At 58.6% G+C, this 57465-nt stretch carries 55 protein-coding genes and 1 tRNA gene (1 of these 56 only partly in view); 45 read left to right on the top strand and 11 right to left on the bottom strand.

Features of this window, described 5'->3' with window-relative positions; genetic code table 11:
- The 7 genes from Q363_RS08135 to Q363_RS08105 form a co-directional block, all read left to right on the top strand.
- Positions 1-40: the 3' portion of a 4-hydroxy-3-methylbut-2-enyl diphosphate reductase gene (locus Q363_RS08135; protein WP_035349257.1), read on the top strand. The gene continues 974 nt to the left of window position 1, outside the view; the window shows 40 of its 1014 coding nt (coding positions 975-1014); the start codon falls outside the window, past its left edge; it ends in the stop codon at positions 38-40.
- A 45-nt stretch (positions 41-85) separates the two neighbouring features.
- A complete protein-coding gene (gene shc / locus Q363_RS08130; RefSeq protein ID WP_035349256.1) occupies positions 86-2122 on the top strand; it encodes a squalene--hopene cyclase in 2037 nt (678 codons plus the stop codon).
- A 27-nt stretch (positions 2123-2149) separates the two neighbouring features.
- On the top strand, positions 2150-3280 hold the full coding sequence (gene hpnH / locus Q363_RS08125) for an adenosyl-hopene transferase HpnH (protein ID WP_035349255.1): 1131 nt from the start codon (positions 2150-2152) through the stop codon (positions 3278-3280).
- Positions 3281-3285: 5 nt separating this feature from the next.
- Positions 3286-3732, top strand: coding sequence for a hypothetical protein (locus Q363_RS08120; RefSeq protein ID WP_035349253.1), 447 nt, complete (start codon positions 3286-3288; stop codon positions 3730-3732).
- A gap of 71 nt (positions 3733-3803) precedes the next feature.
- Positions 3804-4814, top strand: coding sequence for a hopanoid-associated sugar epimerase (gene hpnA, locus Q363_RS08115; RefSeq protein WP_035349251.1), 1011 nt, complete (start codon positions 3804-3806; stop codon positions 4812-4814).
- Positions 4811-5527, top strand: a complete 717-nt coding sequence (locus tag Q363_RS35875) for a phosphorylase family protein (RefSeq protein WP_051978543.1) — start codon at positions 4811-4813, stop codon at positions 5525-5527. The genes hpnA and Q363_RS35875 overlap by 4 nt, the downstream gene beginning before the upstream one ends.
- On the top strand, positions 5527-6600 hold the full coding sequence (locus tag Q363_RS08105) for a zinc-dependent dehydrogenase (protein WP_035349249.1): 1074 nt from the start codon (positions 5527-5529) through the stop codon (positions 6598-6600). The genes Q363_RS35875 and Q363_RS08105 overlap by 1 nt, the downstream gene beginning before the upstream one ends.
- A gap of 3 nt (positions 6601-6603) precedes the next feature.
- Here Q363_RS08105 and Q363_RS08100 read toward each other — a convergent pair whose 3' ends face one another.
- Both Q363_RS08100 and Q363_RS08095 read right to left on the bottom strand, forming a co-directional pair.
- Positions 6604-8061, bottom strand: coding sequence for a sigma-54-dependent transcriptional regulator (locus tag Q363_RS08100; protein WP_035349247.1), 1458 nt, complete (start codon positions 8059-8061; stop codon positions 6604-6606).
- Positions 8054-11026: an ATP-binding protein gene (locus Q363_RS08095; RefSeq protein ID WP_035349245.1), complete on the bottom strand. Its 2973-nt coding sequence runs from the start codon at positions 11024-11026 to the stop codon at positions 8054-8056. The genes Q363_RS08100 and Q363_RS08095 overlap by 8 nt, the downstream gene beginning before the upstream one ends.
- A gap of 274 nt (positions 11027-11300) precedes the next feature.
- Here Q363_RS08095 and Q363_RS08090 point away from each other — a divergent pair, with 274 nt between their 5' ends.
- Positions 11301-12263, top strand: a complete 963-nt coding sequence (locus Q363_RS08090) for an alpha/beta fold hydrolase (RefSeq protein ID WP_051978559.1) — start codon at positions 11301-11303, stop codon at positions 12261-12263.
- Here the strand turns inward: Q363_RS08090 and Q363_RS08085 are convergent.
- Positions 12183-12890, bottom strand: coding sequence for an alpha/beta hydrolase (locus Q363_RS08085; RefSeq protein WP_157466625.1), 708 nt, complete (start codon positions 12888-12890; stop codon positions 12183-12185). The two genes, Q363_RS08090 and Q363_RS08085, sit on opposite strands and share 81 nt — an antisense overlap.
- 67 nt (positions 12891-12957) lie before the next feature.
- Between Q363_RS08085 and Q363_RS08080 the strand changes: the two genes are divergently transcribed.
- The 7 genes from Q363_RS08080 (at position 12958) to Q363_RS08050 (ending at position 22576) form a co-directional block, all read left to right on the top strand.
- Complete coding sequence (locus Q363_RS08080) at positions 12958-13992, top strand: M20/M25/M40 family metallo-hydrolase (protein ID WP_035349244.1); 1035 nt, start codon at positions 12958-12960, stop codon at positions 13990-13992.
- 71 nt (positions 13993-14063) lie between these two features.
- A complete protein-coding gene (gene dnaE / locus Q363_RS08075; protein WP_035349243.1) occupies positions 14064-17600 on the top strand; it encodes a DNA polymerase III subunit alpha in 3537 nt (1178 codons plus the stop codon).
- A gap of 76 nt (positions 17601-17676) precedes the next feature.
- Positions 17677-18570, top strand: a complete 894-nt coding sequence (locus tag Q363_RS08070; protein ID WP_051978542.1) for an acetyl-CoA carboxylase carboxyltransferase subunit alpha — start codon at positions 17677-17679, stop codon at positions 18568-18570.
- Between the two features lie 25 nt (positions 18571-18595).
- A complete protein-coding gene (locus Q363_RS08065; RefSeq protein ID WP_035349242.1) occupies positions 18596-19630 on the top strand; it encodes a CPBP family intramembrane glutamic endopeptidase in 1035 nt (344 codons plus the stop codon).
- A 124-nt stretch (positions 19631-19754) separates the two neighbouring features.
- Positions 19755-20996, top strand: coding sequence for a hypothetical protein (locus tag Q363_RS08060; protein ID WP_064742613.1), 1242 nt, complete (start codon positions 19755-19757; stop codon positions 20994-20996).
- Between the two features lie 196 nt (positions 20997-21192).
- Positions 21193-21372, top strand: a complete 180-nt coding sequence (locus tag Q363_RS08055; protein WP_035349240.1) for an Rcat domain-containing protein — start codon at positions 21193-21195, stop codon at positions 21370-21372.
- Positions 21373-21667: 295 nt separating this feature from the next.
- Complete coding sequence (locus tag Q363_RS08050; protein ID WP_035349238.1) at positions 21668-22576, top strand: dimethylarginine dimethylaminohydrolase family protein; 909 nt, start codon at positions 21668-21670, stop codon at positions 22574-22576.
- A gap of 353 nt (positions 22577-22929) precedes the next feature.
- On the opposite strand, the gene pyrF is transcribed toward Q363_RS08050, so the two are convergent.
- Both pyrF and Q363_RS35870 read right to left on the bottom strand, forming a co-directional pair.
- Positions 22930-23667, bottom strand: a complete 738-nt coding sequence (gene pyrF, locus Q363_RS08045; protein WP_051978541.1) for an orotidine-5'-phosphate decarboxylase — start codon at positions 23665-23667, stop codon at positions 22930-22932.
- A gap of 73 nt (positions 23668-23740) precedes the next feature.
- The gene (locus Q363_RS35870; RefSeq protein WP_051978540.1) at positions 23741-24256 is read right to left on the bottom strand and encodes a septal ring lytic transglycosylase RlpA family protein; all 516 of its coding nucleotides are present in this window, start codon (positions 24254-24256) and stop codon (positions 23741-23743) included.
- A gap of 266 nt (positions 24257-24522) precedes the next feature.
- Between Q363_RS35870 and thiD the strand changes: the two genes are divergently transcribed.
- The 3 genes from thiD (at position 24523) to thiS (ending at position 26076) form a co-directional block, all read left to right on the top strand.
- Positions 24523-25329 carry a bifunctional hydroxymethylpyrimidine kinase/phosphomethylpyrimidine kinase gene (gene thiD / locus Q363_RS08035; protein ID WP_035349236.1) on the top strand — a complete coding sequence of 269 codons (807 nt, stop codon included), beginning with the start codon at positions 24523-24525 and terminating at the stop codon, positions 25327-25329.
- Between the two features lie 100 nt (positions 25330-25429).
- Entirely contained in the window at positions 25430-25711 is a 282-nt protein-coding gene (locus tag Q363_RS08030) for a hypothetical protein (RefSeq protein WP_035349235.1), read from the top strand.
- A 143-nt stretch (positions 25712-25854) separates the two neighbouring features.
- Complete coding sequence (gene thiS / locus Q363_RS08025) at positions 25855-26076, top strand: sulfur carrier protein ThiS (RefSeq protein WP_035349233.1); 222 nt, start codon at positions 25855-25857, stop codon at positions 26074-26076.
- Positions 26077-26108: 32 nt separating this feature from the next.
- Here thiS and Q363_RS08020 read toward each other — a convergent pair whose 3' ends face one another.
- A complete protein-coding gene (locus Q363_RS08020) occupies positions 26109-27338 on the bottom strand; it encodes a glycosyltransferase family 4 protein (protein ID WP_245632105.1) in 1230 nt (409 codons plus the stop codon).
- Between the two features lie 200 nt (positions 27339-27538).
- Between Q363_RS08020 and Q363_RS08015 the strand changes: the two genes are divergently transcribed.
- The 10 genes from Q363_RS08015 to Q363_RS07970 all read left to right on the top strand — a co-directional run bounded on the left by Q363_RS08015 (position 27539) and on the right by Q363_RS07970 (position 38441).
- The gene (locus Q363_RS08015) at positions 27539-29167 is read left to right on the top strand and encodes a carboxypeptidase-like regulatory domain-containing protein (RefSeq protein ID WP_035349231.1); all 1629 of its coding nucleotides are present in this window, start codon (positions 27539-27541) and stop codon (positions 29165-29167) included.
- Positions 29164-30906, top strand: a complete 1743-nt coding sequence (locus tag Q363_RS08010; RefSeq protein WP_035349229.1) for a carboxypeptidase-like regulatory domain-containing protein — start codon at positions 29164-29166, stop codon at positions 30904-30906. Before Q363_RS08015 ends, Q363_RS08010 begins: the two co-directional genes overlap by 4 nt.
- Positions 30907-30952: 46 nt before the next feature.
- Positions 30953-31040, top strand: a tRNA-Ser gene (locus Q363_RS08005).
- Positions 31041-31338: 298 nt separating this feature from the next.
- On the top strand, positions 31339-31590 hold the full coding sequence (locus Q363_RS08000) for an AbrB/MazE/SpoVT family DNA-binding domain-containing protein (RefSeq protein WP_035349228.1): 252 nt from the start codon (positions 31339-31341) through the stop codon (positions 31588-31590).
- Positions 31587-31985 carry a type II toxin-antitoxin system VapC family toxin gene (locus tag Q363_RS07995; protein WP_035349227.1) on the top strand — a complete coding sequence of 133 codons (399 nt, stop codon included), beginning with the start codon at positions 31587-31589 and terminating at the stop codon, positions 31983-31985. The genes Q363_RS08000 and Q363_RS07995 overlap by 4 nt, the downstream gene beginning before the upstream one ends.
- A 1372-nt stretch (positions 31986-33357) precedes the next feature.
- On the top strand, positions 33358-34443 hold the full coding sequence (tal, locus tag Q363_RS07990) for a transaldolase (protein WP_035349226.1): 1086 nt from the start codon (positions 33358-33360) through the stop codon (positions 34441-34443).
- Between the two features lie 279 nt (positions 34444-34722).
- On the top strand, positions 34723-35058 hold the full coding sequence (locus tag Q363_RS07985; protein WP_035349225.1) for a hypothetical protein: 336 nt from the start codon (positions 34723-34725) through the stop codon (positions 35056-35058).
- A gap of 164 nt (positions 35059-35222) precedes the next feature.
- Entirely contained in the window at positions 35223-36149 is a 927-nt protein-coding gene (locus Q363_RS07980; RefSeq protein WP_035349223.1) for an NADP-dependent oxidoreductase, read from the top strand.
- Between the two features lie 665 nt (positions 36150-36814).
- The gene (locus Q363_RS07975; RefSeq protein ID WP_035349222.1) at positions 36815-37708 is read left to right on the top strand and encodes an alpha/beta fold hydrolase; all 894 of its coding nucleotides are present in this window, start codon (positions 36815-36817) and stop codon (positions 37706-37708) included.
- A gap of 253 nt (positions 37709-37961) precedes the next feature.
- Positions 37962-38441 (top strand): hypothetical protein, encoded by a 480-nt coding sequence (locus Q363_RS07970; protein ID WP_035349220.1) that lies wholly within the window; start codon positions 37962-37964, stop codon positions 38439-38441.
- 694 nt (positions 38442-39135) lie between these two features.
- Here the strand turns inward: Q363_RS07970 and Q363_RS07960 are convergent.
- Both Q363_RS07960 and Q363_RS07955 read right to left on the bottom strand, forming a co-directional pair.
- Positions 39136-40062 carry an NADP-dependent oxidoreductase gene (locus Q363_RS07960; RefSeq protein WP_035349217.1) on the bottom strand — a complete coding sequence of 309 codons (927 nt, stop codon included), beginning with the start codon at positions 40060-40062 and terminating at the stop codon, positions 39136-39138.
- Positions 40063-40128: 66 nt separating this feature from the next.
- A complete protein-coding gene (locus tag Q363_RS07955; RefSeq protein ID WP_035349216.1) occupies positions 40129-41496 on the bottom strand; it encodes an NAD(P)/FAD-dependent oxidoreductase in 1368 nt (455 codons plus the stop codon).
- 355 nt (positions 41497-41851) lie between these two features.
- On the opposite strand from Q363_RS07955, the gene Q363_RS07950 reads away from it, so the two are divergent.
- On the top strand, positions 41852-43429 hold the full coding sequence (locus tag Q363_RS07950; RefSeq protein ID WP_169746949.1) for an MFS transporter: 1578 nt from the start codon (positions 41852-41854) through the stop codon (positions 43427-43429).
- A 129-nt stretch (positions 43430-43558) separates the two neighbouring features.
- Here Q363_RS07950 and pdxR read toward each other — a convergent pair whose 3' ends face one another.
- Entirely contained in the window at positions 43559-45034 is a 1476-nt protein-coding gene (gene pdxR, locus Q363_RS07945) for a MocR-like pyridoxine biosynthesis transcription factor PdxR (RefSeq protein WP_035349215.1), read from the bottom strand.
- A 29-nt stretch (positions 45035-45063) separates the two neighbouring features.
- On the opposite strand from pdxR, the gene Q363_RS07940 reads away from it, so the two are divergent.
- The 15 genes from Q363_RS07940 to Q363_RS07880 all read left to right on the top strand — a co-directional run bounded on the left by Q363_RS07940 (position 45064) and on the right by Q363_RS07880 (position 55204).
- Entirely contained in the window at positions 45064-45594 is a 531-nt protein-coding gene (locus Q363_RS07940; protein WP_245632104.1) for a carboxymuconolactone decarboxylase family protein, read from the top strand.
- Between the two features lie 51 nt (positions 45595-45645).
- Positions 45646-46032: a cupin domain-containing protein gene (locus tag Q363_RS07935; RefSeq protein ID WP_035349319.1), complete on the top strand. Its 387-nt coding sequence runs from the start codon at positions 45646-45648 to the stop codon at positions 46030-46032.
- Between the two features lie 73 nt (positions 46033-46105).
- Entirely contained in the window at positions 46106-46534 is a 429-nt protein-coding gene (locus tag Q363_RS07930; protein ID WP_245632103.1) for a DoxX family membrane protein, read from the top strand.
- Positions 46535-46780: 246 nt separating this feature from the next.
- A complete protein-coding gene (locus tag Q363_RS07925; protein WP_245632102.1) occupies positions 46781-47383 on the top strand; it encodes a response regulator transcription factor in 603 nt (200 codons plus the stop codon).
- A gap of 155 nt (positions 47384-47538) precedes the next feature.
- Positions 47539-47898 carry a cupin domain-containing protein gene (locus Q363_RS07920; RefSeq protein WP_035349210.1) on the top strand — a complete coding sequence of 120 codons (360 nt, stop codon included), beginning with the start codon at positions 47539-47541 and terminating at the stop codon, positions 47896-47898.
- 332 nt (positions 47899-48230) lie between these two features.
- The gene (locus Q363_RS07915; protein ID WP_035349208.1) at positions 48231-48611 is read left to right on the top strand and encodes a GNAT family N-acetyltransferase; all 381 of its coding nucleotides are present in this window, start codon (positions 48231-48233) and stop codon (positions 48609-48611) included.
- 346 nt (positions 48612-48957) lie between these two features.
- Positions 48958-49302, top strand: coding sequence for a carboxymuconolactone decarboxylase family protein (locus tag Q363_RS37905; protein WP_157466623.1), 345 nt, complete (start codon positions 48958-48960; stop codon positions 49300-49302).
- Between the two features lie 550 nt (positions 49303-49852).
- Positions 49853-50371 carry a YkgB family protein gene (locus Q363_RS07905; RefSeq protein ID WP_084080137.1) on the top strand — a complete coding sequence of 173 codons (519 nt, stop codon included), beginning with the start codon at positions 49853-49855 and terminating at the stop codon, positions 50369-50371.
- Between the two features lie 85 nt (positions 50372-50456).
- Entirely contained in the window at positions 50457-51227 is a 771-nt protein-coding gene (locus Q363_RS07900; protein ID WP_035349207.1) for an SDR family NAD(P)-dependent oxidoreductase, read from the top strand.
- A 168-nt stretch (positions 51228-51395) separates the two neighbouring features.
- Positions 51396-51854, top strand: a complete 459-nt coding sequence (msrB, locus tag Q363_RS07895; RefSeq protein WP_035349206.1) for a peptide-methionine (R)-S-oxide reductase MsrB — start codon at positions 51396-51398, stop codon at positions 51852-51854.
- 1 nt (position 51855) lies between these two features.
- The gene (msrA, locus tag Q363_RS07890) at positions 51856-52377 is read left to right on the top strand and encodes a peptide-methionine (S)-S-oxide reductase MsrA (RefSeq protein ID WP_035349204.1); all 522 of its coding nucleotides are present in this window, start codon (positions 51856-51858) and stop codon (positions 52375-52377) included.
- Positions 52289-52585, top strand: a complete 297-nt coding sequence (locus Q363_RS40275) for a hypothetical protein (protein WP_157466641.1) — start codon at positions 52289-52291, stop codon at positions 52583-52585. Before msrA ends, Q363_RS40275 begins: the two co-directional genes overlap by 89 nt.
- A 140-nt stretch (positions 52586-52725) precedes the next feature.
- Entirely contained in the window at positions 52726-52995 is a 270-nt protein-coding gene (locus Q363_RS43830; protein WP_245632101.1) for an FAD-dependent oxidoreductase, read from the top strand.
- A 115-nt stretch (positions 52996-53110) separates the two neighbouring features.
- Entirely contained in the window at positions 53111-54112 is a 1002-nt protein-coding gene (locus Q363_RS37900; protein ID WP_245632100.1) for a phytoene desaturase family protein, read from the top strand.
- A gap of 129 nt (positions 54113-54241) precedes the next feature.
- The gene (locus tag Q363_RS07880; protein WP_051978537.1) at positions 54242-55204 is read left to right on the top strand and encodes an HPP family protein; all 963 of its coding nucleotides are present in this window, start codon (positions 54242-54244) and stop codon (positions 55202-55204) included.
- Positions 55205-55624: 420 nt separating this feature from the next.
- Here Q363_RS07880 and Q363_RS07875 read toward each other — a convergent pair whose 3' ends face one another.
- Positions 55625-55870, bottom strand: coding sequence for a hypothetical protein (locus Q363_RS07875; protein ID WP_035349202.1), 246 nt, complete (start codon positions 55868-55870; stop codon positions 55625-55627).
- 98 nt (positions 55871-55968) lie between these two features.
- Here Q363_RS07875 and Q363_RS46145 point away from each other — a divergent pair, with 98 nt between their 5' ends.
- Positions 55969-56379, top strand: a complete 411-nt coding sequence (locus Q363_RS46145) for a methylated-DNA--[protein]-cysteine S-methyltransferase (RefSeq protein ID WP_084080136.1) — start codon at positions 55969-55971, stop codon at positions 56377-56379.
- Between the two features lie 23 nt (positions 56380-56402).
- On the opposite strand, the gene Q363_RS07865 is transcribed toward Q363_RS46145, so the two are convergent.
- Positions 56403-56939 (bottom strand): peroxiredoxin-like family protein, encoded by a 537-nt coding sequence (locus Q363_RS07865; RefSeq protein ID WP_035349201.1) that lies wholly within the window; start codon positions 56937-56939, stop codon positions 56403-56405.
- Positions 56940-57465: the final 526 nt, after the last annotated feature.

Here is a 57465-nt window from a genome sequence, read left to right as displayed (position 1 = left end):
CGTGCAGGCGATTCAGTCTGCTCCTGCGGCTTCCCGGTAGCTTGGGAAGTCGCGAACAACGTAAGACCGAGAGAGTCAGCAGTAGATGAGCAAAATTTCAAGTAACCCGAAGACGCTGACCCAACCCGCGCAGCCGCGCTTCGGCCGGCTGGACCTGGGTCTGGACAAGGTGTCCGAGGGGATCCGGCGTGCCAAGGATTGGCTGCTGGGCCAGCAGCACGAAGACGGCTACTGGTGCGGTGAACTCGAAGCAGACGTGATGCTCGAGGCGGATTACATCTTCATGCATACGCTGTTGGGGACCGGCGAGCCGGGCAAGATGCAGCGGGCGCTGAACGAGATTCTGCGTCATCAGAACGAGGACGGCGGGTGGAGCCTCAATCCTGGCGGGCCATCGAACATCAACTACGGCGTGAAGTCCTACCTGGCGCTGAAGCTGATGGGCTGGTCGAAGGATCACCCGGTCCTGGTGAAGGCGCGCGAGTGGGTTCTGGCCAACGGCGGCGTGACGGAGTGCAACACCTTCACGAAGATCTACCTGTGCGCGCTGGGCCAGTACGACTACAACGCGGTGCCGGCGGTTCCGCCGGAGATCGTTCTGTTTCCCAACTGGTTCTACTTCAACATCTACGAGATCTCGTCGTGGTCGCGCGGCATTTTGGTTCCGCTGTCGATCATCTACGCCAAGAAGCCGTTCAAGAAGCTTTCGGCCGAGCAGGGCATCGAGGAGTTGTTCGTCGGTGGGCGTCAGAACGCGAACCTTCACCTTAGGTGGGACAGGAAGAGCCTGATCAGCTGGCGGAACTTCTTCCTCTTGACCGACCGGATGGTGCACTGGTTTGAGCGCGTGCACATTCGTCCGCTGCGCAAGATGGCGATCCGTCGGGCGAAGGAGTGGATGCTGGAGCGCTTCGAAAAGTCCGACGGCCTGGGCGCGATCTATCCGGCGATGCTGAACTCGATCGTTGCGCTGCGGTGCCTGGACTACTCGTTCGACGACCCGCAGATGATTCGCGCGATGGACGAGTTCGAGAAACTGGGCATCGACTGCCCGGAGGGAACGCCGGACTACCCGACGCCGACCTTCCGGATGCAGCCATGCTTCCCGCCGGTGTGGGACACCGCGCAGGCGATGTATGCGCTAGGCGAGGCCGGAGTGAGCCGCAACGACCCACGTCTGCTGAAGGCCGCGGACTGGATTATCTCGAAGGAGGTCCGGACCAAGGGCGACTGGGCCGAAAAGGTCAAGAATGTTGAGCCGGGCGGATGGTACTTCGAGTTCAACAATGAGTTTTACCCGGATGTAGATGATACGGGCCAGGTTCTGATGGCGCTGAACTGCGTGGAGAATCCGCGTGAGCGCTACCAGTACGAGGTCTGCCAACGCGCTATCCACTGGGTCTGGGCGATGCAGTGCAAGAACGGCGGCTGGGCCAGCTTCGATAAAGACAACACGAAGATGATCTTTCAGTACATCCCGTTCGCCGACCACAACGCGATGCTGGACCCACCGACGGTTGATATCACGGGCCGCATGCTCGAGATGCTTGCGCAGTATGGCTACACCCGCAAGGACCCGCGCGTGGAGAAGGCGGTGCAGTTCATCCTGAAGGAACAGGAACCGGACGGAAGTTGGTTCGGCCGCTGGGGCGTGAACTACCTGTACGGCACCTTCCTGGTGCTGCGCGGCCTTGAGGCCATGGGGATGTGGAACCACGAACCCGCCATTCAGCAGGCTGCCGAGTGGATCCGCATGGTGCAGAACACCGACGGCGGCTGGGGCGAGACCTGCGGGACCTACGACGACCCCAACCAGCGCGGCATCGGGCCGAGCACGCCGTCGCAGACCGCGTGGGCGGTTCTTGGGTTGCTGGCAGCCGGGGATACGCGGTCTGACTCGGTGGCCAAGGGCGTTCGCTGGCTGATCGAGCGGCAGCACAAGGATGGAAGCTGGGACGAGCTGGTTCCCGGACGCAACGGCGAAAGTTATTACACCGGAACAGGCTTCCCGCGCGTCTTTTATCTGGGGTATCACCTGTACAAGCAGTACTTCCCGCTGCTGGCTTTGACGACATACGAGCGCGCGATGATGCGCGAGGCAGCCGAAGAGGCTGTCGCTTAACAGACTTTTTTCTGGAGGAACCTCCGAATGGCGGTACCGGTTTCACAGGCCTGGACGGTCGCAACGTACGTATTGAAGCAGAAGCTCTCGGGGCGGAAGCGCTACCCGCTGGTGCTGATGCTCGAGCCGCTCTTTCGCTGCAACCTTGCCTGCGCGGGTTGCGGCAAGATTCAGTATCCGGCGCACATCCTGAAGTCCGAGCTCACCCCTGAGGAGTGCTTCAAGGCGGTAGAGGAGTGCGGGGCGCCGATGGTCTCGATCCCCGGCGGCGAGCCGCTGCTGCACCCGCACATGCCGGAGATCGTCGCCGGACTGGTAGCTCGCAAGAAGTACGTCTACATGTGCACGAACGCTCTGCTGCTCAAAGAGAAGCTGCACTTCTTCAAGCCTTCGAAGTATCTCTCGTTCTCGGTGCACGTTGACGGCGAGAAAGAGCATCACGACTTCTCGGTATGCCGCGAGGGCGGACACGACATTGCGATGGAAGGTATTCGCGCCGCGGTGGCTGCGGGCTTCCGCGTGACGACGAACACGACGTTGTTTGACGGAGCCGACCCGAATAGCGTGCGCCGGCACTTTGACCAGCTGATGGCGGCTGGCGTTGAGAGCATGATGGTGTCGCCGGGCTACACGTATGACAAGGCTCCGGACCAAAACCACTTTCTGGGCAAGGCGAAATCGCGCCGGCTCTTCCGCGCGATTCTTTCGAACCGCAAGAAGTCGTGGGAGTTCAACACGCACCCGCTGTTTGCGGAGTTTCTGATGGGCAAGCGAAACTTCGAGTGCACGCCGTGGGGCATGCCGACGTTCTCGATCTTCGGCTGGCAGAAACCCTGCTACCTCCTGCAGGACGGCTACGCCGACTCGTTCCAGGAGCTTATGGAGGCGACCAACTGGGACAACTACGGCGCAAAGAGCGGCAATCCGCAGTGTGCGAACTGCATGGTGCACTCGGGGCATGAGGCCTCGGCGGTGGACTACAACTTCGGCTCGCTGAAGGGCTTCATTGAGACGGCGAAGAGGTACATGTTGCCGTCGCTCTATCCGGACGCTGAAGCGGAGAAGCTGCTGAATGAGTGGAAGCCGGCGCATGCGATGCCGCTGGTGCAGATCCGGAGCGCGAGCAACGATCAACTGCAGCCGGTCTCGGGAGACTAACGACCATGGCAACGGAGCAGCAAGAACATCTGAAGATCCAGCAACTGCGGCAGCAGAACGCCGATGAGATCGAGACTATTGCGGGCCGCGAGAAGGAGAAACTCGAAGGCTGGATTCCGTCACTCGCGTCGGAGGCCGAGGTTCGCGAGGCGCTGGAGAAGGCGTTCGATTATCGCGGCGATGTGACGATCACTCTGAAGAACGGCGAGAAGGTCGAGGGCTACCTCTTCGACCGGCGCTCGGGGGCGTCGCTTGCGGACTCGTTTGTGCGGGTCATTCCGACAAACGCGAAGACCAAGGTGAACGTCAGCTACGCCGACATCGCCGCGCTGGCCTTCACGGGGCGCGATACCGCGGCCGGCAAGACCTTCGAGGCCTGGGTGAAGAAGTACTGGGAGAAGAAGGCGGCCGGCGAGAAGAACATCCAGATTGAGCCGGAGAAGCTGGAGTAGAACGCCGGACAAGCTGGGAAGCTGAGTTGGCAGCTGGTTAAGAATTTTCCTGCACAAAGGAACGATCGACAGTGCGCGTATTCATCACGGGAGCGACAGGCTTCGTGGGCGCCCATGTGGCTCGCAGGTACGCCGCTGAGGGCGCTTCGCTGCGTGTGCTCACTCGCAAGACGAGCCGCCTGGAAGCACTGGCCGGGCTGAATGCGGAGACGGTGGTCGGCGATCTGCGCGAGCCTTCGTCGCTACGCTCAGCGCTTGAAGGATGCGATGCGCTTGTTCATGTGGCCGCCGATTACAGGCTGTGGGTGCGCGAGCCGCGTGAGATGTATGCGGCCAACGTCGACGGCACGCGCGAGTTGTTGGGGATGGCGCGTGAGGCGGGTGTGCAGCGGGTGGTGTACACGTCGAGCGTCGCGACGATGGGGTTCAGGTCAGATGGGACGATCGTGAACGAGGACACGCCGGTCGGGTTGGGCGACATGATCGGGCACTACAAGCGATCGAAGTTTCTCGGCGAGCAGGAGGCGATCAAGGCGGCGCAGGCGGGGCAGCACGTGATGATCCTCAATCCCACGACGCCGATCGGGCCGGGCGATGCGAAGCCTACGCCGACGGGGAGGATCATCGTCGACTTCCTCAATCGCAAATTTCCGGCGTACGTCGATACAGGGTTGAATCTCGTCGATGTCGATGAAGTAGCGCGGATGCATGTGGTGGCGCTGGAGCGTGGGACGCCGGGAGAGCGCTACATCCTGGGCGGAGAGAATCTGACGCTGAAGCAGATCCTCGATCGGATGTCGACGATTACGGGGCTGCCCTCGCCGACAATGAAGGTGCCACACTCCGTTGCGATGGGGTTCGCGTTCTTCGACGAGACCATCACGGGAAGGCTGCGCGGCAAGGAGCCGCGCGCGACAGTCGAGGCGGTGCGGATGGGAAAGAAGATGATGTTTGCCTCGTCCGCCAGGGCGGAGCTCGAGCTTGGCTTCAGGGTGCTGCCGATCTACAACTCGTTGCGGGCGGCGATCGACTGGTTCGTCGAGCACGGATACGCACCTGCGTACGGCGGGCCGAAGGCATGAGGATCGGCATCATCGCTGCACTGCCCGGAGAGCTGAAGCCGCTGGTGCGCGGATGGCAGCGGCAGCGTTCCGGCGTGAAGGGAATCTCGGTGTGGACAACTATTTGCGGCGAAGACGAACTGATTGCAGTCGCCGGTGGCATGGGTGTTGCAGCGGCGACGCGCAGTGTTGCGGCTGCGGAGTTTCTGGGTGCGCTGGATCTGCTGGTTTCCGTCGGCTGGGTGGGGGCGCTCGATGCAATCGTGAAGCCAGGGCAGTGCTACATTCCGTCCGAGATCATCGATGCGCAGACGGGCGAGCGGTTCCTGCTTGCGGATGGAGCGCGCAGGCTCCGTTTAGTAACAACGGTGCAGGTTGCGGGCGCGCAGGAGAAGCAGCGGCTGCGTGAGACCTACGGCGCGGCGATGGTCGATATGGAGGCCGCTGCGGTGGCGCGGCTGGCGCAGATGCGCGGCGTTCCGGTGATCTGCTTCAAGGCGGTCTCGGATACGCAGGACGCGACGTTGCCTGATCTGAACCCATTCATCGATGGGCAGGGACAGATGCAGTTGCTGCCATTTCTTGCGCATGTTGCTGTGCGGCCGCAGTTGTGGGGATCACTGCTGGCGCTGGGAAGTAACAGTTCTGCGGGGGCGAAGGCGATCGCGGAGAGCGTGAACAGATTCCTGGTGGATAAAGACGCGGCGGGCGCCAACAGAACGGGAGCGGTTTGATGATGGAAGTGCCGAAGACGATGCGTGCGGCGGTGTATCGCGGCGTGAATGATGTGCGCGTGGAGACGATTCCCGTGCCGGAGATCGGGCCGGGAGAGGTGCTGGTGAAGATCCACACCTGCGGGATCTGCGGGACGGACTTGAAGAAGATTCATACAGGGTCGCACTCGGCACCGCGTGTCTTCGGGCATGAGATGGCCGGCACGATCGCCGCGGTGGGCGGGGGCGTTACCGACTTTGCGATTGGCGACCGCGTGATGGCGTATCACCACATTCCCTGCGGCGAGTGCTACTACTGCCGCAAGCAGACCTTCGCGCAGTGCGAGACCTACAAGAAGGTCGGTTGTACAGCGGCGTTTATGCCCTCGGGCGGCGGCTTCGCTGAGTACATCCGCGTGATGGATTGGATCGTGCGCAAGGGGCTGGTGAAGATTCCCGACGGCGTCCCGTTCGAGCAGGCCGCGTTTATCGAGCCGGTGAACACGTGCTACAAGGCCGTCGAGATGCTCGCGCTTGAGCCTGACGAGACCGTGCTGGTGATTGGGCAGGGTCCGATTGGGATTTTGCTGGCCGCGCTGGCGAAGCGAACTGGCGCAACCGTGCTGACGAGCGATCTGTACGGGGAGAGACACGCGGTAGCGGCGAAGTTCGGGCTCGATCGTCCGCTGGACGCGCGCGGTGATGTGGTGGCCGCCGCGAAGGCAGCGACGGACGGGCGCGGAACTGATGTCGCGCTGGTTGCGGTGGGCGGGAATGCGCTGATTACGCTGGCGATGAATGCCATCCGGCCCGGCGGGCGCGTGATGCTATTTGCGGCGACGCAGCACGGCGAGGCGCCCTTCGATCCGGCGGCCGTGTGCATGGATGAGAAGACACTGATGGGGTCGTACAGCTCGTCGGTCGCGATCAACGACGAGGTGGCGCAGTTGGTATTGAACGGCTACGGCATGGGCTTTGACCTGACGCAGCTGATCTCGCACCGCTTCTCGATTGAAGATGCGGTTGCAGCGATCGATCTGGCGTCGAATCCGCAGCCGGACTCAATGAAGATTGTGATTCAGCCGGAGTTGTAGGTACTACTCGCGGCTGCGCTTCTTGATTTCGACGTTGAGGCGCTTGATCTTCTGATTGAGTGTGGAGAGCGGGATTCGGAAGTACTCGGCGGCCTCGGTCTGGTTCCAGTGGCAGCGCTCCAGGCGGTCGGCGATGATGCGGCGCTCGATCTCCTCCATCAGGTCGAAGAGCGAGGCATCGGGCTGATGCTCGAGCATCGTGACCGAGTAGGTGCTGCCGGTGAGCTGCGCAGGAAGAAGCTCCGGATGAATGACCCTGCCGGTCGAGAGCACGACGCCGCGCTCCATGGCATTCTCAAGCTCGCGCACATTGCCCGGCCACTCGTAGTCCATCAGGATGCGCATGGCCTCAGGTGAGAGCGTGCGCTCCTCCATGCCGTTCTCATTGGCGTAGAGCTTGAGGAAGTGCGCGGCGAGCAGCGGGATGTCCTCGCGGCGTGAGCGCAGCGGAGGAAGCTCAAGCGTGATGACGTTGAGCCGGTAGTAGAGGTCCTCGCGGAAGCGGCCCGCGCGCACGGCCTCGTGCAGGTTGACGTTGGTGGCGGCGATGATGCGGACGTCGACCTGAATCTCCTGCGTGCCGCCGAGGTGCATGAAGCGGCGGTCCTGCAGGACGCGCAGGATCTTGGCCTGCATGTCCATGGTCATGGTTCCGATCTCGTCGAGGAAGAGCGTGCCGCCGTTGGCCACCTCGAAGAGGCCCTTCTTGGCGGTGACGGCAGAGGTGAAGGCGCCCTTGACGTGGCCGAAGAGCGTGGATTCAAGCAGGTCCGAGGGCACCGCTCCGGTGTTGACCGGCACGAAGGGTCGCTCGCGGCGCGGCGAGTTCGCGTGGATGGCCTTGGCGATCAGTTCCTTGCCGGTGCCGCTCTCGCCTTGAATCAAAACTGTGGAGCGGCTGGGTGCGACCTGCGCGACGAGGTCGAAGAGCTTGAGCATCGGCTCGCTCTTGCCGACGATGTTCTCGAAGTTGTAGCGCTGCTTGAGCGTACGCTTAAGCTGGACAACTTCTTCTTCGGCGCGGTGGCGCGCGATGGCGGCGCGAATGTCGGCGAGCAGCTTCTCGTTGTCCCACGGCTTCTGGACGAAGTTCTCGGCGCCGGCGCGGATGGCATCGACGACGTTGCCCATCGTGCCGAAGGCCGTGATCATGATGACGGGCAGGCTGGGATGCGCTTCGACGATGCGTGGTAGCAGGTCGAGCCCGCTCTCTCCGGGCAGCGCGAGGTCGAGCAGGAGCAGGTCGTACTCGTTGCGGGAGAGCAGGTCCATTCCCGCCGCGCCGTCCGCGGCCATGCTGACCGAGAAGCCCTCGAGCGTCAGCATGGTGTCCAGCGACTCCCGGATGGCGGATTCGTCGTCGATGATGAGGATGCGGGGACTGCCGGCGATGTGTTGGCCGCCGCGATGCCGGCTCTCTGTTGCGACCTCAGCAGGCGCGGATGTTGTTACGTCAGGCATGAATCGTCTTCCTATCGGTTTCCAGTGTCTCGGCAGGACGCGTCGGCGTGGTCAGCGGCCGCGGGCCGGAGACAGGGAACTCAAGCTGGAAGGCAGTTCCGACGCCGACTTCGCTCTCGACGTGAATCTTGCCGGCGTGCTCCTGCATGATGCCGTAGCTAACGGCGAGGCCGAGGCCGGTGCCCTTGTGCCCACCTTCCTGCGGTTTGGTCTTGGTGGTGAAGAATGGATCGTAGATGCGGTGCAGGTGCTCGCGCTCGATGCCGGAGCCGGTGTCCTGGATGCGCACCAGCACGCGTCCCGCGCCGCGGAAGGTGGCGACGCGAAGCGTTGCGTTTGTTGTCCCGAACATCGCGTCCTTGGCATTGAGCAAGAGGTTCAGGATGACCTGCTGGAGCTTGCCGCGATTGCCGTGGATGAAGGGAAGCTGCTCATCAAAATTCGTCTCCACGCGAATCTTTGCGGTCTTGAACTGATGCTCGAGAAGAGTGAGCGTGTCGTGCAGCAACTCGTTCAGGTCGACGTTGGCGAACTCGCTGCCGCTGGTGCGGGAGAAGTTCAGCAGGCCGTTGACGATCTCCGACGCGCGGAAGGTCTGCTGGGTGATCTTCTCGAGCACCGGAGCAAGCCGCTCGTCGTCGCGCATGTGTTTGGACAGCATCTGGGCATAGCTGGAGATGACGGCCAGTGGCGTGTTGACCTCGTGGGCCACGCCGGCGGCCAGCAGACCGATGGAAGATAGCTTCTCGGACTGCGTGAGCTGCGCCTCCATCTGGATGCGGTCGGTGATGTCGTCGACCAGGATGATGCGTCCGATGGCGATGAAGTTCTTGGTGACGAGAGGAGCGATGGCGATGTTGGCGACGCGGGTCTCGCCGGAGGGAAGCCCGAGGCGGAACTTGTAGAGCGTGTGCGTACCCTGCTCGTCGCGGATGGCGTTGAAGCGGTTGACGAACTCGGCAGGGAAGAGCGCGGAGAGCGGCTGGCGGAGGGCCTCAGCGCGGGACTTCGCGAACATGACCTCCATCTGCGCGTTCCAGCTCTCGACGCGGTCGTCGAGATCGACGGCGAAGATGCCGATGTTGATCGACTCGACGATGTTTTCGTTGAACTCCTTGAGCCGCTCGAAGTCAGTGATCTTCTGCTCGAGGCGGCGGTAGAGCTGCGCATTCTGGATCGCAATACCGATGTATCCGGCGAGCGACTCAAGCACTTCCATGTCTTCGCTCGAGAGGAAGTCGCCGTCTTTGGTGCGGCCCAGTCCGATGACCGCGACGGTGCGCGTACCGGAGCCCTCGCGGTTGGCTACGCGGCAGGGCAGGTAGTAGTTCAGGTCGAGCCGGGCGGCGCTCAGACGCTGAGACTCGGGTAGGCGGAGAACCTGCTGGGGATTCTCGAGGAAGAGATGGCTGTTCGCGCCGGGGTGGTCGAAGTCGAGGAAGCGGACATCGAGAGTCTTGAGCTCCGCAGGAAGCAGGTTGGAGAGGCCGTGCGAGGCGGCGAGTTCAAATCTCGGATTGGGCAGCGGGCTCTCGCTCTCAGCCGCGAGGAAGACGGCGACACGCGTGACCAGGAGAGCCTTGGGGAGCTGATCGACGATGGAGTCGAGAAGGGTGCGGAGGTCAGTCTGGGAGTTCAGTCCGCGGCCGAACTCCACTAGGGTCTCGCGGTAGTCGAAGCGCTTGCGGTCAAAGACGCGGTCGACGCGGGCCTGTATGGCGCGCTTGAGAGGATCGAAGAGCAGCCCGGTGATGATGATGGCCAGCAGAAGACCCCAGCTGCGCAGGCTGGGCAGCCGCGCGTGCACCATCTCGGCGGTGACGGCGACGACGGCGAAGTAGAGGCCGACGAGTGACGCCGTCGCCAGCGTGTAGGTGACGCCCCGCTTGAAGATCAGGTCGACGTCCATCAGGCGGTAGCGGACGATAGCCCAGCTGAAGGTCAGCGGAAGGAAGACCAGCGAGAGCCCAGCGAGCTTGGTCAGCAAGCTGGGAACCGCGATGTCAGCCAGGTAGGGAATCGCGTAGAGCACGGTAAACGGCGCGATCGCGAGGAGCGTCCCGCGGGTGAGCCACTTCAGCTGTTGGCGCTCCAGCGCAGACTCCGCGCGGCGGTAGCGGATGCGGAAGACGACCGCAGCGATGACGTAATAGAGCGCCAGGTAGGCCACCGAGATCTGATCGAGCTTATGGCGCAGAATCTCGGTCGCCGACCAGTAACGGATGGCCCAGTACTGCAGACCGACGAGGAAGATTCCAGGAAGGTATAGCGCGGCGCAGAGGATCTGTCGGCGAAGCCTGCCGGAGAGCCTCGGGGAGTAGTCGTCGGAGAAGTTGACCGCAAAGTGGAGGAACAGCGCCGGCTGCAACGCGGCGGCGGCCATATTGCCCCAGTAGATGATCCAGTCGAAGGTGTCGAGCTCGGTGGTGTACTTGAACGAGTACAGCACGAACGAAACCAGGCAGAAGACGTAGAAGTGCGTGGACTTCGGCGCCGTCCAGCGGCGGAAGAGCACGTAGATTCCGATACAAAGGTAGACCACCGCGATGAACCGCAGGCCCTGGTTGATCGAGCGGTCGGTCGGCTCGAGGATCACCTGTATGTCGAGCTTTGCCGCGTCCTTCAGGCCATTGGCGTTCGGGGCGGAGCGCAGAATCGAATAGTTTGCGCGTGCCCAGATCCCGCTGTGGAACATCTCGCGGACCAGCGGCGCCATGCGGGTGACGGGCCTGTCATTGATGCCGACCAGGACGTCGCCGGTACGGATTCCGGCCCGGTCGCCGGGGGAGCCGGAGGGGACGTGCCGCGCGGCCAGACCACCCGTGGTCTCAACCCAGGAGATACCGTCCGTCGGGACCTCAAAGCCGTTCTCGCGCTCCAGGTTCATCAGCGCCAGGACGCAGGCCGCCAGCGTCGCGATGGCGAGGGCGACGGCCAGCATTCGCGTTTGGGAGGCGTTCTTCATCTTTTCCGTCAGGGTTAGCGGAGCACATCGCATGCCAAACCACCGAGATAGGTACATTCAGGGTTTGCACTCATTAAGGTTACAACGACCTATGAAAAATCATAGGCGGTTCCATAATTCAAATGCGTGGAGCGCTTGCATTTACCGAAATTTACTGGTTACACGTGCACCTTCCAGCTTCCTCCTAATACAGGTCGGTTTGCAACATAAATTGAGCAGCGCTGAATTAATCTTCCTGTAACATACTCCTTTGGAGGGTTGGGGAGAGATGCGGATGCGTACTGAAAGACTGACCGAGCTCGAAGAGGCGTTTGTCACGGTCAGGGGAGTCAGGCTGCACTACCAGCGCGCCGGGAACGGCCGGCCGCTGCTTCTGCTGCATGGACTGGTGGGTTCGGCACAGAACTGGCGGCAGAACATCAGCTTTCTGGCACGCCACGCGAACGTCTATGCGGTCGACCTTCTGAACATGGGCGAGTCGGAGCGGGTTCTCGGGGCCGATGCGAGCCTTGAGGCCACGGCAGACCGTCTGGTCGCCTGCATGGACGCGCTTGGATTGCAGGAGGCTGACGTCGCCGGGCACTCCCATGGAGGCGCTATCGCCATGATGCTCGCGGCACGGCATCCTCAGCGCGTGAGGCGCCTGATTCTGTTTGCCCCCGCGAATCCTTACTGCGACCTGGGACGCCAGCTGATCAGTTTCTACCAGACGCCGGTCGGCATCTGGATGGCGCGGCAGATTCCGTGGCTGCCCCGTATGCTCAAGAAGACTGCGCTGAGCCGGATGTACGGAGATCCGCGTCGCGTGGCAGACGATGCCCTGGATGGCTACACCGCCGGACTACGCGTTCCCGGCACGATCGATCACGTGTTGAACATCGTGCGCGGATGGTACTTGGATATGGGCCAGCTGCGCGAGGTACTGGTCAATCTGGCCGAGAAGCCGACACTGCTGATCTGGGGAGACCGCGACCGCACCGTCGGATTGAGCTCGGCCAAGCAGTTGCAGCAGACTCTGCGTCGTTCGCGGCTCGTCGTCCTGCCGGGCGTCGGCCATATCCCCTTCGAAGAGATGCCGGAGACCTGCAATCTCGCGATGCGCGACTGGCTCTCGAGCCCGCTGCCTTCGCGCACATCGGCCCGAGTCCATGAGGCGCTAGCTTTCACTCAACCGGAACGTGTCTTCCAGCCACTGCCGCATGGCGGCCTGCATACGGTCGAGCTTCGCCCCCGGTGACGACGGCGTTCCCTGGAAGAAGTGCTCGGCGCCTTCGATCCAGACGATGCGCTTCGGGTCGCCTACTTGCTCAAGCATCGGCTCGACGAACTCGCGAGGGCCGAACTGGTCTTCGGTTCCGATGATGAAGAGCTTGGGCTGGGTGCAGTGCTCCAGGAACTCGTAGGTGTAGCTGCGGCCTTCGGCGCGGTAGGGAACTCCCAGTCCGATGATGCCTGGGACTCGCGGGTCGCCGCAGCCGGCGCGCATTCCGACGAACGAGCCGAAGGAGAAGCCCACCAGAAGAATCGGAAGCTGCAGCGTTCGGTCCATCCAGTCGAGCGCGGCCCGCGCGTCGTCGAGTTCGCCACGGCCGTGATCGAACTGGCCGTCGCTCAAGCCCACGCCGCGAAAGTTGAAGCGAAGCACCGGCAGTCCGAAGCCCGAGAAGACCTTCATGGCGTGGTAGACCACCTTGTTGTGCATGGTCCCACCGCCCAGCGGATGCGGATGGCAGACCAGTGCGGCAAAGCGCGCATCGGGGCGGCCGCCGTTGAGCACGGCCTCAAGTTTGCCCGCCGGGCCGCGAAGATCGTCGATCGACCGGATGACCGGTCCTGCAGGAGAGCTGGTCGTGTGCGTCATCATCTACAAGTCTATCTGCGGCGCGCGTCCAGCATTCAGGACGGGGTAACGTCTATCGTATGCTGGAGCCATGCCCGTCGATCCGATTCAGCTCACCCGGAAGCTCGTTGATATCGAGTCCACGACCTATCACGAGGGTCCGGCTGGAGCCTTTCTGCACGAGTATCTCGAAGACCAGCGCTACCGCGTGGAGTGCATGGGGGTATTGCAGCCGGACCGCAGCTGTACTCCGGGTGCGGGGGATGGCGAGCGCTTCAATGTGTATGCCGCCATGCCGGGCGTGACGCCCGATGTTGTGCTCTCCACTCACATGGACACGGTCCCGCCGTACTTCGGCAGCAGCGAGGACGACGAGTTTATCTACGGGCGCGGATCGTGCGATGCGAAGGGCATCATCGCCGCGCAGGTCGCTGCGGCCGACCGTCTGCGCGAAGCAGGCGTGAAGGTCGGGCTGCTCTTCGTCGTCGGCGAGGAGCGTGACTCCGCCGGCGCCGCCGTGGCGAATCTTAACCCCAGGGGATCGAAGTTCCTGATCAACGGCGAGCCCACCGACAACCGGCTCGCGCTGGCCTCCAAGGGCGCGCTGCGCTGCGAGCTGCGCGCGAAGGGAAGGATGGCGCACTCCGCCTATCCGGAGCTGGGCGAGTCGGCCATCGACAAGCTCGTCGGCGCGCTGCATGACATCCTCGCCATGCCGCTTCCGGTCGAGCCGGAGATCGGCCCTTCGACCCTGAACATCGGCTTGATCGAAGGGGGCCGCGCGCCGAACGTCATCGCCGACAAGGCCGAGGCACACATCCTGATCCGCCTCGTTGGCCCGGCCGACGAGACCAAGCAGAACATCCTCAGGATCGTCGGCGATCGCGCCGACGTGGAGTTCTCGCTGGAGCTGCCATTCGTCCGCATGCGCAAGGTCGGCAACCTGCCCACGATGGTCGCCAAGTTCACCACCGACATCCCCTCATTGACTGCATGGGGCGAGCCGTTCCTTCTGGGCCCCGGCTCCATCCACGTCGCGCACACGCCCGACGAGAAGATCGCGAAAAAAGAGCTGTTAGAGGCGGTCGATCTGTACTACGACCTGGCGACGAGCCTGGTGAGCTGAGCGGAACCCGGTGAGATGCGTCCAGATTAGGGACGTGTTTTCAACACCGCATCGAGGCTTAACATAGAGGTATGGCCGCTGAGTTTACCCACCTCCATCTGCACACGGACTACTCTCTCCTCGATGGAGCCTGCGATGTCGATAAGCTCGCTGCTCACCTGAGCAAGATCGGCCAGACCGCCGCGGCAATGACCGACCACGGCAACATCTTTGGCGCGGTTCACTTCTTCGACGCGATGAAGAAGAAGAACATCAAGCCCATTCTCGGCTGCGAGCTCTATCTCTCCGAGACTGACGATCACCGCGAACTCTCCGGCGGCTACAACCACTTTCTCGTGCTCGCCGAAAACGAAGAGGGCTACCGCAACCTCGTTCGCCTCACCAGTGAGGCTGCGCTGCACGGCTTCTACCGCAAGCCACGCGTCTCGAAGGAATTTCTCTCGCGCCACACCAAGGGCCTCATCGCCTTCTCCGGCTGCCTTGCGGGCGAGTTGAACCAGCACCTGATGGCAGGGAAGTACGAGGAGGCAAAGAAGACCGCCGGACGCTTCGAGGACATGTTCGGCAAGGGCAACTTCTTCCTCGAGGTGCAGGATCATGGCCTGCAGCCCGACAAGCCCGTCCGCGAGGCGCTCTACAAAATGGAGCGCGAGCTCGGCATCCCGCTGATCGCCACCAACGACAGCCACTACGTCGCAAACGACGACTCGCGCGCCCACGAGATTCTGCTCTGCGTGCAGACCGCGGGCAGCATGAACGACCCCAACCGCTTCAAGTTCGATACGCAGGAGTTCTACATCAAGTCGGCCGACGAGATGCACCAGCTCTTCGCCGACAACCCCGAGGTCTGCACACGCACGATGCAGTTCGTCGAGCGCTGCAACCTGAAGCTCAGCGCCGTCGACAACCCATTCCCGGAGTTTCCCGTCCCCGAGGGTCACACCCTCGACAGCTACTTCGAAAGCGTCTGCCGCGAGGGCCTCAGGAAGCGCCTCGAGACTAACGTAGCGCATCTGCGCGCCAACGGCCTGCTGCGCAAATCCACCGCCGACTACGAAGAGCGGCTGAACCGCGAGCTCGACTGCATCAAGCAGATGAAGTTCCCCGGCTACTTCATGATCGTCTGGGACTTCATCCGCTACGCGAAGGAGCAGGGAATCCCCGTCGGCCCGGGCCGTGGCTCCGCTGCAGGATCGCTCGTCGCCTACGTGATGGAGATCACCGACATCGACCCGCTCCAGAACGAGCTGCTCTTCGAGCGCTTCCTTAATCCCGAGCGCGTGTCGATGCCTGATATCGACATCGACTTCTGCATGAATCGCCGCGGCGAGGTGATCGAGTACGTCAAGCGAAAGTACGGCAACGACCAGGTCGCGCAGATCATCACCTTCAACACCATGGCCGCGAAGGCAGCCATCAAAGACGTAGGCCGCGCGCTCGAGATGCCCTACGGCGAGGTCGATCGCATCGCGAAGATGATCCCCGCGACGATCGGCATCACCATCGATCAGGCGCTCAAGGACAAGGGCCCGCTGGCAACGGCGTACGACTCCGACCCGAAGGTGAAGGAACTGATCGACACCGCGATGCGCCTCGAAGGGCTCGTGCGTGGAGCAGGCGTTCACGCCGCCGGCGTCGTCATCGCGCCCAAGCCGCTTACCGAACTAGTCCCCGTCACGCGCACCAAGGACGAGGCCACCGTCACGGCCTACGACATGAAGGCCGTCGAGAAGATGGGTCTTCTCAAGATGGACTTCCTCGGCCTGACGACCCTCACCGTCATCGACGACTGCCTGAAACTCATCAAGCAGACAACGGGCGAAGAGATTGACATGGCGAAGATCCCGCTCGACGACGCGAAGACCTACGAGCAGGTCTTCCACCGGGCATTGACCTCAGGGGTGTTCCAGTTTGAATCCGGTGGCATGCGCGACGTGCTGCGCCGCTACAAGCCCAACACCGTCGAAGACCTCACCGCTCTCAACGCGCTCTATCGCCCCGGCCCGATCCAGGGCGGCATGATCGACGACTTCATCGAGCGCAAGTGGGGCCGCCGCGCCGTCGAGTACATGTTCCCGGAGCTCGAGCCCATCCTCAAGGAGACGCTCGGCGTCATCGTCTACCAGGAGCAGGTCATGCAGATCAGCTCCGTCATCGGCGGCTACTCGCTCGGCGGCGCCGACCTGCTGCGCCGCGCCATGGGCAAAAAAATCGCCGAGGAGATGGCCAAGCAGCGCGACCTCTTCATGAAGGGAGCGGTCGAGAAGAAGTTCGCCAAGGACAAGGCCGGCCAGCTCTTTGACCTGATGGAGCAGTTCGCCGGATACGGCTTCAACAAATCGCACTCTGCCGCGTACGCTCTGCTCGCATATCACACCGCGTGGCTCAAGACGCACTACCCGGTCGAGTTCATGGCCGCGCTGCTCACCAGCGAAACCTCGAAGCCCGAGAACGTCGTGAAGTACATCGGCGAGTGCCGCGAGATGAACATTCCCGTCGTGCCGCCGAACGTCCAGTTCTCCGATGCAAACTTCACGCCGATCGTCACGGAGACCGGCAAGGCCATCGGCTTCGGTCTTGCTGCAATCAAGAACGTCGGCTTCAACGCCATCGAGTCCATCATCGCCGCACGCAACGAACTGCGTAAGGAAGGGAAGCAGGGCTTTGCCTCGCTGTGGGAGTTCTGCGAGAAGGTGGATCTGAGCCGACTGAACAAGCGCGTGCTCGAGTCGCTCATCAAGGCAGGCGCCATGGACGCCTTCGGCAATCGCGCCCAGACCACCGCCGCGCTCGACCGCGCAATGGAGCGCGCGCAGAAGGCACAGCGAGACGCCGCAGCAGGACAGAGCGGATTCTTTGGAATCTTCGACTCCGACATCTCATCAGGCGCGCAAGCAGAAGACGCGCTGCCCAGCGTGCCCGAGTGGGACGAGCACACGCGCCTGCAGAACGAGAAAGAGGTCCTCGGCTTCTTTGTCTCCGGTCACCCGATGGACAAGTACCGCGAGAAGCTGCGCAACATCAAAGTCGTCGATACCGCCACCGCCGTCGAGATGAAGCCCGAGCCGCAGGTCTTCCGCCGCGGCCGCGACGAGTCACCGCAGAACGAGATTCAGATCGCCGGGGTCATCACCGGCCTCAAGGTCGCCAAGTCCAAGCGCTCCGGCGAGCTCTACGCGCAGGCTGCACTTGAGGACACCACCGGCAAGATCGAGCTGATCGCCTTCCCGCAGTCCTACGAGAAGCTCGCCGAGAAGCTGAAGATCGAGGTGCCGGTGCTCGTGCGCGGCGTTCTGCGCGGCGAAGAGGACTCCGCCCCCAAGCTCGCGATCTCCTCCATCCAGGCGCTCGAAGACGTGAAGATCAAGCTCCCCGAGGCGCTGCGCATCAAAGTCCCGCTGCACAATCCCGACGAGGCGCTGCTGGAGAAGCTGCACGCAATCTTGCTCGCTGCACCGGGCAAGGGAAAGCTTCTGCTCGATCTCGAAGAGCCCGGCGAGTTTTGTGCGGTGCTTGAGCCTAACGGCGTGACGGTCGCAGCGGACCGCCTCTTCATCGACCGCGTCGAGGAGCTGGTCGGCCAGGGCGGTGTCCGCGTCATCGAATAATCGAATCAGTCGCGTCGCCAAGACGCAGAGAGGAGCCGGACGGTACAATCGGAGCGGAGCCTTACTGATTTCCGATATGGCAGAACACCAGACGAGCAAAGCCGGTCCGACTTCCTCCAACGGGTCCCACGTTCCCGCGGCCTGGATCAAGACGGAGCTGGCGCGGCACCCGCAGCGCCCTTACCCCATGGACTTCATCGAAGCGATCTTCACGGACTTCAGCGAGATTCACGGCGATCGCGCCTTCGGCGACGATCAGGCGATGTCTTGCGGCATGGCCTGGTTTCACGGCGAGCCCGTCATGGTCATCGGCAATCTCAAGGGCCGCACCCTCAAGGAGCGCGTCGCCCGCAAGTTCGGCTCGCCTGACCCTGAGGGCTATCGCAAGGCCCTTCGCGCGATGAAGATCGCCGAAAAATTCCAGCGGCCTGTCTTCACCTTCATCGATCTCGCCGGAGCCTACCCCGGCATCGGCGCCGAGGAGCGCGGCCAGGGCGAGGCCATCGCCCGCAACCTGCTCGAGATGTCGCGCCTGCGCGTCCCCACCATCGCAACCATCACCGGCGAGGGAGGTTCCGGCGGTGCCTTAGCGCTGGCTGTGGCCGACCGGGTCCTCATGCTCGAGAACGCCATCTACTCCGTCATCTCGCCCGAGGGCTGCGCCTCCATCATGTGGAAGGACGCCAACAAGAAGCAGCAGGCCGCCGCTGCGTTGAAGTACACCGCCAGCGACGTCGTTGCCCTCGGCTGCGTCGACGATGTTCTCGGAGAACCCGACGGCGGCAGTCAGAACGACCCTGCGGCAGCCTTCGCGACCGTCGACGAGCGCCTGCGGTATCACCTCGCCAGCCTGCGTACGCTCTCCGTCGATCAGATGATCGCAGAGCGCTATCGCAAGTTCCGCAACATCGCGCAGTTCTACACCAGCGACTCCGCCGCCGTTCAGGCCACGGCCTCAACCGGCGTCTAGCGCTTCGCCCACGGAGCATCTACCGTTGTCCGCATCCGATTCGACGACGACGCAAGCCCGCACCAAGCGAACGCTCCAGCTTGCACTCTTCGGCACCTCGATCGCGTGGGCGCTCTCCACTTCGCTGCTCTCGGCAAGCTCCGCTCGCGGCATCACCAATCGCTTCAACGTGGATGCTGCTCTCCCGCTGCTCTCGTCGCTGTTTCTTCTCTTCCTGCTCACCATCGGCTTCTCGCTGCTCCAGACCATCGCGCGCAGGCCGGCCTCGGCGCGCTTCGTGCTCGGACTTCCGAAGCGTCCCACCGCCGGCCACGAGTGGCTCCTCGGCGCCGCGATCGGCTGGGGCATAGTTGTGCTCGCCGTGCTACCGATGGCGCTTACCGGCAGCCTGCACACCAGCTTCTGGACCGAGCCGCGCGCCATCAGGCTGATCGCCGTCAACCTCGCCACTCTCGCCGCCGGCTCGCTTGCCGAGGAGGTCATCTTTCGCGGCTATCCCTTCCGCTGCCTCATCGAGGCCATCGGCCCGGTCGCCGCCACCTTCGGCATGTCGCTGCTCTTCGGCCTCGCCCGCGCCCTCCAAAACGGCGCCAACCGAACCGGCATCTTTCTCGCGATGTTGTCCGGCGTCGTCTTCTCCGTCGCGTGGCTCAGAACACACGGCCTCTGGCTCGCCTGGGGGATGCGCTTTGCCTGGACCGCCAGCATGGGCATCCTCTTCGGCCTCCCGGTCGCGGGCTCGGTCGACTACTCGACGCTCATCCAGACCACGGCCGTCGGCCGTACCTGGCTCACCGGCGGAGACTACGGTCCTGAAGCCGCCGCCTTCATGGCGCTTGCCCTCCTCCTCGGCCTGATCGTGCTGGTCCGCACCACGCGTGACTACGCCTGGGACTACACACACGCCGCCATAGTTCCCGGCGGATACCCCATGGACATCCCCCCTCCCGCCGCCCACACCGCGATGGAGCAGGCCCAGCAGACACGTCCTCCGGCCCTCATCCAGATCCTTCCCACCACGCCGCAGAGCCGTTCCGCCGACACTGAACCGAAGCTCTAACCTCCTCGCGTAGACCATTTGTAAAATCTTTGCATCTCACCAAAAGAGCAAGAGAATGGGCCCGCCAGCCTCTTGTCAAAAGAGAAGAGAAGGCGCAAGCTTGTGTGTAGTCTGAGGTGCTTCGATGGCGACGCGCACGCACAGATGGGCTCTCCTCGCAGGATGTCTCGTACTCTCGGCCGCGTCGGCGCTTCCGGCGCAGGTCTTCGTCGTGGGCGAAAAGACCGCCACCGCCGACATCACCACCAGCTTCACTCCGACCAATCTTCCTCTTCCGACAGACAAGCTCACCGAGCGCGGACGCCGCGATCTGGTCCGCAACCTCGAGGCCGAGCAGGGCTTCGCGCACCGAGCCATTCCGGTCGGCATCATCACTCTCAAGGCCAACGGCGATCTCTCGCCCGAACCCGACAAGTACCGCCGCATGATCTATGAGAAGGGGCAGTCTGCGGCGCCCGGCGACCGCGTCATCATCACTGCCATGAAGATCCAGGGCGATTCGATCACGCTCGATCTCAATGGCGGCCCGTACGCCAAGCACCGCTTCCTTAGCCACATTCAGATCAACAACAACTCCGTCGCGCAGCAGCCCGCCGAGCGTCCCACCGGCGCCCGCATCACGCTGGTCTTTCCCAACGGTGTCCCTGAGATCTCCGCACCCGAGGTCAAGGCGCTGCTTGAGCCCGTGATCGACTTCGGGGTCAAGTCCGGCGAGCAGGCCTACGCCCAGACCCTGCCTCCCAAACTCCGCGACGCCATCGCCGCCCACGAGGTGCTCGTGGGGATGAATCGCCGCATGGTGCTTGCCTCACTCGGCGCGCCCGAGCGCAAGGTCCGCGAGCAGAGCGGCGACGCAAGCGGCGGAACCTACGAGGAGTGGATCTACGGCCACGTGCCCCAGACCGTCAAGTTTGTCCGCTTCAAGGGCGACCGTGTCGCGATGGTCGAGATTGCCGCACTGGGTAAGCCGCTCGAGATTCGCGACAAGAACGAGCTCGAGGACGTGGAGATGCCGGGCAACACCCGCGAGGTCGCCATGGGCGACCGAAAGCCCGGAGTCGAGGGTGAGGACGGCGCCGCACCTGCTCCGCCGCCATCACTCCGCCTGCCCGGCGAGGCGGTAGAGGTCAATAACGCTCCGGGCAAGGTGCAGTTCCCGGACGACAAGAACAAGGATAAGGATAAGGACAAGCGGCTGGACCGCCAGCCCATCCCCGCGGCTCCCGGATCGCCCGCCGACACGACCAACGACCTTCCGCAGTCCACGCGGCCGATCCCGGATGCATCACAGCCCATTCCGCCTTCGCAACCGTCCCAGTATCCCCAGCAGCAGACTCAGACGCCTCGCACCCGCACGAATCCCTGATCCGGGAAGCCGCCCGCACCGTGTCAACTCGTTCGTAATCGTGTAAAATCACAGGGAGCAACAACCGCAGTTCTTCTCCTTCGATTCCGGCCGAAAACTCTGCCCCGGACAATCCTGAGAAGTTCCCGGATGCCTTTCGAGCATCAGGCATCCCAGCGCGCGAGCCGAAACATTCGTAACAGGGAGAACAAGCATTATGGCGAAGATTGCCAAGACCGGCGACCGTAAGAAGGTCATGGATACCCACAAGAGCACCGACTGTCCCAAGTGCTCCAAGCCCACCCGCATCGTCAAGCGCGTCAAGGACCGCGAGCGTGGAACCCCGGGCGGAGTCTACATCTCCTGCTCGACATGCGACTTCTTCGAAAAGCTCTAACGCTACCGCGCACGAACCTCAGGAGAGCCCCGAAAAGGGGCTCTCTTATTGTGTATATGGTTTGGATCGTTTTGTAAGTGTATCCTGAGCGAGCGAAGCGTAGTCGAAGAGCCTCCCCTGAACGAGGCCTAATTGGATCTGCGCCCACATGTCCCAGGCCTAACCCCACGGGACAGCAGTATCTTTCCCTAACTGTAACGAACCAAAGTTGTACAACAAATTCACGTTACCTCACTTGACGGTCGTCCTCTTAGACGGGCAGACTCTAGACCGGAAAGTAGGGACCGTTCCTTATATGAGCCTCACCAGCACCGCGTTTACCAATTCATCTTCCCCCGCACTCGCATCCCTTCCACAGTTCGATCGACCGACCTTCCTGATGTGTCCCCCGGAGTGGTACGACGTCAACTACGTCATCAATCCCTGGATGGCGGGCAATCTGCACCGGCCCTCGCGCGACCGCGCCTTCGAACAGTGGAAGGAGCTGCACCAGCACCTGCAGCGCATCGCCGACGTCCGGCTGATCCACGGCCAGCCCGACTCACCCGACATGGTCTTCGTCGCCCACGCCGCTCTCGTCCAGCACGGCGTGGCCGCAATCTCCAGCTTCGCCCATCCTCAGCGCCAGACCGAGGAACAACACCTCCGCCGCTGGTTCCAGAAGGCCGGCTTCCTCGTCTGGGAGACCCCCCGCGAGACTTGCTTCGAGGGCGAGGGAGACGCGCTCTTCAACAGCGCCGGCGACCACCTGTGGGCCGCGCATGGCGTCCGCACCTGCCGCCAGAGCCACCGCCACGTCGCCGACGCCTGGCACACCACCGTCACCTCGCTCCACCTGGTCGATCCGCGCTTCTACCACCTCGATACCTGCTTCGCCCCGCTCTCCGGCGGCCACCTGCTCTACTTTCCGGGAGCCTTCGACGCTCCGTCGCTTGCCAGGATCGAAGCCGGCTACGCCCCAGAGAACCGCATCGCCGTCACCGAGGCCGAGGCGACCCACTTCGCATGCAACGTCATCAACGTGGGCCAGAGCATCCTGATGGCTGCAGCTGGCAGCGACCTCGCCCAGCGACTCGGACGCCTCGGCTACGAGGTGACGGAGCTCGACCTGAGGGAGTTCATCCGCGGAGGAGGCTCGGCCAAGGCCCTCACCCTCCGCCTCAGCGATTCGAGGATCACCAGCGGCCTGCCCGCGCAGCCATAAAACAAATCTGCTGGAAGCGACGGCTACCAATCGCTTCCCCTAAAGTGTCATCCTGAGCGAAGCCTCTCGCAGCCTTACCGCGAGAGGCGTAGTCGAAGGATCTGCGGTTTGCCCGGCTCATGACAGGACGAGACACAAAAGCTGTCAAGCCCCAAAACGGCGCAACTTATTCAAAGCAAGGCAAATATAGAGTGTCGATTAATTCCAGCCGTTTTGCTAAACTTAAAACAGCATCAGAAAAGGCCCCGTCCACCACGGGGCCTTTTCTCGTTCAGCGATACTTCAAAATCGGAAGTACCAAGCTAAATTATTTTCTTTGAATACTTTGCTCAATTTAGTAGGGGGGAGGGAAGTCAGGCAAAGGCCGACTCGATCTCCCTGAGAACCGCCCGCGCCGCATCGGCAGGATCCTCCGCCCGCGTGATCGGCCGTCCCACCACCAGCATCGAGGCTCCGCGCGCGATCGCCTCCGCCGGGGTCGCAACGCGGCGTTGATCGTTGCTCTCGTTGCCGGCAGGGCGAATCCCCGGAACCACCAGCATTGCCTCCGGCCCCAGTTCCGCGCGCAACGCGGCGACCTCCTCGGCGGAGCAGACCATCCCGTTGATGCCGGCGCGGGTCGCCAGCCGCGCCAGCTGGAGCACCTGCTCGGCCGGCGAGCTGCACACGCCCACGGCGCTCAGCTCCGCGGCATCCATGCTGGTCAAGACCGTCACGGCGAGCAGCCGCGGAGCACCTGGTGTCTTCGCCGCCTCAGCCGCCGCCGTCAGCATCGCACCGCCGCCCGAAGCATGAACGGTCAGCAACTCCGCCCCGGACTTCGCGACCGACTGAACCCCTCCCGCGACCGTGTTGGGAATATCGTGCAGCTTCAGATCGAGGAAGATCCTGTATCCGCGCGAGCGCAACTCATCTAGCAGGGAGTTGCCGGCCGCGTAGTACAGCTCCATTCCGACTTTCACCCAGCGGCAGCTATCTCCAAGGCGATCGACCAGATCTAGCGCAAGCCGCACATCCGGCACATCGAGCGCGACCGCCAGCCGGTCCCTTACATCGACCGCAGTGCCGCTTCTCTCGTCAAGAACCTTCACAGCTCCAGTCTAGCCCGAGAGCAAACTCAGGGCTCGACTGGAGATGAAATTTCTGTGAGGTTACTGAGAAAAACTACAGGCCCTGCGGGCTGATCGGCATGCGTAGCTGCGCAATCAGCTGCATGGCCATCTCCGGATCGCCCGGCCGCAGCGTCTCCAGCTTCACCTTGCCGATTCCGGCCTCGGCGAGCCCGACCGCCTGCGCGGCTCCGTAGGAGAGATCGACGATCCGATTCTCCGGAACCGGCCCCCGGTCATTGACCCGGACAAAGATGGACCTGCGATTCCTCAGGTTCGTCACGCGGATCCAGCTTCCTAGCGGGAGACTGCGGTGCGCACAGGTAAGCCCGTTCATATCGTAGGACTCCCCGTTCGCCGTCTTCTTCCCCTGGAAGTATCTTCCATACCAGGACGCCTGACCGATCTGATACCAGTGGTGTCCCTTGCCGGCCTGATCCTGCTTCTTCTGTGAAGGAGCAGGGTCACTTGCCGACGCTGTAAGGCCAAGTGCGACCAGCAGTGTCACGATGGCAACTCCACGCCTGGTCGAGACATTACCGTCTCTCATCTTCGTAGGAATTAGCTTCATGGCATCTCCATCTGTTTATTGTCCCGGCAGAAACTAGCTAAGTCAATCATGCGCTTGGGGTTAAGCGCAGGAAATGCCTTGATCGAATCCCCTCGATGTGCTAAAGGGAATCCCTTGCTAAGATGTCGATAATCGAGCAGAATTGCCCCATTTTGGGCTGATTTTCGCCCTTTTCGGGACAATTCCCGCCGATCCTGCTAATTTTTCGAAAGTTACAAAAAAAGCCTCAAGACGGCCGTTTTCATCCAAAACTCCGTCTCGCGCATATGCAGACCGTCCTGACCATCGCCGGCTTCGATCCCTCCTCCGGCGCCGGAGTCACGGCCGACCTGATGGTCTTCGCAGCCCACGGCCTCTTTGGAACCTCGGTCATCACCAGTCTCACAGTTCAGTCGACCACCGGAGTTCGCTCTAGTCAGCCAGTAGAAGCCGGGATTTTGCGGCAGACGCTCGACTGTCTCCATGCCGATCTCCCCCCGGCCGGTGTAAAGCTGGGGATGCTGGCGAGCGCGGCGATCGTCGAAGTGGTTGCAGATTATCTGGAAGAGCTGAAGCGGGATTCCCCTCGGCTCCCAGTGGTCCTGGACCCAGTGATTCGATCGAGTTCAGGAAGGGAACTGCTCTCCCCGGACGGACTGGCTCTTCTCCGCGAGCGGCTGCTTCCGCTGGCGTCATGGACGACCCCGAACCTGGCAGAGCTGAGCGCCCTGACCGGCCTTCCAGTGAACCGTCACGATGACCTCGAGCCGGCGACCCGAGCGTTGCAGCACTATTGTCCCGCTCTGAATGTCCTGGCCACAGGCGGTCATCTCGACTCGCCCGACGACCTGCTGCTTACCTCCGAGGGCGACTTCCACTGGCTCGCCGGCGAGCGCATCGAGAGCACCTCCACTCACGGTACCGGCTGCGCCCTCTCGAGTGCCCTACTGAGTCGCCTAGTCCTCGGCGGCAGCGCACTTGAGGCAGCGTGGTCCGCCAAGCACTACGTCGCCGAGGCGATCCGCCGGGCCTCTCCGCTGGGGCATGGGCATGGTCCGCTGAATCACCTCTGGCCTCTGCATCGGCAGGATTAGCGGCAGATTCACTCGGTCCGGAGGACATTACCCCTTCGCTAACCCGGTAATGCTCCGCATCACACCGCCGATAGGAAGGAGGACGGAGGATTCATCTGTGATGTCGACAGCATCCCTCAACAGAACCGCAACAAATCTGGCAGACGGGGGAGAGGCTCTTCCACGGAGCCTCTCGCTCGGCGAATCGCGATATGGCTACCCCGATCTGACGATCCACCGCCTCAGCGCCTCGCACCACGGCGATACGCTGCGAACGCTGGGCCACGCGGCGGAGTACCTGGTCAACTCCCGGCCGTTTTCGCCGGAGATCGAGGAGACCGCCGACGACCGCGAGGCCGTCCGTATCCTGATTCGTCTCAGCCGCGAGGTCTTCGATGAGTAGCTGTGATCACGGCACATCGCCATCCCATCGCCGACTGGATCATGCAGAAGGCAGTCCGTGTCTATGGTGCGGCGTGAGGAGCACAAGCGCCACACCAGGAGCGGCGGCAGGCGCTGGGCGATCGGCTCTGCTACCCTTGAAACATGTCGTTCACCGTTGTCTTGAATGGTCAGTCCCGCGTCTTCTCGACGCTGCCCGAATCTCCGAGCCTGGAAGACCTGGTTCGTGAACTCGGCCTCAAGCTGGATCGTGTCGCCGTCGAGCATAATGGAACGATCGCATCCCGGGCCCAGTGGTCGGAGACACCGCTATCTGACGGCGACAAGCTTGAGATCGTGCATTTTGTTGGTGGTGGAGCGATCTAAGTACCACTTTATCAGACATAAAGCTAAAATTTCTAAGATACTGCTTTAGATATTGACCCGCTGGTTTCGGCAGTGAGCTCATGGAGAAACTGCTCCCAAGAGTCCCCATACTGCTGCCAGCCGCCGAGCATCTGAACCCGAGCCAGCGCAGCCTCGCTCATGCGTTGCTGGAGTGAGCGGTCGTCGCCCAGTTGCTGCATCCGTGTGGTCAGGGCAGCCTGATCGCGAATCGGCACAATGAAGCCTTCGACCCCGTCGGTGAACAGGTCCTCGGCGCCGGTGTTGGTGCTTGCGATGACTGGGCAGCCACAGGCCAGCGCCTGCCCCTGGACCAGGGCGAGGCCCTCCTCGATACTGGGCAGCACCATGACGTGGCTTGTGCTCATCAGATCCGCCATGCGCTCCTGCGAGACCGTTCCCAGGAACTCGACGTTTTTCTGCGGCAGCCGCGCCAGAACATTGCGGATATCAGGCTGGATCGCCCCCGCCACTCGCAGACGCTTCTTCGGATGTGTCAGCTGCGCGAACGCCTCCAGCAGATAGGGAAACCCTTTGCGCAGGCCCACCGAGCCGGCGAACAGCACGTCGAAGCGCTCCGTACTGGGCTCCCCAACGCGCCGGAAGCGCTCGAGTCGTACTCCATAGGGGATCCTCCGGACCTTGTCGGCGGGCAGGCCCATCTCCACAAAGGACCGCGCCGCAAAGCTCGACGGGACCGTGATGGCGTCAGCCGCCTCGTAGATCTCCTCCTCACGGAGGGTGTCGCGGATATCGGTGACGGGCTGGTCGACCCCCCAACGCCGAAACTCCTCCGAGACGATCCGGTCCTGGTAACGCTGGTGGGTCGAGCCACGGTCGCAGATAAACCGGCCGCCGCGGCGCTGTACCTCGCGGCCCGTCTTCAGGCCGGCACCTGAGATGGCGATAAACGCGTCGCAGGCAGGAATCCGTCGCAGCGTCCAATTATCAAAGGCACGCGCGTTGGTATAGCCCAGCTGGTCATAGAGCCACCGATTGCTGAGTCGGTAGCGCTGTAGAAGAAACTCTGTCGTATGCAGCCAGGGGTAGGTCTCGACCTTGGAGTGAGGCAGGCCTTCGCGCTGGAGGCGCCGCCAGGGAAAGGTGGAGTAGATGACGGAGAGGTGACCCCGGCGGTCCATCTCGCGAGCAAGTTCGAAGTGATGAAAGACGCCGAAGACGGCCTGGACGATTCTCATGAAGAACAGGAAAGAGAGGAGAGCCCCCGGAGTCGATAGTAGCAAACGGGCTCAGAATCCGTGGAAACGCGGGGGCTGGGTGGGGACGGGGCCTCAAATGTCCTGTCCTGTTGGCCACTGTACATAATATGTGTTATCGGACATACCACGTGCGCCGAGAAAGCTGTCCGCAGGCACCTTTGCTGCAGCCCTGGTGTCTCACTAATATCGGTTTACGCCGTCTGATTCGCCAGGAGCCCGCTCTCTTGCCACTTGTTCGGATCTCGCCCGGATATACAAGCGCTCTCGCTGCCCTCTGCCTTCTCTTGGGGATGGCCACGGCATCGTCCGCTGGGCAGATGTCGGGACAGCTTCGCAGCATGAACTCCACAACGACGTCGTCGTCGGCCATGACCTCGGTCTCCGGCGCCGTCCTGAATGCTGCGACCGGTCAACCAGTCCCGCGCGCGCTGGTCAGGCTCAACGATCGGGCGATGCTGACCGATCATGAGGGCAAGTTCGAGTTCGATCAGTTTGCCGCGGCCGGCAACGCGATGCTGCAAGTAAACAAGCCTGGGTTTTACTCCGGCGTCGAGGGTGAGACGATGTCGAACACCACGTTGCGGGCCGACCAGATAGCAGTACCGGTGATCGTGCGGCTTTATCCTGAGGCCCTGCTGACCGGAACCTTGACGGCCTCGGACGGCACGCCACTGCCGCAGGTCATGGTGACGGCCCAGAGGAGCGTCTACAACGAGACGGGACATCAGTGGTACCCGGCGGGTCAGAACATGACCAACTCGCGCGGCGAGTTTCGCGTCGCGGTGCCGCCCGGAGATTACCGGATCGAGACCGCCTTTTCGCCCCGGCTGCGAGGAACCGCGAAGGCCATCCTTCCTCTGAGAGTTCCCTCGGGGACCTCATCCAACGCCTCAGAGACCATCCATATTGGAAGCGGCACCGAGGAGCGCTTTGACCTCCATCCGCGTGTAGCTCCTGCTTACATGGTGTCATTACGCCTGGAACAGTCCGCAGAGGGCGGCTTCCCAACGATTCTGGCCCGCTCCAGCGACGGAACGGTGATTCCACTGAACGTCGCTCGTACGGGGCCGGACAGCGAACTGAGAGTCCAGCTGCCCAGCGGCTCGTTTACTCTGATGGCTACGCTGAACATGGGGGAGATATCGGAGTACGGCGAGACGACCGTAACCGTCGCCGAGCAGAACGTCTCGGGCGTGGTCCTCCGCATGGCAACGATTCCGGCGATTCCGGTGCAAGTGATTCAGGATTCGGGCAGTACGTCCGATAAAGCGCCTCCCATGCCGCAGCAGCTTGGATTAATGATGGAAGACGTCCGGGACTCTTCCTCCAAGCGCGGCAATGGCACTGTAGGGCTGGTCAACTCCCCCGACCACGGCAGCTTCTTCCATGCTCCTCCGGGTGTGTATCGCTTGACTGCGCGCAACTCGGGACAATGGTTCGTGAAGTCCGCGACTTACGGCGCGACCGACCTGCTCCAGCAGGAGTTGTCGATCAGCCCCGGCTCCGGGAACTCTCCAATCGTCATTACGGTGAGCGATCAGACCGGCAGCCTGTACGGAACAACAATGGTGAACGGAAGCCCTGCCTCGGTCTGGCTCTACCTGATCCCGGCAGGCCGCAGCGCGGCTCCGGTCTATACCGCTCGCAGCGGCTCGGATGGCGTCTTCAGCCTTCCTTACCTGCCACCGGGAAGTTATCAGGCGGTCGGGTTTGAGAACCGGCACTTGGCCGACTATCGTGACCCCAAGGCCCTGGCGGCCTACTCGACGTATATTCACTCGGTGACGGTGAATGCAGGCGACAAGACGGAACTCGAGGTGAATGCCGTGCCTTCGGCGGAGATAGTTCCATGATGCGCGTGCTCTCGTCTGGTCTGGCTCTGCTGCTGGCGGCGTCGTACTGTCTCGCAATGCCGCCTGGGCCAGCTCCGGCCCCGCCTACCCCCTACCGGATTACTGGAGTGGTGGTCAGCCGTGTGGATGGAACGCCGATTCCCCACAGCCATCTGACTCCGTCGCTGACCCAGCAGAGGGGACGAGGCCCGGGGCGTCAGTTCCCTGCCGTTCCTGCCGTCGAAGGCTTCGACGCCGACGAGCACGGCCGCTTTTCGATTCCGCTGCCCTCGGCGGGAGCGTGGCAACTGAACGCCGCAGCGCCTGGATATGTCTCGCAAGCCTACGACGAGCATCAAAACTATTCCTCGGCGATCGTCCTCACCGCGGCAGCGCCCACCATCGATCTGCGCTTCCAGCTTTCGCCTGAGGCCAGCATCACAGGAGCGGTTCTGGATGAGGCCGGAGAGCCGGTCCGCAACGCTCGTGTCGGGCTGCTGATGGAGCAGCTCTCGATTCCGGAACGCAAGGCCGACTCCTTTCGTCCACAGACCTTTGCGCAGACCGACGATCGCGGCGTCTATGAGTTCGCCAATCTTGCCCCGGGCCATTACCGTGTGCTGGTCGAGGCGAAACCCTGGTATGCGAGCACCGCCCAGTCGCGTAGATTCAACTCACAGACAAGTTCTGCCCTGTCCGCGCCGCCGGCCGACCCATCACTCGACGTAACGTATCAGCTCTCGTGGTATCCGGGCGTCAACAACGCTGCCGAGGCGGAGACGATCGATCTTCACGGCGGCGACGTTCGACGGGCCGACTTTCACCTTGTTCCAATTCCCGCAGTTCATCTTCGGATTCTTCCTCCACCGCCTGCGGAGCAGTCTGGCGGCCGTGTCGTTCCTGCTTTTCCTGTGCTCGAGCGGATGGATACCGGGATCGCCGGCCTCGGCTTTGCACAGGTTGCGATCACGAACGGTCCACAGGGGCAGGTCGATGTCGGAGGCCTGGCGCCCGGCCCCTACCGTGTGCGGCTCGCACAACAGAACGCGGAGACTCGAACCGCGCTGGTTGAGATATCCGATGGCTCGGCGCGTGTCGTCGACTTCAATGCGGCGGCCTCCTCGCTGGCCAACATCACTGTGAACTTTGACAACGAAGGGACCGAGGAACGGCCCTTCGGCCTCGAACTGATCGATGCCGAGACGGGGCAGCAGTTCTTCCCTTTCGGCGGCAATCACCCGATGCCGGTGGTGATGCGTCGTGGCCCGCAGACACAGCAGCCGCGTGAGAGCGGCTTCGAGATACCGCCGGGGCGATACGAGGCCAACTTTACCGGTAGAGGCGACGCGTATCTCACCGGCATCTCGGCACAGGGAGCGGAGGTCGCCGGCCGCTTCGTCACGTTCCAAGGAGGCGATGCTACGCTAACCCTGCACATGGCCAGCGGCCATGCCACGGTCACTGGCATCGCAACCTTCGATGGCAAGCCGGCAGTCGGAGCTATGGTGCTTCTCGTTCCCGCTGGATTGGACGACCCAGGTTCCTTCACCACAGTGGTCCGCGACCAGACGAACACGGACGGCAGCTTCGATCTACCGAAGATCGTTCCGGGGCAGTACATCCTGATCGCGATCGATCATGGATGGAGCGTGAACTGGAGCGATCCCGCAACGCTTCGAGGTTACCTGACCCAAGGCGTGCCGCTCGAGCCTCGATCCGGCGCGAACCTGAGGCAAGACATCACGGCACAGGCTCCGTGAAGTCATCCCGCCCACTGTGTTAGATTCAAGAAGGCCCGCAAATCGCGGAGAGATGGCCGAGTGGCTGAAGGCGCACGCTTGGAAAGCGTGTATACCGCAAGGTATCCAGGGTTCGAATCCCTGTCTCTCCGCCACACCAACTCGCAAGTTGCTGACCCACTTGCAAATCTTTCAAAACAAGCTATTTGGACGATATGCATATCGCGTATATCGTGCCCATTTTGCACGCAATTCTCTTCTGTCCCCCAGATTTTACTTACAAAGGTCATTCGGCATTACAACGGATTCTCCACCGTCTCCAAGGTTCTTTCTCGGCAGCATTCGTGAAAATACCTTTGCTGCACTTCTCGCCCGCCCTTCCCTTGTCCCTCGTCCATTGCCTGGTAATGCAGTTTTGCATTACAATCAAGTTTGAAGCATGAGGATTTAGCCATGACCACTTTGACGGTAACGGCGCGGGGGCAAGTCACATTCCGTAAGGATGTGCTGCAACATCTTGGCATCGAGCCGGGAGAAAAAATCGAGTTGGACAAGCTGCCGGATGGTCGGGTGACCCTCAGGGCCGTGCGGCCTGCCGGAACGATAGACGGCTTCCTCGGCCTGCTTGCGGGCAAGACCAAGAAGATCGCGACTCTCGATGAACTCAACGAGGCGGCGGCGGCCAACTGGGCCGGGCAGGAATGAAGATCACCCCGGACACGAACATTCTTATCCGCGCTGTGGTGCGTGACGATGTGAAACAGGCCCAGGCTGCAACCAAGCTCCTCAAGGAAGCCGAGCTGATCGCCGTTTCCCTGCCATGCCTCTGCGAGTTCGTCTGGGTGCTGCGTCGGGTTTACAACTTCGGGCTGGGGGATATTTCCGCGGCCCTCGATGCGCTGCTCGATGCCAGCAATGTCGCCGTCAATCGTCCGGCTGTGGATGCCGGATTAGCGATCCTCAATGCTGGCGGAGACTTTGCGGACGGCCTGATCGCCTACGAGGGTAACTGGCTGGGCGCCGAAACCTTCGTTTCCTTCGACAAACGGGCCGTTTCACTGATCACCAAGCAGGGACAGCAGGCTAAGTTGCTGACCTAACGAAAAGTGATAACCGAAGTGGGAATCTAAGGCTCGCGAGATTGTCTCCAGTCTCCACTAATTTGGCAGGAAGCGAAGCCGGTTCCTCGGTACTGGTTTAAGTGCACCATTCGGCTAAAAAGCGAAGAGATGAACACTAGAGCGCGACGACTACGGTAGAGACTGGGAACCTTTTTTGGCCAGCATACTGATCCTCGTTGCCGTTTCGGTCGTTACCTACATCGCGTGATTATCCACAGATAAATTTCGCCAGTCTTGTCGCGAAAAGAACATCGCTTCGCCACTACAAATATAGAGCCATTTGAGGTTTCACCAAATGCCGAACGTCATGGTGAAATTTCGATTCTGCAAGGTTTGGTTAGCATACGAATGGAGACGTCTACTACGCCCACGAACACGCTTCTTTCCGTGCGCGCAGCGCAATACGTGCGCATGTCCACTGAGCACCAGCAGTATTCACCTGAAAATCAACTGGAAGTGATCCGCCAATACGCTGTCTCGCACACGATGGAAATTGGGATTCTGATCTCGCGCCGATCTGCATTGAATCGCATAGAATCCGAAATCGAAGGGACACCATATCGGACACCTTGTGATCAGGGTTTCACCGACTAGTGCCGCATAATCTCCAACAACGTGCTTCTTAGCTTGAGGTGCCGATGCCGCATGGCGCATGGCATATGGTTCGAGTCACCCTCCTCCACAAGAAGTCGCAGATTTGCAAACAATCGGTTGCACCTTATGAAGCGAGACTTGTAAGCCATGGATCTCATGGCTCTGGAACTCGAACCTACAACCATTGGGTTAACAGCTAGACATTTGTCCATTTCGTGATTGCTCATGGTTGTTCTATATCGCTCATCTTCAGTGTCTTACGCAGCTCAATTGTTACAGGAGGACTGCGGGGACTGACCACAATTAACCACTATTTTTAGCCAGTCTACCCACAAAAGTCCCCACAGCGTTTTCGCAGAAGGTCAGGCCTAAATTCAGTTCTGAGAAAAGAAGGCCGAGCCCAACCTTAAGCACGGCCGCAAGCATAATCAGGTCAACCAGCCTACCGATACTCTGCGCCAACTATCGATATCTCGCACCGCTACATCTCCATTCCCTCACCTGAACATTTGTTCAGCGTCATCCTTCGGAGCAGCTTCGGATATCTCACCCAATCCGGACACTCCTATGCGCGACGGTCATTACGGTCCCTGTAGAAAAATGCAGGATGATTACTACCGGCAGGGATGTCGCGCTATCAGGTGTGATGAGGAATCCTCACAGCGTAGGACTTCTGGCTAGCACTCCGACCGCGATTTCGAACGGATGCGGGCTACCTGAACGGCTACGACAACGGTTTACAGGGAATGGTGAAGCGATGAAGGCGACAGCACTGCTAAGGGATCTCGGCCAGAGCCTCTGGCTCGACAATATAACTCGTGACCTGCTGAACAATGGCACACTCGAACACTACATCGACGATCTTTCGATTACGGGACTGACGTCTAACCCGACGATCTTCGACCACGCTGTGAAGAATAGCGCTGCGTATGACTCGGCGATTCTTGATGGCTCGCGTCGCGGTAAAAGTGGGGAGGCGGTATTCTTCGATCTCGCTTTGAAAGACATAACGCGAGCAGCGGATCTTTTTCGACCCGCTTACGATCGCACAAATGGTGTCGATGGTTGGGTATCCTTGGAGGTTCCACCTTCTTTCGCCTATGACATGACAAAGACCCTCGCCGCGGCGAAGGATCTCTTCGCCCGCGCAGCGCGACCGAATGTCTTCATCAAGATTCCCGGCACTGTCGAAGGCCTTCCGGCAATCGAAGAGGCGATCTTTGCGGGGGTGCCCATCAATGTGACCCTACTCTTCTCGTCCGATCAATATGTTGCTGCGGCCGAAGCATACCTCCGCGGAATTGAGCGGCGAATCGCTGCAGGTCTCAAGCCGGTTGTCGAGTCGGTGGCCTCGGTGTTCATTAGCCGTTGGGACGTGGCCGTCGCGAACAAGGTACCGGAGCATCTCAGGGGACAGCTTGGAATAGCGGTTGCCGGCAAAGTATATCGGAGTTACCAGGCGCTGCTGCGCTCGCCGCGCTGGCAACGTGCCTACAACTTTGGCGCCCACGCCCAGCGACTTCTATGGGCAAGCACTGGGACAAAGGATCCGGGGCTGCCGGATACGTACTACGTAAGGGCACTGGCGGCGCCGCTTACTGTGAACACCATGCCCGAAGCAACGCTCATTGCTTTCGGGGATCATGGCGAAGTAGATCGTGCGATGTCACCAGATCAGCCCGATGTCGAAGACGTCCTGCGGCGGTTCTCAGAAGCGGGAATAGACATCGATGCATTGGGCCTCGAGCTTCAAAACGATGGCGCAAAATCGTTCGTTAAGTCCTGGATCGAATTGATGGATGTTATCAGCGCAAAGGGTGCTGAACTGGCGCGGGTCGGATAGGCAACCGGGAGAAATCAATGCATTTCAGGATACACAGGGCTTATGGGAAACCCGACGCGGGCGACGGTATTCGCATCCTCGTTGGTACCGCCCCCATCACCAGCCCATGAGCGGCGCACTCCGGCGCACTATGCACCTAGATAGAACTACAGTATTTGGACTGTGGGATGCGATGTCGCCGCGAAAGAACTTTTCGAACAAAATCGTGGAAGCTGAAGCCAATCCGGCGTCGAGCCGTCGGGTAAAGGCGCCTCCACCGGACGGAATGGATGGACGACCATGAACGAAGACCACGCTGATGAGAGCCTCTTAGTTCTTATTGGAGAATTGCTCTATAAGAACCAGTTACTTCGTGAGGCCATTGCATCGAAGGACGAGGTTATCGAACTGATCATCAACCATTTGATGATTGCGGCCACATCCGCTTGCTCGTGTGGTGTTGCCAACCAACTAACGTTTGTCCGGAATACGGTCAAAGAGCGGGATGTCGAAGTTAGCGCGCCGCAAAAGGTACTGCTTCAACGAATTCTGCAATATTATGAAGCACCCCGATCGACACGGCGCCAAATTCCCCTTGGGACGCGGCGATCAGAGCTGCAGAAAAATAGAGGTTGACCCCTATGATTTCCGCGGTTTCTGAAAAAGGATGCAGATCCTAACATAAGGGCAGTAAAGAGACAAATTACCGAGGAGACAATTCCTATGAAACTGACATGGCACGGCAACAAAGGATGGAGCGGCTACCTTGCAGGCAAGAACTCGACACAGGGAGGTGACCGATGAAGGCGATTGTGGTGACGGATCAGGCTGCGGGAACGGCCGGGATGAAGCTGGTGGAGCGGCCCGAGCCGCAGGGGGAGGGCGCGAACTACGGCGATGTCGTTGTTCAGGTTCATGCGTCGGGATTCACCGGGGATGAGCTGTCGTGGCCCTCGACCTGGATCGACCGCCTCGGCCGTGACCGGACGCCTTCGATCCCCGGCCACGAGCTGGCCGGAGTGGTCACCGCCCTCAGCTATGGAACGACGGGGCTGTCGGTGGGACAACGGGTGTTCGGCCTCACGGACTGGACTCGCGACGGCACGCTGGCGGAGTATGTAGGCGTCGAGGCACGCAATCTCGCGCCGCTGCCGGGCGACGTTGACTTCACGGTGGGCGCGGCCCTCGTGATGCCGGGCCTGACCGCGTGGCAGGGGCTGTTTGAGCACGGCCGCCTTCGTGCGGGGCAGACCGTCCTCGTGCACGGTGCGGCCGGCGTAGTCGGTTCGATGGCGAGCCAGCTTGCACGTGAGGCCGGCGCGTACGTCATCGGCACCGGGCGCGCTGGCGGCCGTCAGACGGCTCTCGACTTCGGCGCGCAGGAGTTCGTCGACCTCGATAACGACGCCCTAGAAGATGTCGGCGGGGTCGATCTGGTTTTCGATGTCCTCGGTGGCGACATCGCGAAGCGGTCCGCGGGCGTGATTCGCGCCGGAGGAACGCTGGTGACCATCACCGGCCCGACCGAGGCGCGGCCCGCTGACGGCCTGACTATCGATTTCGTGGTGGTACCCGATCGCGCCCAATTGAGTGAGGTCGTCCAGCGGGTCCGGCATGGTCGGCTGCGGACAAACATCGGTAACGTGGCTGCCCTCGACGATGCCGTCGCCGCCTTCAACCCGACCGAGCGGATCAAGGGAAAGACGATCATCCGCGTTCGTCAGTGAGGACTCGGGATTGCCCAACGCCCACGCCGTATACTTTCCATCGCTTCGCGAGTGGTGCTTGAGCATCGACGATGCTCAAGCACCACTCGTCAGAGGGCCCAGCCGAGCTTCAGCGGGCACCACCCTCATTCAGAAATCGCCAAGCGTCCGCCAATCCTATTCTTGTGTTGTGCTCCGGCGCCGCCGCTCGATAAGCTGGCGCCAATGTTGCGCGCGCGTTCATACATTCACCTAACCCCATAATGTCCTGGTTCCTTCTCGTGGATGCGTAATACATCGCTTCCTTTGCCGTGGTCGCTAGCAGCGATTATCAGGTCCCGGCCATAGTTAATTTGGATCGTCAATATTGATCCGTCCGAATCGTCTTCTGCCTGAGGCGAGAACACACCCTCTGGGACTTGACTCGTGATCGGCATATCGAGCAAGGCTTTGTGGAGACGATTCTCTGTGGCCCTGGTCGGCGAAAATACCTGAGAAGCAAAGGGTCAACCAAGCGTAGTTTGACTGTTGAAAGACGCGCCTCATTCTTCAATCAGCCCGTGGCCTACTGTTTTCTGCAGTTGCAACTTTGTATTGTTCGAGACCTAAACATTTCTATAGGGAGTCGCGTGCTATCGCGGCTTAGTCTCTTGAAGGTGCGATTCACGCGCCGAAGGAGAGTTTGGATGTCAAACACGATTACACCGACCGTTTTCTATCGCACGCTTAACGTAGAGGGGCTGGAAATATTCTATCGCGAAGCCGGTCCCCGAGATGCTCCCACCGTTCTGCTCTTGCACGGCTTTCCGTCGTCTTCTCATATGTTCCGCAATCTGATTCCCATGCTTGCGGATACATATCATGTCGTTGCCCCAGACTTCCCTGGATATGGCGAAAGCTCAGCACCGTCGGTCAACGATTTCGACTATTCCTTCGAGCGGTTCGCGACTGTGACCGAAAAGGTCACCGAAAAGCTGAATCTTTCTTCATATGCGCTATACCTCTCGGACATAGGTTCATCGGTTGGCTTCCATTTAGCTGTCATGCATCCCGAACGCGTGACCGCTATGATCGTCCAAAACGGGGACGCCCATGTTGAAGCCATAAATAAGGAGTTCTTAAAAACGGGATTACTTGACTATTGGGAAGATCCGAGCCAAAAGAACGCTCAAGTTCTACTCGACTGGCTTCTGACGATTGAAGGAACCAAGTGGCATTATCTGCATGGTGTCAGCGATCCGTCGAAGATCAGCCCTGACAATTGGGTGATCGACCAGGCTTATCAGGACCGACCGGGGAACAAGGATATTCAACTTGCAATCCTCTACAACGCAAAAAGGAATCTGGATGCGTATGCCGATTGGCAGGAGTATTTCCGTAAACAACAGCCCCCCACGCTGATCACTTGGGGCAAAAACGATGGAATCTTTACGGTTGAGGGCGCTGAGCTCTATAAAAGAGAGCTTCCCAACGCAGAACTCCATCTTCTTGACACGGGCCATTTCGCCTTGGAAGAAGAAGTCGATCGGATCGGGTCGTTGATGCATGAGTTTCTCGACCGAACCATAAACGAGAAATAAGTCCTGAAAGGGTGTGCCAAGAGATCTCTTTTGATTTCGAGTCTTCCCACCGGATATGCAATGGAAGGACCCGGCATTGAAAGTTAGATCCAACGCTGCCCTTGGTCACAGCCTGGCTCATGGAGCTGGGAGTTAACCGCACCGGTCTAGAAACAGAAGTGATCGTCAAAGAGAAATGCAAGGAGTTGATTCAATGCCAGAAAATATAGCGCCACAACAACAAAGCGCAAAACATCTCGCCGCACGAGCCGTAATGGCATATCGTGCGGGATTTCCGGTCGCGCTGCTTTCGGTTACTAATAGTAGCGAGCGCCCCAGCGGTATCGTATGCGACTGGAAGGGCCAGCGTGACTCGTTTCACAATGACGCGAAGCTGCTAGGCAGAGCCTTCGCCTTCGTCTACGTCGGATCGATCGTGGACCAGGCAATCAGTGATCCGATTTCGGATGAGTTGCGCAAAGAGCTCGTATCCGACATGTCGAGTGCGCTTGACGCGCGGCAAACTGCGGTTGATTGGGATGTCGCCAAAGCAGTGACAGACACTAATCCCTTTGCGCATGCCGGGTACAAGTTGGCCTCGCGGCTTCTGCGGACGGATCAACCGCTCATCGAATCTCTCGCTCGCGAGTTGAGGTCCCAAGGCACGATTGAAGGCGACGCTCTGAGGAAGTGGTTGGACGCCAATGCAAGCTCGCTCAATTTTGATGAATTGGAAACAAACACGACGTACTGAAAACAACATTGACCGGCTCTATCGCTCCCGGCTAGTCGAAGAGTACCGGAAGACGGTCCGCGGTCTGTACAACACATTACGGTGAAGACGGTTTAAAGAACCCGACCCCAGAGGAGTGGCCGCGGCGATTGAAGGTGTTCTGTGAAGTCGCTCGGATGCAGGCTGTGAGTCACAGTAGAGGAGCACATGCAAGCGGCTCCATGATGATTCCGATTGCCGCTCATACCACTCGGCCGGTGTCCGAGATCGTGGAGTTGAGCGATCAGGCGATCAGATCGTGTCAGCATATCTTGGGATTTGTGAACCCGCTCCTGTGTGATGTAGACATACCTCAAGCAGTCCTCCGCGCTTCGACGGAGCGAGCGAGTGCCTGGGGCGATAGCGCAAGCGTATGGACCATGTCGTTGAGGAGGGCATCACGATCCGTGACGCGATCTAAGGCGCAGATGGTTTAACGCAGGTTGCCAACATCTCCGCCGCAATTGGGAGTACGTGGACCTGGCATCCGATTGTGGAGTTCCTGTGGAATTCGTTCTTGTGATTCAAATTACATCGAAACGCGACTTTCCCGTACTGAAGTAATTTTCCCTCTTTCCTAGAGTCGGAATCATCGCTTTCGGTAAAAACCAATTGTGTTGCCCTGTACAAGCTATGAATCTGGTAAAGTTCCGTGGCTGCACTCGCTGAATGGTTGTTAGGCCTCGATGCTCAACACAATCTTTCCGCGTTTATGCGGAGCACCGGCAAGCATCTCATGAGCAACACGCGCTTTTTCCAGTGGAAGCACCGTTCCCACGTTAGTTATCATCTTTCCGCTATCGAACATTTCGGTGATCTTCTTCAATCGTGCCGTAGTCACATCTACATAAAAGTAGGCTGCACGAATACCAAGGCGTTTTTGTACTTCCTCGGAAACGGGTGAAACGACAGAGACAAGAATCCCCCCAGGCTTTAGGACTTGGAGCGACTCTTGCTGGGTGTCTCCTCCAACCGTATCAAGGACCGCATCCACTCCACTGACGTAGTCCTCAAAACGCTGTTTCTGATAGTCCACAACTTTCTCAGCGCCCAGGCCTCGAACGTAGTCCAGATCGGCAGAACTAGCGCTCGCTACAACATGAACGCCGACTTGCTTCGCCATTTGTACGGCGTACGCTCCAACATTCCCGGCGGCTCCATGGATGAGTACGGTCTGCCCAGCAGTTACACGGGCGTAGTCGAAAAGCATCTGCCAAGCTGAGACAGTCACAATTGGAGCTGAGGCTGCCTCAATGAAGTTAAGTGTGTTCGGCTTATGCGCCATCATTTTGGCGAATGGCTGAGCACATTCTGCATATGCTCCACTGAATTGCTCATTTGTCGCCCCGTATACCTCGTCTCCAACCTTAAATCCAGAAACATCTGGCCCTACCCCTTCGACAATTCCTGAAAGCTCGGCGCCCAAAACGAGAGGCAAAGGTTGGAGTTGAACCTTGCCTTCCCGGATGAGGGCGTCCCAATTACCCACGCCGGCCGCTTTTACCCGGACCAGCAGTTGCCCGGTGCTGGGTTCCGGCTGGGGCAGGTCAGTGTTTGTGATCACACTCGGTGGACCGAATTGTACGATTTGTGCTGCTTTCATATATGTTCTCCTCTGCGGTGTCCTTTCTCCGGGAGCCGGCTTCAGCGTCTCCCGGATCGCGATGGGTTATTTGCTTTCTGCTGCGAATGCCTGATCGATAGGCTCAGGTGCGGGCATTGTCTCTTTACTGAGTGAATCCCAACCGGGAAGCTCACGAGAACCAACGATCAGTCTCACTCCGTCCCGCAAGCGAATGTAGGTACGCGCCCAGGAGGCGAAAACCGAAACGCGATTTCGGAAGCCAATGAGGAAAAATATGTGGACGCCCATCCACGTCAACCACGCAAGAAGTCCGCTCCAGTTCGCTCGAAAAGGCCAGAGAATCTTAGCAACCGCTGCCTTCCGCCCGATCGTCGCAATGTCACCTTTATCGAAGTAGCGGAAGCCGGGAAAGTTCTTGACGACCTCTAGAGCTTGCACAAGGTGCTTAATTCGTCTTCCCGCGTATACACCCATCTGCATAGCGGGCTGCGCGACACCGGGGATCGCATTGCCATCTTGTTCCAGATACGCGAGATCGCCACAGACGAAGACGTTAGGCAATCCTTTAGGGTTCAAGAACTTGTCTACCGGAACCCGACCGCGCTTATCGACGTCAAGGCCGAGCATTCTTCCCAGAGGAGACCCTTGAACTCCAGCGGCCCAAAGCGTACAGGCGCTTTCAATCCTTTCGCTACCGACCATCACATAGCCAGGTCGGACATCTGTGACGTGAAAGCCGGTACGAACCTGAACGCCTAAGGCTTGGAGTTGTTGCACGGCTTTCTGGCGGAGTTCCTCTGGATACGCAGCCAAAATAGAGGTCGAACCTTCGAGGATGCAGACCTCTGTTGACGATGTGTCGATATGCCGGAAGTCTCGCAGCATGTAGAGATTCGCAATATCGGAGATCGCTCCGGCAAGCTCAACCCCCGTGGGACCGCCCCCGATGATGACAAATTTCAGCGGGGCGTGGGAGCCGGTCTCGACCATCTGCCGTTCGGCGAGTTCGTACGCGAGCAGCACCCTTCTGCGGATCTCAGTAGCGTCTTCAATGGTTTTGAGGCCGGGCGCAACGCCTGCCCACTCTTCCTTTCCGAAGTAGCTGTGTGTTGAGCCGGTGGCGATGATCAGAAAGTCGTAAGGAAGTTTGATACCAGTTTTCAAGGCCACAGTTTGAGCGACAACATCAATCTGACAAGCTTCCTCCATGAGCACTTCGACATTATTGTGATTGCTGAGGATGGAACGGATTGGCTGTGCAATATCCCCGGGACTTAACACGGCGAGCGCGACTTGGTAAAGCAACGGGTGAAATGTGTGGTGGTTATTGCGGTCGATGATCGTGACATCGACGTGGGCGCTGCCCAGGGTCTTGACGGCATTCAGCCCCGCAAAACCCGCGCCCAGGACGACCACCTTCGGACGCGATTTGGAACTTTGGGAGTCAGTCATTAGGTCGGCCTCGGAATCGACAATTCAAAATGGGTTATGCGTCAAGACTAGCTTCGACTTTATGGGGAGCAACGCCCAGTTCGACCATTGAGATCGACGGCGGTTCACCTATGGATTTCTCTAGGCTGTTCGACTGATCGAAATACGCCCTATCGGAAAAGACAGTTCGAGCTGATTGGTGCCGGATCTGACTGCGGCGACCGGGGTAAGCAAACCAAACTACAAAGCCTGACTGAATCGAAGTAGAGCCTGAAGATAACTGTAGGAATGCTTCAACTCTGCATTGTGATCTTGGGTCTTGAACGGAACCTGCCTCGGTGTTTTTCGAGTGACGATGCCGTTCAAGGAGAGAACCGTGAACAACGCGAATGCGATTCGCACCCCACAGGCGATCCCATGTCCCGAAGCGACTGACCTCGACCCCGACTACCATCCTTGTGCGAAAACGAATCGCCGAGCCGTCTTGTTGATTACGATCTTGGGTTCGTCTCTCGCGTTCATGGACGGTTCCATTGTGAACATTGCATTGCCAACGCTTCAGCGTACCTTCCATGCTGGTGCGTCATCGGTGCAGTGGGTCGTGCAAAGCTACGCACTCTTCTCTGCCGCACTTCTCCTGTTCAGTGGAGCTCTTGGCGACCAATTTGGCAGAAAGAAGATCTTCGTGCTGGGCGTGGCGTTTTTCACGGCATCTTCTCTTGGCTGTGCCGTTGTGAACTCTCTATCGTTCCTGATCGTATGGCGATCCCTGCAAGGAATAGGAGCCTCGCTTCTCATTCCGCAATCGCTCGCGATCTTATCGGCGGCCTATTCTGCCGAGGATCGTGCCGCAGCCATCGGCACTTGGTCGGCGTGGACCAGCGTCTTCGCAGCCTTGGGGCCAGTGGCCGGAGGGTGGTTGATACAGTCTCTCAATTGGCGCTGGGCATTTGCAATCAACCTGCCAGTTGCCGTTTGGATCTTCTTTCTCCTGCCGAAGCTTCGCGAGAGCGAATCAGATTTCAGCCTCGAAAGTCTAAGGAAGCTTGACCTGAGGGGGACGCTTCTCAATACGCTAGGGCTGGGAGCTGTTGTCTATTCGTTATCGTTCGCTTCGGAATACGGGTGGAACGATCTCCAAATCGGTGGAACCTTCGTATTCGGCCTGCTGCTGATCGTGGCATTTCTTGTGACCCAGTCACGGCAAGAGAACGCACTCATGCCACTCTCGCTGTTCAAGAATCAGCGGTTCCTATCGGTTAACATCCTTACGTTTCTACTCTACGGAGCGTTGGGCGTGACTTTCTATATGACTCCGTTCTTCGCAATTCAAATCAAACATCTGGATGCCGTAGCGACAGGGGCTGCATTTTTGCCAGGCATTTCGGTGATGTTTATTTTTGCGAGCCGCATCGGACGAATGAGTGCCCGCTTCGGCGAGCGGCCATTCCTGATCATTGGGGCTATTGCCTCGGCAGCGGGGATCGCGCTTTTCGCTATCTTTGCTAGGCAGCCGGGCTACGCGACTTCTCTACTGCCGGGAATGGTTGGCCTCGGTGTGGGCATCACGATCGGTCTGGCGCCGCTCACGAATGTCGTTATGACTTCGGTTCCTGACGGCAAGAGCAGTTTGGCCTCCGCTGTAAATAACTCGGTTTCAAGACTCGCGGGGCTACTAGTTTTGTCCGGACTGATTCTTGTTCTGTCTCAAGCATTTGACCATTCCTTCGCTCAAAAATTGTCGGGTTCTTCTTTGCCGTCGAGCGCCAAAGAGAGACTCTATGCGGAACGGTCTCTCATGGCCGCTGCCGAGATTCCAAACACACTCAACAGTAAGGAGAAGCAGACGGCCGCGGCGATTCTCGCAGACTCCTACACGGACGGATACGAATTGGTGATGTACTGCTGCGCTGTTGCCGCTCTGCTTTCGGCCTTGCCTGTTATTCTCTGGTGACGCGGAGCTGGAGAGAACGTGCAAGTAAGAGAAATACGGACAGAGAATCTAGGGCAAAAACGACAGCAGCTCGCGTAGGAGCATTTCTGTTTGTTCTTCGATCACCCAGTGGCGTCCGTTGGTACGGATTTATCGAGAAAGTACAGCTTCCAAAACCGACACGCCTCTCTTTATCTCACTCGCGTTACACCCTGCGAAGCCCAGCGTCAACGCCGGCTTCTGCTCGTACTTCCTGACATATTTGGACATTGGAACAACTTCCAATCCCAGCTGTTCTGCCCGTCGTGTCAACTCCATTTCGGTGACACGTGTTGTGATCCAGGCTACGGTACGCATCCCAGATTGCGCGTGCTCTACATCGAGCAAACCGGAAAGACGCCGATTCGCCTCTTCTGTAAGTAGCTGCGAACGCTCCGAGTAGACCTGCCTCATCTTTCTAACGTGGTGGCCGAAGTGACCTTCGTTGATGAATTCCGTCAGCACGGCCTGATCTAAGGTCGGAGCATGGCGATCAATGAAGCTTCGTGCGATTCTAAATGCTTCGACTAACCGTTCCGGAACAACGATGAACCCAATGCGAAGAGCGTTGAAGAGCATCTTCGTAAATGTTCCAACATAAATGACCGATCCAGATCTATCGAGGCTGTGCAGTGACGCGATCGGCTTCCCGGAATAACGATATTCCGCATCGTATTCGTCTTCGATAATCCATGCCCCCGCACGGGCGGCCCAGGAAAGAAGTTCGACTCGTCTCTCTGCTGACATAACAGATCCAAGGGGAAACTGATTGGCTGGTGTTACATACACCACACGGGCGGCGGGAGATGACTTTATCGCTCTTGCGACATCTATACCGTCCCCATCAACTGGAATGGGAATCACACTCGCGCCAGCGCTCTGAAAGGCTTGAGAAGCTCCAGGGTACCCGGGATCTTCCATCCACACCTCGTCGTCTGGATCGAGAAGCACTCGCGCCAAGAGGTCCAACGCCTGCTGCGCGCCCGATGTCACGATGATCTGTTCAGCGGAACAACGTACTCCGCGGGAATGTCCCACATATTCCGCGATGGCTCTTCGCAGCGGCGGATAACCACCTGCATCACCCTGCCCATACAAAGAACGGGGTGCTTTGCGATAAACGCGCGCCGCAATCCGCGCCCACAAGTCGACTGGAAACAGGTCGATAGCCGGCTCGTAGCCCCTAAACGCCTTACCGATGGAATGCGAAGCTGGCAAGAAAAATGTGGGCTTAAGAAGACTCTGCGTGCGCTTTGCTATCGTCGCTCTGGAGATTACCGGCCGGGAAGATCTTTGTTTAGTCGGAGAGGTCATCTCCCACCCTGGCGCCGGTACGACAAATGTTCCAGCACTCACTTCGGACGAAACGAATCCCTCAGCCTGAAGTTGCTGGAATGCTGCCACGACTGTACCCCGGGCAACGCCGTATTGTGCTGCGAGGTTTCTCGTGGACGGCAATCGTGCTCCAGATTTCAATCGGCCATCAATAATTGCGGAGCGCAGCTCAGTATAGAGCCAGCGCCACATCTCCTGGCCATCCTTCCTTGGTTCTAAGACCAGGTCTTGAAATGTCTCTATCTTCGGCATTTTCAGGCACCTATCATGGACTAGTCATCATGCTAATTATGGACCAGTCGGCTATTCCATTCCAATATAACCTAACTGTGGAAGGAGAATACGTCGTGAAGATGAGATTGGAGCCGGCGAAGGTTTCACCCGCTGCTTACCATGCGATGCTCGGATTAGAGAGCTTCGTAAGTAAGTCATCGAAGCTTGAGGTATCTCTATTGGAACTAGTCAAGATGAGAGCCTCACAGATCAATGGGTGTGCTTTCTACATTGATATGCATTCCAAAAGCGCGCGTATGAATGGTGAGACGGAGCAACGTCTCTACGCCTTGTCTGCATGGCGAGAAACGACCTTCTTTACCAACCGCGAACGCGCGGCTCTCGCATGGACGGAAGCGCTAACCCTTATCACGGAAGGCCGCGCATCGGATGACGTCTACGCCGAAGTCCGGAAGGAGTTTGGCGAAAAAGAACTGGTCAACCTCTCATTGGCGATCATCACGATCAATGGGTGGAATCGACTTGCGATAGGTTTCCGCAAGATCCCAGGTGAGTATCAGCCACACAAGATCGGTTAAGCCGGTTATCGCAGCACATCATCCCCGAAAGGAACAGAACCGATGCGTAACATGAAGAAGCTCATCCTCTCTGTATTTATCTTTACCTTCGGACTTGCCACGGCAACGCATGCCCAGCAAGTGAATACGCTCTTTACGAAACGGCTTCCGGAAGCGCCGGGTAAAGAGATTGAAGTCGTAACTGTCAATTACGCCCCAGGAGCGATCGGCGCAATCCACCGGCATGATGCGCATACGGTTGTCTATGTTCTCGAAGGGAAAGTTGAGATGCAGGTTCGCGGAGGCACGCTTCAGCGGCTCGGTCCCGGGCAGGTATTTTACGAATCACCTGAAGACGTTCATACCGTAAGCCGCAACTCTAGTAAGACAAAACCAGCGAAGTTCGTCGTTTTTTTTATCAAGAATGAAGGAGCACCGATTCTCACTCCCGTTCACTAGCTTCGGACGCGAGCATTGCATTTCCCTGATGAAACCATTTGCCTAAAGCAATATTCCTTACGTGGAGGGACGTATGAATTCAAAAGCCGCGCAACTCACAGAGAATGGGACAGAGATTGTCCGTCTGTTCGCACGGTTTGCGCTAGGAGCTTCCTTTCTATCTGCTGTGGCTGATCGTTTTGGCGTATGGGGGCCATATGGAACAAAGAACGTATCCTGGGGAGATTTCGCTCATTTCGTGGAGTACACGGGCGCGGTGACGTCTCTCTTCCCCAGTTCATTGACGGTGTCGTTTGCATGGGCAGCGACCGTCGCGGAGACACTCCTTGGGATATTGCTCATCGCAGGCTTCAAGACACGAATGACCTCCGTACCTCTCCGGCCTTCTTCTTTTGTCATTTGCTATGGGTATGGTCACAGGTCTTGGCATCAAGACGCCATTCGACTATTCGGTCTTCTCTGCGGCCGCTGCAGCATTCTTACTGGCGTTCTGGGAGCCTGACAGATTCACGTTGGACAAGCTCCCGAATCGATCGCAAAACTGCGATCCGATCACAAACAACACTAACTTCGATAGCGAGAACGCTCCGCGTAATAGAAACAGCGAATAAAAGGAGCGAGAGCTCGATCTCGAGGAGTGCCGTTTTCAGTGTGCGGTAGGGTCGTTTACCGTCGTTCGGTTGAGAGAAATATAGCTTTGTTTGATAGGAGGTGCGATATGCCACCACCGAAACCCGTACGGATATTGTTGGTCGATAACAACCCGATTTTTCGCGAAGGGTTGAGTATGATCATCCAATCGCAGCCCGATTTGTTCCTTGTCGGTCAGGCGGAGAACGCGGAGGATGCTCTTTCTCAGTTTGGTCGCATCCGGCCTCACGTGACGATTATGGATCAGAGACTTCCGGGCGCGAGCGGTACGGATGCGCTTATTGCGATCCGGAAGGAAAGCCCTCGCGCGATCGTGATGATGGTGAGTACATCGAAAAAAGATATGGACGTACGCCGCGCACTCAATGCGGGCGCTGCAGCCTATGTTTTGAAGAACACCCCAAAAGCAGAGATGCTTCGCGTGATCCGTTGGGTCTCTGAGGGCCGTAGACACATCCCTTCCGAGGTAGCGAGCACAATCGCAGAACATCTAGGACAGGAGGAGCTTTCTCCACGGGAGAGCTCGGTCCTGAGGCTGATCCGAGATGGCAATCGGAACAAACAGATCGCCGGAAGCTTAGGAATTTGCGAAACGACGGTCAATTTCCATATCAGGAACATCGTCGGAAAGCTCCAGGCAAATGACCGGGCCCACGCCGTGACCATCGGCTTTCGACGTGGCCTCTTGGAACTCGAATAGACAGCAGAACAACGCTCCTATAGAAAAATTCAGGCCTCCGGCTGTTCTGAACGTCAGCCGATTTGTCCGATTTGATGATTAGCCTACAGACACTCCGTCATGCCCGGACGCATGGCGCGAAAGAAAAACGAGAGACAGAAAGAAGGGAGAATGTTATGAGTTTTACACAAACTGTCGAAGCCTCGAAGGTCGAGGCTATACCGGCACCATTTCCAAAGACCAAAGGGAATGTTACCCTCAAAGTCTTAAATAGTGAGGAGTCCTTAGGTCCAGCAGTGGCCCTACTGAGAATGGAGCCAGGGAGCGAAATTCCAAGACACGTACACGAGCGAACAACCGAAACGTCGTACGTCCTTGACGGTGACTTCATAAACGAAGGCATCTCGCATCCGAAGGGCACGGAATTCAATATCAAGCCAAACACCATTCACGGTCCCCATACGACGAAGACAGGATGCTCCGTCCTAGTCACGTTCAGCTATCCATCTGTTGTCGATGATTTTAAATTGGCTTAACGGCTCGTCGTAGGAGTGGTATTTTCACGAGCCCGCGATCAGATCGGGAGCCGTCTGCGGGAATCGCCAGGCGGCGCCCGCCTTATTGAGAAACTTTCGGTGGAAGTTGACACTTTGGGCGCTCGGTCGCTTCCTGACGAAGGCCGCTCCCTCTCGTTAGTGATGGCGTTTGTGTTGGCGATTGGAGTGTTTCAGCGGCATCCTGTCGCAGCAACACCGAACACAGGAGCGAGGAGCGAATCCTATGAGGCCAGAAAACAGACTTTTCGACCCACTCCCAGGACGCTTCTCGCGAGAGAAGTACCTACGTTCGAAGAAAAGAGGACTATGTGATGACGATCGATGAAGCGGAAGCCTTAATCAAAACCAAGACTCGGAATAAGGTGAGAGTGCACCGTCTCGAAGAACGCGTGGGAGACTCCGTCGCCTTTCTAAGCTACTCCATCGACGACAAAAACCAGATGACGATCTGGCACACCGAGGTCCCACCATCGCTGCAACACATGGGCATTGGAGGAAAGCTCGTAGAAGAGGCTGTCCAATTGGCCTCGCGTGATTCGTCTCATCTCCGCATCGTGTGCCCGTTTGCGAAGGAACATCTAGCGCGTCATCCCGAGCTCAAGGAACGTTACGTCGTTGCTGCTCAAGCCTTGATCGCGGACAACGAATCGTTGAGCGGCGGTCAGACTATGGCCGTAGCTAGCGACCGCTGAGTGATCGTTTATTCCCTTATGGACTCACCGGAGCCTGGCTCGCAATGAAAGACGTGAGCGGACGAATCATAACAGAGCAAGACAGCAACCAATGGATTCGCATCCACTATAGAACGATTTGAAGGAACCACTCGTATGAACACAGCAGAAGCCCCCCTTTTCACTCCGCTGTTGATGCATGACGCTCCTCTGGCATCGAGGACTTTGCTGGAACAGGCTCATCGATACTACGGATTCGTGCCCAACCTAATCGCAACCATGGCTCACTCGCCTTCAGCACTAAGGGTATACCTCAATGCGGATCTCGGTTTCCAGCACGGCACCCTAACTCCCGGAGAACAGCAAATTGTTTTCTTGGCCGCTAGCAAGGAAAATGCTTGCAGGTACTGCACAACATCCCACAGCGCTGCTCGCAAGGTTCTTTGCTAACGTACCAGGCGATGCGATCGTCGCGATCGAGAATGACAGACCACTGTCCGATCCCAAACTAAATGCTTTGGTCGACCTCACAAGACAGTTGGTCTCACAGCGTGGATATGCTCCGAGGACGACGATTGACGCATTTGTCGCGGCAGGATACTCCAAAGACCAGCTGCTTGAAGTTCCCGTGGGCGTCGGACTCAAGACGATCAGCAATTACTTCGACCATGTCTCAGAGGTTGAGATTGACTCAGAGTTTCTGAGGAACTGATCGATCCGAGTGAGTACGCCCGCAGCGTCGTGGCGGAATCTTTGCCGGGCCGGCATTGAATGCCAATAACAATTTCGCTTGGGCTCGCGCCTGTGACGTTGAACCATTCATAGTCGACCTCCGCTTGCGAAGCGCCTGTCGCTTGTAAGAACGAGATTGAGGGCCGCCTTCTCTTCAGCTGATGTGGGCACCCTAAATAACCAAACGATCGATAAGCGATAGAAGGACACGGTACAGCGCGATGAGAACAATGAGCCGTACCGCATCAAGTGAACAGGTCACAAATTGAAGCCATCTCACAGGGAGATATAGGGATGAAAGCATACTAACCCTTCTCGGGCGCTTGGTTTCGTGAGGAGAACCTAGAGAGAACTACAGCGTCGTTACTGTGGCTTTTGAGGATGGAGGGGATTGCTTTTAAGCGCACAATCGCACTTGTACTAGAGTTGGTTGTTTTGTAGTCGCCAAACAAAGGCTTCCTTTACACCCAACCGGGACACCCGGTCCCACTCAAGAGCGCCGCCAAGAAAAGAGAGAAGAGGAAATTACGATGAACAACTCATCAACGATGTTTCACAGCACCAAGACTCGAAGAGTGGCACAAATTGAACGCCTTGGGTTCTTTTTTCTTCGCTTCGGCTTGGTGATTGCGATTGGCTGGATTGCGGCCATGAAAGTCACAGAATACGAAGCAAAAGGTATCGAACCACTGATTGCACACAGTCCATTGCTGAGTTGGGGATACAGCATCTGGACAGTTCACCATTTCACGGAAATCATCGGCGCAGTGGAGATGACAATCGCGATCCTCATCGCTCTTCGCCGCTGGTTTCCTAAAGCATCCGCGGTCGGGAGCGTAGGAGCAATCTTTATGTTTCTCACCACGCTGTCTTTCATCATTACGACTCCAGGTTGGGAACCGAGTCTAGGCGGCTTTCCTGCCCTGTCGGGCGATGTAGGCGAGTTCCTGATCAAAGATTTCACACTGCTCGGCGCTTCGATATGGACGCTGGCTGATTCTCTGAGCGCCGCCACATCACTGCCCAAATTTCTGCGCGATCGCGTGTAGAACATATTGTCGGTCGGCTTGCAGGACCTGGGTCTGGCAAGCGGTCTTCACTCCGCTAACGCATTACAACAACAGGAAGGATTTCATGCATTTCAAGGGAAAAGTAGCAATCGTTACTGGCGGCAGCTCTGGGATCGGGAAAGAGTCGGCTAAGCGTCTTGTCGCCCACGGCGCATCGGTCGTTCTTGGCGGGCGAGATGAGGAAAAACTTCATGCCGCCGCCAAAGAGGTCTCGGAAGACCCCGGCGCGGTCCGCGTCCTCGCTGGAGATATCGGCAAGCCTGCAACCGGAGCTGCTCTCGTAGATCTCGCCGAGAAAGAGTTTGGAGGCTTGGATGTTCTAATAAACAATGCTGGGATCTTCAAGCCGATACCGTTCTCCGAGGTTACCGAAGAGCAGTATGATGGCTTCCTCAATACGATTCTGAAGGGCAAATTCTTCATGGCACAGGCAGCCGCGAAGGCGATGAAGAAACGCGGTGGCGGCGCGATCGTTCAGACCGGTTCTCTATGGGCTCTTCAGGCCATCGGTGCAACCCCGTCCTCTGCCTATTCAGTAGCTAATGCAGGCGTTCATGCCCTCGTGCACAATCTGGCCATCGAATTGGCAGCTGACAAGATCAGGGTCAACGCGGTTGCTCCGGCGGTGGTTGAGACCCCACTCTACTCTACGTTTCTCTCGAAGGACGAGGTGCCGAAAGTTCTTCCTACTTTCAATGCCTTCCACCCATTGGGGCGTATCGGGCAACCCGGGGATGTCGCCGGCGCAATCCTCTTCCTAGCGTCCGATGAGAGTGCGTGGATTACTGGTACCATCTTGCCGGTGGATGGCGGCGTAATGGCAGGCCGCAATTAGCAGCTAGGGAGGGATGGCGCAATCATCTCGATTGCCGCCGTTCCTTTTTCAGGCTCCAGAGACGGGTTACATCTGTTTAGTAGATCAGTTTGCTGGATGCGACCATCGATCTTCAGAGCCGTCGACGAAGGGCGAGAACGTCACAATTGGAAAGTCAGGAGATGAGATATGCCAGAGTACCGCAAAAACCCAGACGCCATATCTAGTTTGTCCCCAGAACGATATCGGGTGACGCAGCGTGATGGCACTGAACGGCCATTCGAGAATGAGTATTGGGATAATAAGGAGCCTGGTATTTACGTCGACGTTGTGTCAGGAGAACCTTTATTTGCCTCCACGGATAAGTTCGAGAGTCATTCTGGATGGCCCAGCTTCACCAAACCCATCGACCCAGAGTATGTGGTGGAAAACCAGGACACCACTCACGGAATGAAGCGGACCGAGGTCCGATCCACACATGGCGATAGCCATCTTGGCCATGTTTTTGATGATGGTCCGCGCGCGATGGGCGGGCTGAGATATTGCATCAACTCGGCGTCTCTTCGGTTTATCCCACTCGATGAGCTCGAAAGCGAAGGTTACGGTCAATACAATAGGCTGTTCGAATCACAGGAAGGTGAGAAGTAATATGTGCAACTCTACGGAGAAAGCGATTCTCGCGGGCGGCTGTTTCTGGGGCATGCAGGATCTATTCCGTCGCTTCCCAGGCGTTATCTCGACCCGTGTCGGTTATACAGGCGGCAAAGTGGCCAACGCCACTTACCGAAACCATGAGGGGCATGCGGAGGCCATCGAAATCATCTTTGACCCCGATAAGCAGACCTATCGCAAAATCCTTGAATTTTTCTTCCAGATTCACGATCCAACGACGACCGACAGTCAGGGAAACGATTATGGCTCAAGCTATCGCTCAGCTATCTTCTACATCAGCGAAGCACAGAAACAGATCGCTGACAAAACGATCGCCGATATCGACGCCTCGGGAATCTGGCCAGGGAAGGTCGTAACTGAGGTTTCTCCTGCCGCCACGTTCTGGCAAGCAGAGCCGGAACACCAGGACTATCTCGAACATCATCCAAACGGATACACATGTCACTTTATCCGTCCGAAGTGGAAGCTCAACACTCTTCGCCCGACGGGATTACGTTGAGGAGGCTTGGCGAATCGTTGACCGAGCATTAACTGAGTTCACGCCGGTCTTTGCCTATGAGCCGAACACCTGGAAGCCAAAGGAGGTCCAGCATACAATCACGCCACCTGGTGGATGGGATGAGCTCGCAGAAGAAGGCGAAGAAGATTTTAGGATCGTCAAACCATCTCGCGCCTCAGCTCTGGCTTCGCAGCTTATAGAGGTCTAAATGGCGGCTTGTCCCGCAGGTAACGCTAACAGGAAGTAGCGGACTAATTATCTGCCAAGGGCCGGATGAAGAAGCCGTTCGGCTGAGGCAGGTGATTTTGACGGGACCTTCAACCAGGTTTTCGAGAGAGCGTGTTGCTCATGCCTACTGCGACAATTATCGGTTCGGGACCGAATGGACTCTCAGCCGCTATTACCCTTGCTGCGGCGGAGGTAGAAACAATCGTTTTGGAACGGAATACGCGGATTGGCGGTGGATGTTCCACTGCCGAAGCCACGCAGCCTGGTTTTCTTCATGACCTGGGCTCGTCGACATACCCCCTTGGGTGCTGCAAGTCCCTTCTACGATTCTCTTCCCCTCACCATTCCCTGGATTACATCGCAGGCAGCATTCGCGCATCCCCTCGATGACGGAACTGCAGTCATACTTGAGCACTCGATTGAAGAAACAGTCGAGACACTTGATGCATGTGACCGCAAAGCATATCGATCGCTGATAGAACCTGTCGTTTCCAACTTCGCGGCATTGACCGAAGAGATTCTCGGCCCCATCCTGCATATTCCAAGAAGTCCTTTCGTGCTTGCGCGGTTCGGCTTGTCTGCTCTATTGCCGGCGCTGTCCTTGGCCCGGTCTCACTTTGCCGGAAAGCGAGCCCAAGCGCTTTTTGCCGGTGTTTCAACCCACTCCATCCTTCCGCTTGAAACCACCGCGTCAGCTGCTGTTGGCTTGACGATGATAGCTGCAGGGCATACGAAAGGCTGGCCCATCCTGCGTGGTGGTGCACAGACTCTTACAGATGCCCTTGTCCGGCATTTGGAAAATCTCGGTGGTCGAGTTGAAAACGGTCATGACGTAACCGACCTGCCTTTGTCTGACCTCGTGCTCGCAGACATCACTCCTCGTCAGCTCCTTCGCATTGCTGGTTCCCACCTGTCCGGTGATTATCGAAATCAATTAGAGAGATTTCGTTATGGGGCTGGCGCTTTCAAGATCGACTATGCATTGAGTGCACCAATTCCTTGGACTGCCCGCGAATGCCAGCGTGCCGCTACTGTTCACATCGGAGGCTCTCTCGAAGAGATTGCCCAGGCTGAGAGAACCCTTTCCCCTAACAAACCATTCGTTCTTCTCGGCCAGCCATCACTTTTCGATTCCAGCCGGGCTCCAGCCGGCCAACATACCGCGTGGGCTTACTGCCATGTTCCTAATGGCAGCACCGAAGATTATGTCGAATCTATCGAGCGTCAGATCGTCCGCTACGCTCCCGGGTTCCGCGACTGCATTTTGTCTCGCTCCGTTTCTTCACCCAAGGCTTTGGAGAGTTGGAATCCGAACTTGGTGGGGGGCGACATTCTGGGCGGAGCGATGAACGTTCGCCAACTACTCTTTCGTCCTACATGTTCGCTGTATCGCACTTCGCGTTCCGGTCTCTACTTATGCGGAGCATCTACTCCCCCGGGAGGCGGAGTTCATGGGATGTGTGGATTTCACGCGGCTAAGATGGCCCTCGCAGATTTGGGTCTTTGAAGGTTCATTGTCCATCACAAGTTCTATCGCTCTTGCGGGTTCAGGTACGCACATAGGGCTTACGTCCCCCATCATCCACTAGCAACTGCTCATCCGAAGGGCAGCTATTCCCCGAAAAGAGGAAGAGATATGCAAACCGTGCGTGGAAGCACGACCGCCAGGATTGTGGGTGAAGTCGTCGTCCTTGCGTTTATGGGCCTCGTAGCTTTTGTGGCTTCTAAGACGGGTCTGGCGGTGATTCTGTTCCCTGAACTTGTAGCCCTGTCGCACGACGTTATCAACCGACCCCAAGGAAAGTGGGCAAGTCAGCCGCTACGGCTGATTGTCACGCCTACGGTCACCGCAGCGTTGGGTCTCTTTCTCACTCGCCACCTGAGCTACAACGTTCTCAGCATCGCTCTCATTGTTGCGCTGAGTCTGGTGTTCATCAGGCTGACAAAATCTGCCATCGGGCCGGCTATCTCCGCAGGTGTACTTCCTCTCGTCCTGGGCGAACGAAGCTGGTACTACCCTCTCGCCATCTTCGCTGATGTCAGCTTGTTGGTCGTGATCCTGATGCTCTGGAATCGATACGGGCTCTGCTGCATTGATCCACCTAAGAAGGTGATGAAGCACAATGAAATTGTGGAGGCCCACCAAGCTATTCCACTCAACCGATTCTGGCCGGTGGGGTTGATGACTTTTGTTATCCTGGTCGGCGCTGCCGCTCAGTTCACAGACCTTCGCTTCCTTCTTTTCCCACCCGTTATCGTAATGGCCTATGAGATTGTCGGACATCCAACAGCGCCCGACTGGGTTCGCAGACCCGTACTGTTCCCTTTCGTCTGCCTGCTGACCTCAACCATAGGTCGTCTGACGTACGATCTGGTTCAAGGGACCGTCCTCGCCGTGATGGTGACGGTTCTCTGTTCAATCATCATTCTTCGCCGCTTCGAGGTACACATGCCGCCGGCGCTTGCGGTGGGCTTGTTGCCGTTCGTCATCAAAATGCCAAATTATAAATTTCCGATCTCGGTGTTCCTTGGAACGATTGCATTGGTACTGTGCTGTTTCGGCTATAGGCGCATTCTTCAGATGTTGAAAAACACTTGAAGCCCTCGCTGTCGCCGCGACGAAGCAAGCCTCCGACATTGAGACCACTGGGATCTTTGCCAAACCACGTAGCTTCGGAAGAATGGGCTCGCTGAAGGAAGCAGCGATAAAGGCGTCTGAGTTCGCCTCCTCTGACGCCAGTACAGCTCGAATAAAGGCTGGATCGACGACGCTCTGATAGACGACGGGTGAGCCGATGATCTCGGAGGCGGGTAGATGATTCCGAGGATCGCCAACTCGGCCATGGAGAAGGACCGCGGTCCCTGAACTGGCAATTTTTCGGAAGTGTGCTGCCAGTGCATTTGCGTAATTAGGGTGTTAGGCGAAGTCCAGCGTCGATTGATACTAAATCTTCATTTTGGGTGCTCCACGGGGTAAGTCCATCAGCAGGAAACGTGCTCGATTGAGGAGTTCAGCACGCTAGTCGTCGTGGTTCCAGCCGCCATTGTCAATACCTTCCGTGGGGGCATCCTGGCTGTCATTGACGAGGGTGTCAATCGTGTCGTTTTCTAGTTCGATTATCTCTTCGCGAGCGTCTGCATCGCTGTAACCGTCGCTACGAAATCCTTCCTCTTCTACCAATTCATCTTCAGAACGTTCGCTGTCATTGCTTACCCGTCCGTAACCGGCTTCGCGGGCTATGATCGCTTCGATTTCCCTATCCATTAGCTTCACCTCTTAATTTCAGCTTCGATTGGTCGGTCTTTATCGCATATTAGCAACTACTCAAGCTTCAGAGCCCGGTACAAAAATTATTCATTCAGATGCCTCGTCACACTATCGTCCCACAACATTCGCTTCCTGTAGCTACAGGCGGCACGGCATTCCAAAAGAGCGTATGGGAAGCTCTCCGAACCATCCCTGCAGGAGCAACAACCAGCTATGGAATCCTGTCGAAAAAACTTGCCTTCCCTCAGCTTTTCGCGCTGTCGGACTCTCCAATGGAGCTAATGCTGATCAGCATCGTCGTTCCCTACCACCGTGTAATAGGGAGCAACGGATCGCTCACTGGATACGGCGGAGGCCTGCATCGAAAGTCATGGCTACTCAAGCACGAAGAGAAATATGCCAAGTCCCCCAATTCTTCTTGGCCGGATCCTTCGGCGGCATGGGCGATGCATAAGCTACCGTTTGCAGATCCGGACCACGTCATCGAATCGACAGTCACTAGCTAATTCTTCGAAGCCATTGCCTGCGTTTAGACGGCTCCTATGTACTCGCCTCTCGCCGGATAATCAGTGCTGATGATGAAGTCGAGCGCCTGCACCATCTCCTGGAAGTTGGGCCGAACGAAAGGCATGGACTGGACTGAGATGTAGTAGATCGACTGATCCGGCCTTAAAAGAAATACACCAGGTTCTGAAAACAGTGGTGGTTCGACGATCCCGATGGAGCTCTCTCCCCGCGATGCTGAGATATAGAGACCCCACTTACGAGCCTCAGGCAACTCAAGACCGTATCCAATCCTCAGGTTTACGGCACCGATCTTTTGAGACATTTGTCGCGCACGCTCCTCTGTATCCGAACTGATCGCGACGGTGGTTACGCCTCGCTCTCCGAAAGCCGGCGTCAGGCGATCTAGTTCCCTAAGGTAATTCGAACAGACAGGACAATGCAGGCCACGATAAAAGCAGACGAGGGAGAAGCGAGCGGGCCTCTCCAGACTCAAATCATAGGGCGTTCCTGAGAGGGTCTCAACTACAAGGGCAGGAGCAATGTCACGGGGAATAAGCATCGTCTAATCCTCTTCGGGCGTTGGTCTATGCGTGGCAGAAAGCTGGAATCATCAGATTCTCAAACCAGGAAGAAACAAGTTTCCTGGTGACTGAGGGTTCATGATCTTGGGCTATACGTATGATCGTGGAAACTGTGACAGAAGACCCTGTTCATTTCTATTGGTTCAGTGCTGCACAAACCTATAGAGTGAGTTCGGGCAGCCGTCCCTCGCCACTGCCCATGTGAGTAACACAATGACGGGCCTTCCCACGGGTGCAGAACCTCGTGAGCAGCTTTGGAGCCTCTGGCAACACTGGATGAACTGGGCGGTGTCCTATCCCGAGAAGCGGCGAGCGCTGGCACAGCTCAACTACTCTTTCCCTTTGACGACAGTTATTTCTCCCTACGAACGACATCTACCGCCATCAACTGCTGACGACATCTTTGTGGAGTTCGGGTGAACCGGCTGGAGGCGGAGGGCGAAGCCCGGAGCCGGAAGCCGGTTCACCCGAAGGGTGCTCGGGGATGGGTTGGTCGCCTGTCTG

The organism is Edaphobacter aggregans DSM 19364 (assembly GCF_000745965.1).
Taxonomy (GTDB): domain Bacteria; phylum Acidobacteriota; class Terriglobia; order Terriglobales; family Acidobacteriaceae; genus Edaphobacter; species Edaphobacter aggregans.
Note: the sequence above shows the minus strand (reverse complement) of the source record. Positions and strands in the feature narration are given on the sequence as shown.

What these genes read in the sequence shown, in the direction of transcription:
- thiD (WP_035349236.1), top strand. Translation starts at nt 24,523, where the DNA reads ATGCAGACCGTCCTGACCATCGCCGGCTTCGATCCCTCCTCCGGCGCC.
- Q363_RS08105 (WP_035349249.1), top strand. Translation starts at nt 5,527, where the DNA reads ATGATGGAAGTGCCGAAGACGATGCGTGCGGCGGTGTATCGCGGCGTG.
- Q363_RS07970 (WP_035349220.1), top strand. Translation starts at nt 37,962, where the DNA reads ATGGCATATCGTGCGGGATTTCCGGTCGCGCTGCTTTCGGTTACTAAT.
- Q363_RS08030 (WP_035349235.1), top strand. Translation starts at nt 25,430, where the DNA reads ATGTCGACAGCATCCCTCAACAGAACCGCAACAAATCTGGCAGACGGG.
- msrB (WP_035349206.1), top strand. Translation starts at nt 51,396, where the DNA reads ATGCCAGAGTACCGCAAAAACCCAGACGCCATATCTAGTTTGTCCCCA.
- Q363_RS43830 (WP_245632101.1), top strand. Translation starts at nt 52,726, where the DNA reads ATGCCTACTGCGACAATTATCGGTTCGGGACCGAATGGACTCTCAGCC.
- msrA (WP_035349204.1), top strand. Translation starts at nt 51,856, where the DNA reads ATGTGCAACTCTACGGAGAAAGCGATTCTCGCGGGCGGCTGTTTCTGG.
- Q363_RS08055 (WP_035349240.1), top strand. Translation starts at nt 21,193, where the DNA reads ATGGCGAAGATTGCCAAGACCGGCGACCGTAAGAAGGTCATGGATACC.
- Q363_RS46145 (WP_084080136.1), top strand. Translation starts at nt 55,969, where the DNA reads ATGCCTCGTCACACTATCGTCCCACAACATTCGCTTCCTGTAGCTACA.
- Q363_RS07985 (WP_035349225.1), top strand. Translation starts at nt 34,723, where the DNA reads ATGAACGAAGACCACGCTGATGAGAGCCTCTTAGTTCTTATTGGAGAA.
- Q363_RS08090 (WP_051978559.1), top strand. Translation starts at nt 11,301, where the DNA reads ATGCGTACTGAAAGACTGACCGAGCTCGAAGAGGCGTTTGTCACGGTC.
- Q363_RS07875 (WP_035349202.1), bottom strand. Translation starts at nt 55,870, where the DNA reads ATGGATAGGGAAATCGAAGCGATCATAGCCCGCGAAGCCGGTTACGGA.
- thiS (WP_035349233.1), top strand. Translation starts at nt 25,855, where the DNA reads ATGTCGTTCACCGTTGTCTTGAATGGTCAGTCCCGCGTCTTCTCGACG.
- Q363_RS07980 (WP_035349223.1), top strand. Translation starts at nt 35,223, where the DNA reads ATGAAGGCGATTGTGGTGACGGATCAGGCTGCGGGAACGGCCGGGATG.
- Q363_RS08095 (WP_035349245.1), bottom strand. Translation starts at nt 11,026, where the DNA reads ATGAAGAACGCCTCCCAAACGCGAATGCTGGCCGTCGCCCTCGCCATC.
- Q363_RS08120 (WP_035349253.1), top strand. Translation starts at nt 3,286, where the DNA reads ATGGCAACGGAGCAGCAAGAACATCTGAAGATCCAGCAACTGCGGCAG.
- Q363_RS08000 (WP_035349228.1), top strand. Translation starts at nt 31,339, where the DNA reads ATGACCACTTTGACGGTAACGGCGCGGGGGCAAGTCACATTCCGTAAG.
- Q363_RS08050 (WP_035349238.1), top strand. Translation starts at nt 21,668, where the DNA reads ATGAGCCTCACCAGCACCGCGTTTACCAATTCATCTTCCCCCGCACTC.
- Q363_RS07975 (WP_035349222.1), top strand. Translation starts at nt 36,815, where the DNA reads ATGTCAAACACGATTACACCGACCGTTTTCTATCGCACGCTTAACGTA.
- Q363_RS07900 (WP_035349207.1), top strand. Translation starts at nt 50,457, where the DNA reads ATGCATTTCAAGGGAAAAGTAGCAATCGTTACTGGCGGCAGCTCTGGG.
- Q363_RS07960 (WP_035349217.1), bottom strand. Translation starts at nt 40,062, where the DNA reads ATGAAAGCAGCACAAATCGTACAATTCGGTCCACCGAGTGTGATCACA.
- Q363_RS07935 (WP_035349319.1), top strand. Translation starts at nt 45,646, where the DNA reads ATGAAGAAGCTCATCCTCTCTGTATTTATCTTTACCTTCGGACTTGCC.
- Q363_RS07915 (WP_035349208.1), top strand. Translation starts at nt 48,231, where the DNA reads ATGACGATCGATGAAGCGGAAGCCTTAATCAAAACCAAGACTCGGAAT.
- Q363_RS08100 (WP_035349247.1), bottom strand. Translation starts at nt 8,061, where the DNA reads ATGCCTGACGTAACAACATCCGCGCCTGCTGAGGTCGCAACAGAGAGC.
- Q363_RS08085 (WP_157466625.1), bottom strand. Translation starts at nt 12,890, where the DNA reads ATGATGACGCACACGACCAGCTCTCCTGCAGGACCGGTCATCCGGTCG.
- shc (WP_035349256.1), top strand. Translation starts at nt 86, where the DNA reads ATGAGCAAAATTTCAAGTAACCCGAAGACGCTGACCCAACCCGCGCAG.
- Q363_RS07930 (WP_245632103.1), top strand. Translation starts at nt 46,106, where the DNA reads ATGAATTCAAAAGCCGCGCAACTCACAGAGAATGGGACAGAGATTGTC.
- hpnH (WP_035349255.1), top strand. Translation starts at nt 2,150, where the DNA reads ATGGCGGTACCGGTTTCACAGGCCTGGACGGTCGCAACGTACGTATTG.
- Q363_RS08070 (WP_051978542.1), top strand. Translation starts at nt 17,677, where the DNA reads ATGGCAGAACACCAGACGAGCAAAGCCGGTCCGACTTCCTCCAACGGG.
- pdxR (WP_035349215.1), bottom strand. Translation starts at nt 45,034, where the DNA reads ATGCCGAAGATAGAGACATTTCAAGACCTGGTCTTAGAACCAAGGAAG.
- Q363_RS07995 (WP_035349227.1), top strand. Translation starts at nt 31,587, where the DNA reads ATGAAGATCACCCCGGACACGAACATTCTTATCCGCGCTGTGGTGCGT.
- Q363_RS08060 (WP_064742613.1), top strand. Translation starts at nt 19,755, where the DNA reads ATGGCGACGCGCACGCACAGATGGGCTCTCCTCGCAGGATGTCTCGTA.
- Q363_RS07880 (WP_051978537.1), top strand. Translation starts at nt 54,242, where the DNA reads ATGCAAACCGTGCGTGGAAGCACGACCGCCAGGATTGTGGGTGAAGTC.
- Q363_RS07955 (WP_035349216.1), bottom strand. Translation starts at nt 41,496, where the DNA reads ATGACTGACTCCCAAAGTTCCAAATCGCGTCCGAAGGTGGTCGTCCTG.
- Q363_RS08080 (WP_035349244.1), top strand. Translation starts at nt 12,958, where the DNA reads ATGCCCGTCGATCCGATTCAGCTCACCCGGAAGCTCGTTGATATCGAG.
- Q363_RS07940 (WP_245632104.1), top strand. Translation starts at nt 45,064, where the DNA reads ATGCTAATTATGGACCAGTCGGCTATTCCATTCCAATATAACCTAACT.
- dnaE (WP_035349243.1), top strand. Translation starts at nt 14,064, where the DNA reads ATGGCCGCTGAGTTTACCCACCTCCATCTGCACACGGACTACTCTCTC.
- Q363_RS07920 (WP_035349210.1), top strand. Translation starts at nt 47,539, where the DNA reads ATGAGTTTTACACAAACTGTCGAAGCCTCGAAGGTCGAGGCTATACCG.
- Q363_RS35870 (WP_051978540.1), bottom strand. Translation starts at nt 24,256, where the DNA reads ATGAAGCTAATTCCTACGAAGATGAGAGACGGTAATGTCTCGACCAGG.
- Q363_RS08010 (WP_035349229.1), top strand. Translation starts at nt 29,164, where the DNA reads ATGATGCGCGTGCTCTCGTCTGGTCTGGCTCTGCTGCTGGCGGCGTCG.
- Q363_RS35875 (WP_051978543.1), top strand. Translation starts at nt 4,811, where the DNA reads ATGAGGATCGGCATCATCGCTGCACTGCCCGGAGAGCTGAAGCCGCTG.
- Q363_RS07865 (WP_035349201.1), bottom strand. Translation starts at nt 56,939, where the DNA reads ATGCTTATTCCCCGTGACATTGCTCCTGCCCTTGTAGTTGAGACCCTC.
- tal (WP_035349226.1), top strand. Translation starts at nt 33,358, where the DNA reads ATGAAGGCGACAGCACTGCTAAGGGATCTCGGCCAGAGCCTCTGGCTC.
- Q363_RS07905 (WP_084080137.1), top strand. Translation starts at nt 49,853, where the DNA reads ATGAACAACTCATCAACGATGTTTCACAGCACCAAGACTCGAAGAGTG.